Source organism: Kitasatospora sp. NPDC051984, assembly GCF_044593455.1.
Classification (GTDB): domain Bacteria; phylum Actinomycetota; class Actinomycetes; order Streptomycetales; family Streptomycetaceae; genus Kitasatospora.
Window position 1 is genome coordinate 363106 of record NZ_JBIUCB010000005.1, and the last position, 55635, is coordinate 418740.

General features: G+C 73.3%; 51 protein-coding genes and 1 riboswitch (2 of these 52 cut by a window edge). Of the genes, 24 read left to right on the forward strand and 27 right to left on the reverse strand.

Annotated elements, in window-relative coordinates; genetic code table 11:
- The 3 genes from ACIHEI_RS13125 to ACIHEI_RS13135 form a co-directional block, all read left to right on the forward strand.
- On the forward strand, positions 1–449 hold the 3' portion of the coding sequence (locus ACIHEI_RS13125; RefSeq protein ID WP_396606676.1) for a putative bifunctional diguanylate cyclase/phosphodiesterase. 1792 nt of this gene lie to the left of the window's left edge; the window shows 449 of its 2241 coding nt (coding positions 1793–2241); its start codon lies off the left edge, out of view; the stop codon is at positions 447–449.
- A gap of 118 nt (positions 450–567) precedes the next feature.
- On the forward strand, positions 568–1482 hold the full coding sequence (locus tag ACIHEI_RS13130) for an NADP-dependent oxidoreductase (RefSeq protein ID WP_392944170.1): 915 nt from the start codon (positions 568–570) through the stop codon (positions 1480–1482).
- A gap of 11 nt (positions 1483–1493) precedes the next feature.
- Positions 1494–2243, forward strand: a complete 750-nt coding sequence (locus tag ACIHEI_RS13135; protein WP_396606677.1) for a VOC family protein — start codon at positions 1494–1496, stop codon at positions 2241–2243.
- 138 nt (positions 2244–2381) lie between these two features.
- Here ACIHEI_RS13135 and lnt read toward each other — a convergent pair whose 3' ends face one another.
- Together lnt and cobN are read right to left on the reverse strand one after the other, a co-directional pair.
- On the reverse strand, positions 2382–3938 hold the full coding sequence (lnt, locus tag ACIHEI_RS13140; RefSeq protein ID WP_396606678.1) for an apolipoprotein N-acyltransferase: 1557 nt from the start codon (positions 3936–3938) through the stop codon (positions 2382–2384).
- A gap of 202 nt (positions 3939–4140) precedes the next feature.
- Positions 4141–7749 (reverse strand): cobaltochelatase subunit CobN, encoded by a 3609-nt coding sequence (gene cobN / locus ACIHEI_RS13145; protein WP_396606679.1) that lies wholly within the window; start codon positions 7747–7749, stop codon positions 4141–4143.
- Between the two features lie 303 nt (positions 7750–8052).
- Positions 8053–8128: riboswitch (cobalamin riboswitch) on the reverse strand.
- Between the two features lie 282 nt (positions 8129–8410).
- Between cobN and ACIHEI_RS13150 the strand changes: the two genes are divergently transcribed.
- From ACIHEI_RS13150 to ACIHEI_RS13160, 3 genes are read left to right on the forward strand one after another with little or no spacing between them, the layout of a single operon-like run.
- Positions 8411–10006, forward strand: a complete 1596-nt coding sequence (locus tag ACIHEI_RS13150; protein ID WP_396606680.1) for a hypothetical protein — start codon at positions 8411–8413, stop codon at positions 10004–10006.
- On the forward strand, positions 10003–10629 hold the full coding sequence (locus tag ACIHEI_RS13155; RefSeq protein ID WP_387634233.1) for a precorrin-8X methylmutase: 627 nt from the start codon (positions 10003–10005) through the stop codon (positions 10627–10629). Before ACIHEI_RS13150 ends, ACIHEI_RS13155 begins: the two co-directional genes overlap by 4 nt.
- Entirely contained in the window at positions 10626–12221 is a 1596-nt protein-coding gene (locus ACIHEI_RS13160; protein WP_396606681.1) for a precorrin-2 C(20)-methyltransferase, read from the forward strand. Before ACIHEI_RS13155 ends, ACIHEI_RS13160 begins: the two co-directional genes overlap by 4 nt.
- Here ACIHEI_RS13160 and ACIHEI_RS13165 read toward each other — a convergent pair.
- The 4 genes from ACIHEI_RS13165 to ACIHEI_RS13180 form a co-directional block, all read right to left on the reverse strand.
- Positions 12218–12958, reverse strand: a complete 741-nt coding sequence (locus ACIHEI_RS13165; protein ID WP_396606682.1) for a cobalt-precorrin-6A reductase — start codon at positions 12956–12958, stop codon at positions 12218–12220. The genes ACIHEI_RS13160 and ACIHEI_RS13165 overlap by 4 nt on opposite strands.
- 128 nt (positions 12959–13086) lie before the next feature.
- Positions 13087–13497 carry a RidA family protein gene (locus ACIHEI_RS13170; protein WP_387859882.1) on the reverse strand — a complete coding sequence of 137 codons (411 nt, stop codon included), beginning with the start codon at positions 13495–13497 and terminating at the stop codon, positions 13087–13089.
- A gap of 32 nt (positions 13498–13529) precedes the next feature.
- The gene (locus ACIHEI_RS13175) at positions 13530–14288 is read right to left on the reverse strand and encodes an IclR family transcriptional regulator (RefSeq protein ID WP_392944155.1); all 759 of its coding nucleotides are present in this window, start codon (positions 14286–14288) and stop codon (positions 13530–13532) included.
- Positions 14285–15412: a sugar kinase gene (locus tag ACIHEI_RS13180; RefSeq protein WP_396606683.1), complete on the reverse strand. Its 1128-nt coding sequence runs from the start codon at positions 15410–15412 to the stop codon at positions 14285–14287. The genes ACIHEI_RS13175 and ACIHEI_RS13180 overlap by 4 nt, the downstream gene beginning before the upstream one ends.
- A 246-nt stretch (positions 15413–15658) precedes the next feature.
- Between ACIHEI_RS13180 and ACIHEI_RS13185 the strand changes: the two genes are divergently transcribed.
- Genes ACIHEI_RS13185 through ACIHEI_RS13195 form a run of 3 tightly spaced genes read left to right on the forward strand, consistent with a single transcriptional unit; the run spans position 15659 to position 19283 of the window.
- On the forward strand, positions 15659–16993 hold the full coding sequence (locus tag ACIHEI_RS13185) for an amino acid deaminase (RefSeq protein ID WP_396606684.1): 1335 nt from the start codon (positions 15659–15661) through the stop codon (positions 16991–16993).
- On the forward strand, positions 16993–18603 hold the full coding sequence (locus tag ACIHEI_RS13190; RefSeq protein ID WP_396606685.1) for an amidohydrolase family protein: 1611 nt from the start codon (positions 16993–16995) through the stop codon (positions 18601–18603). The genes ACIHEI_RS13185 and ACIHEI_RS13190 overlap by 1 nt, the downstream gene beginning before the upstream one ends.
- Before the next feature lie 50 nt (positions 18604–18653).
- On the forward strand, positions 18654–19283 hold the full coding sequence (locus ACIHEI_RS13195; RefSeq protein WP_396606686.1) for a bifunctional 4-hydroxy-2-oxoglutarate aldolase/2-dehydro-3-deoxy-phosphogluconate aldolase: 630 nt from the start codon (positions 18654–18656) through the stop codon (positions 19281–19283).
- A gap of 163 nt (positions 19284–19446) precedes the next feature.
- Here ACIHEI_RS13195 and cobM read toward each other — a convergent pair whose 3' ends face one another.
- The 4 genes from cobM to ACIHEI_RS13215 all read right to left on the reverse strand — a co-directional run bounded on the left by cobM (position 19447) and on the right by ACIHEI_RS13215 (position 23439).
- A complete protein-coding gene (gene cobM, locus ACIHEI_RS13200; RefSeq protein WP_387634208.1) occupies positions 19447–20187 on the reverse strand; it encodes a precorrin-4 C(11)-methyltransferase in 741 nt (246 codons plus the stop codon).
- A complete protein-coding gene (gene cbiE / locus ACIHEI_RS13205) occupies positions 20184–21449 on the reverse strand; it encodes a precorrin-6y C5,15-methyltransferase (decarboxylating) subunit CbiE (RefSeq protein WP_396606687.1) in 1266 nt (421 codons plus the stop codon). Before cbiE ends, cobM begins: the two co-directional genes overlap by 4 nt.
- 166 nt (positions 21450–21615) lie before the next feature.
- Positions 21616–22839: an IS4 family transposase gene (locus tag ACIHEI_RS13210; protein ID WP_396606688.1), complete on the reverse strand. Its 1224-nt coding sequence runs from the start codon at positions 22837–22839 to the stop codon at positions 21616–21618.
- 153 nt (positions 22840–22992) lie between these two features.
- Positions 22993–23439 (reverse strand): MarR family winged helix-turn-helix transcriptional regulator, encoded by a 447-nt coding sequence (locus ACIHEI_RS13215; RefSeq protein ID WP_396606689.1) that lies wholly within the window; start codon positions 23437–23439, stop codon positions 22993–22995.
- 179 nt (positions 23440–23618) lie between these two features.
- Between ACIHEI_RS13215 and ACIHEI_RS13220 the strand changes: the two genes are divergently transcribed.
- The 3 genes from ACIHEI_RS13220 to ACIHEI_RS13230 all read left to right on the forward strand — a co-directional run bounded on the left by ACIHEI_RS13220 (position 23619) and on the right by ACIHEI_RS13230 (position 26384).
- Complete coding sequence (locus ACIHEI_RS13220; protein ID WP_396606690.1) at positions 23619–24701, forward strand: alpha/beta hydrolase family protein; 1083 nt, start codon at positions 23619–23621, stop codon at positions 24699–24701.
- A gap of 39 nt (positions 24702–24740) precedes the next feature.
- Positions 24741–25253, forward strand: coding sequence for an HAD domain-containing protein (locus ACIHEI_RS13225; protein ID WP_396606691.1), 513 nt, complete (start codon positions 24741–24743; stop codon positions 25251–25253).
- Between the two features lie 120 nt (positions 25254–25373).
- The gene (locus ACIHEI_RS13230; protein ID WP_396606692.1) at positions 25374–26384 is read left to right on the forward strand and encodes a questin oxidase family protein; all 1011 of its coding nucleotides are present in this window, start codon (positions 25374–25376) and stop codon (positions 26382–26384) included.
- An 88-nt stretch (positions 26385–26472) separates the two neighbouring features.
- On the opposite strand, the gene ACIHEI_RS13235 is transcribed toward ACIHEI_RS13230, so the two are convergent.
- Positions 26473–26754: a hypothetical protein gene (locus ACIHEI_RS13235; protein WP_392944133.1), complete on the reverse strand. Its 282-nt coding sequence runs from the start codon at positions 26752–26754 to the stop codon at positions 26473–26475.
- A gap of 254 nt (positions 26755–27008) precedes the next feature.
- Here ACIHEI_RS13235 and ACIHEI_RS13240 point away from each other — a divergent pair, with 254 nt between their 5' ends.
- Positions 27009–28277, forward strand: a complete 1269-nt coding sequence (locus ACIHEI_RS13240; RefSeq protein ID WP_396606693.1) for a tetratricopeptide repeat protein — start codon at positions 27009–27011, stop codon at positions 28275–28277.
- A 19-nt stretch (positions 28278–28296) separates the two neighbouring features.
- Here ACIHEI_RS13240 and ACIHEI_RS13245 read toward each other — a convergent pair whose 3' ends face one another.
- Complete coding sequence (locus ACIHEI_RS13245) at positions 28297–29769, reverse strand: carboxyl transferase domain-containing protein (RefSeq protein WP_396606694.1); 1473 nt, start codon at positions 29767–29769, stop codon at positions 28297–28299.
- A 260-nt stretch (positions 29770–30029) separates the two neighbouring features.
- On the opposite strand from ACIHEI_RS13245, the gene ACIHEI_RS13250 reads away from it, so the two are divergent.
- Both ACIHEI_RS13250 and ACIHEI_RS13255 read left to right on the forward strand, forming a co-directional pair.
- Complete coding sequence (locus ACIHEI_RS13250) at positions 30030–30467, forward strand: RrF2 family transcriptional regulator (protein WP_396606695.1); 438 nt, start codon at positions 30030–30032, stop codon at positions 30465–30467.
- Positions 30468–30628: 161 nt separating this feature from the next.
- On the forward strand, positions 30629–31807 hold the full coding sequence (locus ACIHEI_RS13255; RefSeq protein ID WP_396606696.1) for a globin domain-containing protein: 1179 nt from the start codon (positions 30629–30631) through the stop codon (positions 31805–31807).
- Positions 31808–31921: 114 nt separating this feature from the next.
- Here the strand turns inward: ACIHEI_RS13255 and ACIHEI_RS13260 are convergent, their stop codons facing one another.
- The 11 genes from ACIHEI_RS13260 to ACIHEI_RS13310 form a co-directional block, all read right to left on the reverse strand.
- Positions 31922–32884: an alpha-ketoacid dehydrogenase subunit beta gene (locus ACIHEI_RS13260; protein WP_396606697.1), complete on the reverse strand. Its 963-nt coding sequence runs from the start codon at positions 32882–32884 to the stop codon at positions 31922–31924.
- Complete coding sequence (locus ACIHEI_RS13265) at positions 32881–33882, reverse strand: thiamine pyrophosphate-dependent dehydrogenase E1 component subunit alpha (protein WP_396606698.1); 1002 nt, start codon at positions 33880–33882, stop codon at positions 32881–32883. The genes ACIHEI_RS13260 and ACIHEI_RS13265 overlap by 4 nt, the downstream gene beginning before the upstream one ends.
- Positions 33879–34796 carry a phytanoyl-CoA dioxygenase family protein gene (locus ACIHEI_RS13270; protein WP_396606699.1) on the reverse strand — a complete coding sequence of 306 codons (918 nt, stop codon included), beginning with the start codon at positions 34794–34796 and terminating at the stop codon, positions 33879–33881. Before ACIHEI_RS13270 ends, ACIHEI_RS13265 begins: the two co-directional genes overlap by 4 nt.
- Before the next feature lie 33 nt (positions 34797–34829).
- Positions 34830–35831, reverse strand: coding sequence for a 4-hydroxyphenylpyruvate dioxygenase family protein (locus ACIHEI_RS13275; RefSeq protein ID WP_396606700.1), 1002 nt, complete (start codon positions 35829–35831; stop codon positions 34830–34832).
- The gene (locus ACIHEI_RS13280) at positions 35828–37222 is read right to left on the reverse strand and encodes a beta-ketoacyl-[acyl-carrier-protein] synthase family protein (protein WP_396606701.1); all 1395 of its coding nucleotides are present in this window, start codon (positions 37220–37222) and stop codon (positions 35828–35830) included. The genes ACIHEI_RS13275 and ACIHEI_RS13280 overlap by 4 nt, the downstream gene beginning before the upstream one ends.
- Positions 37219–38841: an AMP-binding protein gene (locus ACIHEI_RS13285; RefSeq protein WP_396606702.1), complete on the reverse strand. Its 1623-nt coding sequence runs from the start codon at positions 38839–38841 to the stop codon at positions 37219–37221. Before ACIHEI_RS13285 ends, ACIHEI_RS13280 begins: the two co-directional genes overlap by 4 nt.
- A gap of 173 nt (positions 38842–39014) precedes the next feature.
- Positions 39015–39548, reverse strand: a complete 534-nt coding sequence (locus ACIHEI_RS13290) for a hypothetical protein (protein WP_396606703.1) — start codon at positions 39546–39548, stop codon at positions 39015–39017.
- The gene (locus ACIHEI_RS13295; RefSeq protein WP_396606704.1) at positions 39545–40672 is read right to left on the reverse strand and encodes a beta-ketoacyl synthase N-terminal-like domain-containing protein; all 1128 of its coding nucleotides are present in this window, start codon (positions 40670–40672) and stop codon (positions 39545–39547) included. Before ACIHEI_RS13295 ends, ACIHEI_RS13290 begins: the two co-directional genes overlap by 4 nt.
- Positions 40669–40944, reverse strand: a complete 276-nt coding sequence (locus ACIHEI_RS13300; protein WP_396606705.1) for an acyl carrier protein — start codon at positions 40942–40944, stop codon at positions 40669–40671. The genes ACIHEI_RS13295 and ACIHEI_RS13300 overlap by 4 nt, the downstream gene beginning before the upstream one ends.
- Complete coding sequence (locus tag ACIHEI_RS13305; protein WP_396606706.1) at positions 40944–41210, reverse strand: acyl carrier protein; 267 nt, start codon at positions 41208–41210, stop codon at positions 40944–40946. The genes ACIHEI_RS13300 and ACIHEI_RS13305 overlap by 1 nt, the downstream gene beginning before the upstream one ends.
- Before the next feature lie 143 nt (positions 41211–41353).
- Positions 41354–42802 carry a class I adenylate-forming enzyme family protein gene (locus ACIHEI_RS13310; protein ID WP_396606707.1) on the reverse strand — a complete coding sequence of 483 codons (1449 nt, stop codon included), beginning with the start codon at positions 42800–42802 and terminating at the stop codon, positions 41354–41356.
- 342 nt (positions 42803–43144) lie between these two features.
- Between ACIHEI_RS13310 and ACIHEI_RS13315 the strand changes: the two genes are divergently transcribed.
- Together ACIHEI_RS13315 and ACIHEI_RS13320 are read left to right on the forward strand one after the other, a co-directional pair.
- Entirely contained in the window at positions 43145–43987 is an 843-nt protein-coding gene (locus tag ACIHEI_RS13315) for a methyltransferase domain-containing protein (protein WP_396606708.1), read from the forward strand.
- Positions 43987–44553, forward strand: coding sequence for an alpha/beta hydrolase (locus ACIHEI_RS13320; protein ID WP_396606709.1), 567 nt, complete (start codon positions 43987–43989; stop codon positions 44551–44553). The genes ACIHEI_RS13315 and ACIHEI_RS13320 overlap by 1 nt, the downstream gene beginning before the upstream one ends.
- A gap of 151 nt (positions 44554–44704) precedes the next feature.
- Here ACIHEI_RS13320 and ACIHEI_RS13325 read toward each other — a convergent pair whose 3' ends face one another.
- The 3 genes from ACIHEI_RS13325 to ACIHEI_RS13335 form a co-directional block, all read right to left on the reverse strand.
- Positions 44705–45469, reverse strand: coding sequence for an ABC transporter permease (locus tag ACIHEI_RS13325; protein ID WP_396606710.1), 765 nt, complete (start codon positions 45467–45469; stop codon positions 44705–44707).
- A 40-nt stretch (positions 45470–45509) separates the two neighbouring features.
- Positions 45510–46463 (reverse strand): ATP-binding cassette domain-containing protein, encoded by a 954-nt coding sequence (locus tag ACIHEI_RS13330; protein WP_396606758.1) that lies wholly within the window; start codon positions 46461–46463, stop codon positions 45510–45512.
- Positions 46464–46622: 159 nt separating this feature from the next.
- A complete protein-coding gene (locus ACIHEI_RS13335; RefSeq protein ID WP_396606711.1) occupies positions 46623–47789 on the reverse strand; it encodes a glycosyltransferase in 1167 nt (388 codons plus the stop codon).
- Positions 47790–48001: 212 nt separating this feature from the next.
- Here ACIHEI_RS13335 and ACIHEI_RS13340 point away from each other — a divergent pair, with 212 nt between their 5' ends.
- From ACIHEI_RS13340 to ACIHEI_RS13370, 7 genes are all read left to right on the forward strand, one after another.
- Positions 48002–48934: a 3-oxoacyl-[acyl-carrier-protein] synthase III C-terminal domain-containing protein gene (locus ACIHEI_RS13340; RefSeq protein ID WP_396606712.1), complete on the forward strand. Its 933-nt coding sequence runs from the start codon at positions 48002–48004 to the stop codon at positions 48932–48934.
- Between the two features lie 120 nt (positions 48935–49054).
- Positions 49055–49420 carry an acyl carrier protein gene (locus tag ACIHEI_RS13345; protein WP_396606713.1) on the forward strand — a complete coding sequence of 122 codons (366 nt, stop codon included), beginning with the start codon at positions 49055–49057 and terminating at the stop codon, positions 49418–49420.
- Positions 49421–49422: 2 nt separating this feature from the next.
- A complete protein-coding gene (locus ACIHEI_RS13350) occupies positions 49423–50295 on the forward strand; it encodes a hypothetical protein (protein ID WP_396606714.1) in 873 nt (290 codons plus the stop codon).
- Positions 50295–51011, forward strand: coding sequence for a 4'-phosphopantetheinyl transferase family protein (locus ACIHEI_RS13355; protein ID WP_396606715.1), 717 nt, complete (start codon positions 50295–50297; stop codon positions 51009–51011). The genes ACIHEI_RS13350 and ACIHEI_RS13355 overlap by 1 nt, the downstream gene beginning before the upstream one ends.
- Positions 51008–51886 (forward strand): aminoacyl--tRNA ligase-related protein, encoded by an 879-nt coding sequence (locus ACIHEI_RS13360; RefSeq protein ID WP_396606716.1) that lies wholly within the window; start codon positions 51008–51010, stop codon positions 51884–51886. Before ACIHEI_RS13355 ends, ACIHEI_RS13360 begins: the two co-directional genes overlap by 4 nt.
- A 4-nt stretch (positions 51887–51890) precedes the next feature.
- Entirely contained in the window at positions 51891–53534 is a 1644-nt protein-coding gene (locus tag ACIHEI_RS13365) for a condensation domain-containing protein (protein WP_396606717.1), read from the forward strand.
- A gap of 120 nt (positions 53535–53654) precedes the next feature.
- Positions 53655–54599, forward strand: coding sequence for a DUF5996 family protein (locus tag ACIHEI_RS13370; protein ID WP_396606718.1), 945 nt, complete (start codon positions 53655–53657; stop codon positions 54597–54599).
- Positions 54600–54609: 10 nt separating this feature from the next.
- On the opposite strand, the gene ACIHEI_RS13375 is transcribed toward ACIHEI_RS13370, so the two are convergent.
- Positions 54610–55635, reverse strand: partial view of an ArnT family glycosyltransferase gene (locus tag ACIHEI_RS13375; protein ID WP_396606719.1) — the 3' portion only. The gene runs 492 nt beyond the window's last position; only the last 1026 of its 1518 coding nucleotides appear in the window; its start codon lies off the right edge, out of view; the stop codon is at positions 54610–54612.

The window sequence follows — 55635 nt, forward strand, 5'->3', positions numbered from 1 at the left end:
GCTGGTCCAACCTCGCCTACCTGCGCGACCTGCCGGTGTCCAACCTGAAGATCGCCGGGTCGTTCGTCGGCGACCTGCACGACCCCGCCAAGGACACCCATCTCGGCTGGCGCATCGTCAGCGGCCTGGTCTCGCTCGCCCACACCCTCGGCCTGTCCGTCACCGCCGAAGGCGTGGAGAGCCGCGCCGACGCCGAACGGCTGCGGCTGATGGGCTGCGACCTCGCCCAGGGCTGGCACTTCGGCCGCCCCGTACGGCCCGCCGAGATCGCCCGCCGGATCGCCGAGGGCGACCCGGAACGCGCGGCCGAGATCGCCCTCGAGGCCGGGACCGGCCCGGACGGCGTCGACCGCAGGCACGCACCGGACGGCGCGCCCCGGCCTTTCGTCCTCGGGCGGGAGTACGCCGCCGGGACCGAACCCGCACCCGGCTCCGACAGCGACACCTGAGTTCCCGCCGGGGGTTCCGCGCTCCCGTTCGGCCCACCCGCCCCTTGCTACCGGCCGGTACCCCGGCAAGCTGAGGGGCGTCGGGGCGGAACCGGAGAGCAGGAAGAGGCGGGACGAGATGGTGAAGGCATTCGGGTTCGTCGCGTACGGCGGGCCGGAGCAGCAGACGTTCCTGGACCGGCCGCTGCCCGAACCCGGCCCCGGCGGGGTACGGATCGAGGTCAGAGCGGCCGGCGTCAACCCGGCCGACTGGAAGAAACGCGAAGGCTGGTTCGGGACGGCCGCCGAACCGCCGCTGGTGATGGGCAGCGAAGCCGCGGGCGTGGTGACCGCCGTGGGGGAGGAGGTCAACGGGTTCGCCGTCGGCGACGAGGTCTTCGGCATCGCGCCCGCCGGGGCGTTCGCCGAACAGGTGCTGCTGTCCGCCCGCGCCACCGCCCGCAAACCCGCCGCCGTCGGCTTCGACCAGGCCGCCGCACTGCCCGTCGCCGCCGCCACCGCGTACGACGCGCTCCAGCAACTCGACCTGGTGCCCGGCGAGACCCTGCTCATCGTCGGCATCTCCGGCGGCGTCGGCAGCGCCGCCACCCAGATCGCCCGCGCCCGCGGCATCACCGTCCTCGGCACCGCCGGCGCCGCCAGCGCCGACCACGTCCGCACCCTCGGCGGAACACCCGTCCGCTACGGCGACGGCGTCGCCGAACGGCTCCGCGAAGCCGCCCCCCACGGTGTGGACGCGATCCTCGACCTGGTCGGCGGAGCCGCCGTCCGCGACGTCGCCGGGGCACTGCGCCGGCCCGGACGGCTGGTGTCCACCGCCGACCGCGCCACCGCCGAAGAGCTCGGCGGCGCGTACGTGCGACGCGACGGCACCGCGACCGTGCTCACCGTCCTCGCCGAAATGGTCGCCGACGGGGCACTCGACGCGCAGATCAGCGCCAGGTACCCGCTGGAGCGCGCCGCCGAAGCCATCGCAGAGGTCGAGTCCGGGCACGCCCGCGGCAAGCTGATCCTGGAGATGAACCGCCCGTGAAAATCACCGAGTTGACACCCGGAGCGCCCTGCTGGGTCGAACTGTCCACCAAGGACCCCATCGCGGCCCGGACCTTCTACCACGAACTGTTCGGCTGGCGCACCGAACCCATCCCCGTCGAGAAGGCGATGGGCTACACCCGGCTCTACGCCGGCGACCAACTCGTCGCCGGACTGGTCGGGTTGGCGAAGCCCGAACAGCCCACCGCGTGGAACATCAGCTTCTACAGCCCCGACGTCGACGCCACCGCCGAGAAGATCACCGCCGCCGGCGGCAGCCTGATCGTCCCGCCGAGGGACGCCTTCGACTGGGGCCGGTTCATCGTCGCCCGCGACCCCGGCGGCGCGGTCTTCTGCGGCTGGCAGCCCCTGACCCTGCGCGGCTGCGACGTGATGAACGAACCTGGCGCGCTCGGCTGGGTGGAACTCGCCACCCGCGACCCGAAAGGCGCCACCGAGTTCTACCCCCAGGTGTTCGGCTGGAGCGTCACCATCGGCGAGATGTACGCCCAATTCGGACTGGGCGGACGGGACTTCGGCGGAATGATGGACATGGCCGACCAGTTCCCGGCCGAAGTCCCGCCGTACTGGATGCCGTACTTCGCGGTCGCCGACGTCGACCTCAGCGCGGAACGCGCCGCGCTGCTCGGCGCCACCGTCACGCTGCCACCCACCGACGTCCCCGACGGCCCGCGCCTCGCCGTGCTGCGCGACCCGCAGGGCGCGGTGTTCGGCATCCACGTGGCCTACCCGGAGAGTTGAGGCCGAGGCGGTCGACCTGCTTGCGGGGCGCGGGAGTTGTCGCCGATTCGCCGGTGAGGGACGGGAGTGGTGGTCGATTCGCCGGTGAGGGACGGGAGTTCACGTAGCGGTCCCGACTGCGTTGCGCGGCAAGGGAGTTCAGACCCTGGCCGACGGCAGGTCCGGCGACGGCGCGGTCGGCTCGCCCCGGCGACGGCGCTCGCGCAGCCGGGGCAGCGCGCCCGCCGCCCCGGCCGCCGCCGTCACCACCAGCGCCGACAGCGGCACCCAGTCGCCGAGGCGGACGTACCACGTCCGGGCCGCCGGATCGGCCGGCGACACCCGCACCGTCACCACCCCCGACTCGGCCGTGGTCAGGAGCGCCAGCCGCCGGCCCTGCGCGTCGTACGCCACCGACTCGCCCGTCAACGCCGCCTGCACCACCGGCCGGCCGGTCTCGGCCGCCCGGATCGCGCCCAGTGAGGCGTGCTGCGCCGGGGCCCAGGTGGACTGGAAGGTCGAGGTCGCCGACTGGTAGACGATCAGCTCGGCGCCCTCCCGGGACACGCTGCGCGACATGTCCGGGAACGCCGACTCGAAGCAGATCAGCGCGCCGACCGGCAGCGGACGGCCGTCCCGGCCCACCACCGGCAGCAGATGCAGCGAGTGGCCCGGCGCCCGGTTCTCGCCCGCCGCCGAGCTCACCCCCGCGATCCAACCCAGCAGCGGGCGCAGCGGAATGTACTCGCCGAACGGCACCAGCCGGATCTTCCGGTAGCGGGCCACGATGCCCGAAGGGTCGATCAGTACCGCGTCCTTGGAGATCCGGCCGTCCGCCTTCCGGGCGTCCTCGCCGACCATCAGCTGCGCGCCCGTCGAGGCGGACAGCGCCGTCAGCCGGTTCAGCGTCGCGCTGCCCCGGTCCAGGTCGGCGGTGGTCGAACTCTCGCCCCACACCACCAGGTCCACGGGCCGGCCCGCCAGCGACCGGGTGATCCGGATGTTCGCCTCCAACCGGGCCTGCTCGTCCGGCGTCTGGCCCGCCTGCACCAGCGCCACCGACGCCGAACCGCGCGAGGCCGGCGCGGCCTGCGCGGCGAACGCCAACGGACCCGCCAGCACCGACACCAGCGCCGTCGCGCCCGCCAGCAGCCGTGGCCACACGCTGCGGGCCAGCACCACAATCGTCAATGCGGTATTGACGGTGACCAGCGCCCAGCTCACCAGCCACACCCCGCCGATCGAGGCCAGGCCGAGCACCGCCGGATGCTCCCACTGCGACGCTCCCAGCAACGCCCACGGCCCGCCCAGCGCATGCCAGGACCGGGCGAACTCGGCACTCACCCACACCGCGGGCACCACCATCAGCGCCGCCGCCGAACGGCCCAGCGTCAACTCGCCGTGCAGCAACCACCACACGGCCAGACCCACCGGCGCCTGCAACACCCCGAACACCACCGCCAGCAGCGGCAGCGCCGGGCCGATCGACGGGATCAGCCAGTACATTGCCGTGAGGATGAACCCCGCGCCGAACCACCAGCCGCGCACCGCCGCCTCGCGCGCCCCGCCCGCTGCCCGCATCAGCAACAGCCCCGGCACCAGCGCCACCCAGGCCAGCACGGCCAGGCCGGCGCCCGGGAACGTCAGGACGGGCAGCGCGCCCGCGGCCAGCGCGCCGTAGCGCGCCGGGCGGGTGAGGGCGATTCGCAGGCTCATGTGGAAATTGTCCGCCCGGGCGGGGTGGAAGGCACCCCTATTCGATCACCGACATGTCAGTGTCGTCCGAGGTGCCGTCCGGCGTTCACCACGCGGGCCCGGTGTTCACCACGCGGGTCCGGTGTTCACCACGCGGGTCCGGTGTTCACCACGCGGGTCCGGTGTTCACCACGCGGGTCCGGTGTTCACCGGCCGGCCCGGGTCATTCGCCCTCCAGGTCGCCCTCGGTCTCCAGGAAGACCTGCCGCAGCTCCGCCAGCAGCGCCGGGTCCGGCTCCGCCCACAGGCCGCGCTCGGCGGCCTCCAGCAGACGCTCCGAAATGCCGTGCAGGGCCCACGGGTTGGCCTCGGCGAAGAACTCGCGGTTGACCGGGTCGAGGACGTACTCCTCGGTGAGCTTCTCGTACATCCAGTCCGCGACCACGCCGGTGGTGGCGTCGTAGCCGAACAGGTAGTCCACCGTCGCGGCCATCTCGAACGCGCCCTTGTAGCCGTGCCGGCGCATCGCCTCCAGCCAGCGCGGGTTCACCACCCGCGCCCGGAACACCCGGGCCGCCTCCTCGGTGAGGGTGCGGGTGCGCACCGTCTCCGGGCGGGTCGAGTCGCCGATGTACGCCGCCGGGCTGCTGCCCGTCAGCGCGCGCACGGTGGCCACCATGCCGCCGTGGTACTGGAAGTAGTCGTCGGAGTCGGCGATGTCGTGCTCGCGGGTGTCGGTGTTCTTCGCCGCCACCGTGATCCGGCGGTAAGCGCTTTCCATCTCCTCCCGGGCCGGGCGCCCGTCCAGCCCCCGCCCGTACGCGTAACCGCCCCACACCGTGTACACCTCGGCCAGGTCAGCGTCCGTGCGCCAGTCCCGGCTGTCGATCAGCTGCAGCAGACCCGCGCCGTAGGTGCCCGGACGCGAGCCGAACACCCGGACGGTGGCCCGGCGTTCGTCACCGTGCTCGGCCAGGTCCGCCTGCACGTGCGCCCGGACGAAGTTCTGCTCGGCGGGCTCCTCCTGGCCGGCCGCCAGCCGCACCGCGTCGTCCAACAGCGCCACCACGTGCGGGAACGCGTCGCGGAAGAACCCCGAAATGCGCAGCGTCACATCGATCCGGGGACGGCCCAACTCGGCGAGCGGAATCGCCTCCAGACCCGTCACCCGGCGCGAGGCGTCGTCCCACACCGGGCGGACGCCGAGCAGCGCCAGCGCTTCGGCGATGTCGTCACCGGCCGTGCGCATCGCCGAGGTGCCCCACAGCGAAAGGCCCACCGACGGCGGGAACTGCCCGTCGTTGTCGGCCCGGTAGCGTTCGATCAGGGAGGCGGAAAGCGCTTGCCCGGTCTCCCAGGCGAGTCGGCTCGGCACCGCCTTCGGGTCCACCGAGTAGAAGTTCCGCCCCGTCGGCAGCACATTGACCAGCCCGCGCAACGGCGACCCCGACGGCCCCGCCGGAACGAACCCGCCCTGCAGCGCGTGCAGCACCGCGTCCAACTCGTCCGTGGTCGCGGCGAGTCGGGGCACCAACTGCGCCGCCGCGAACGCCAGCACCTCGGAGACGGCCGGCGGCAGGCCTGCCGCGACCTTCGCGACGGCCGCCGGGTTCCAGTCCTCCGCCTCCATCGCCTCCACCAGCGCCCGCGCCTGCGCCTCGGCCGCGTCCGTCGCCCCCAGCGTCAGCGCCGCCTCGTCCAGACCCAGCGCCTCGCGCAGACCCGGCAGCGCACGCACGCCGCCCCAGATCTGCCGCGCCCGCAGGATCGCCAGCACGATGTTGACCCGGTCCGCACCGCGCGGAGCCTGGCCGAGCACGTGCAGACCGTCACGGATCTGCGCGTCCTTCACCTCGCACAGCCAACCGTCCACGTGCAGCAGGAAGTCGTCGAAGCCGTCGTCCTCCGGCCGCTCCGCCAACCCCAGGTCGTGGTCCAGCTTCGCGGCCTGGATCAACGTCCAGATCTGCGCCCGGATCGCCGGCAGCTTCGCCGGGTCCATCGCCGCGATGTTCGAATGCTCGTCCAGCAGTTGCTCAAGACGCGCGATGTCACCGTACGAATCGGCCCGCGCCATCGGCGGCACCAGGTGATCGACCAGCGTCGCGTGCGCCCGGCGCTTCGCCTGCGTACCCTCACCCGGATCGTTCACCAGGAACGGGTACACGAGCGGCAGATCGCCGAGGGCGGCGTCCGGACCGCACTCCGCCGACAGTGCCGCCGTCTTGCCCGGCAACCACTCCAGATTGCCGTGTTTGCCCAGGTGCACCACCGCGTGCGCACCGAACCCGCCGTCCTGCTGCGCCGCCGCGATCCAGCGGTACGCCGCCAAGTAGTGGTGGCTCGGCGGCAGATCCGGGTCGTGGTAGATCGCCACCGGGTTCTCGCCGAACCCGCGCGGCGGCTGGATCAGCACCAGCAGATTGCCCGACCGGAGACCCGCCAGCACGATGTCGCCGTCCGGGTTCTGCGACCGGTCGACATACAGCTCGCCCGGCGCCGGACCCCAGTGTTCCTCCACCTGCTCGCGCAGCGCCGCCGGGAGCGTGGCGTACCAGCGCCGGTAGTCGGCGGCCGGGATGCGCACCGGGTTGCGGGACAGCTGGTCCTCCGTCAGCCACGCCTGGTCGTAGCCGCCCGCCTCGATCAGCGCGTGGATCAGCGCGTCGCCGTCGTGGCCGTGCCCGGTCCCGGTGTCCAGACCCGGCAGGCTGTCGCCCAGGTCCATGCCCTCCGCGCGCAGCCGCTCCAGCAGCCGGATCGCCGAGGCCGGGGTGTCCAGGCCGACCGCGTTGCCGACCCGCGCATGCTTGGTCGGATAAGCGGACAGAACGAGCGCGAGGCGCCGCTCGGACGCCGGAGTGTGCCGCAGCCGCGCATGCCGCACCGCGATCCCGGCGACCCGCGACGCACGCTCCGGGTCCGCTGCGTACACCGTAAGCCCGTCCCCGTCGACCTCCTTGAACGAGAACGGAACAGTGATCAGCCGACCGTCGAACTCCGGCACCGCCACCTGCGTCGCCGTGTCCAACGGAGACAGCCCGTCGTCACTGCCCGCCCACTGCGCCCGCGACCAGGTCAGGCACAGCGCCTGCAGGATCGGCCGGTCCAGCGCCGCCAACTCCCCGGCGTCCCAAGCCTCTTCGTCCCCACCCGCCTGCGCGTCGGCCGGCCGGGTGCCGCCCGCCGCCAGCACCGTCGTCACGATCACGTCGGCCGCGCCCAGCTCCGCCAGCAGCTCCGGCTCCGCGCCGCGCAGCGACGCGCAGAAGTACGCACGGGCCTGCGCACCCTCGTCCTCGATCGCCCGGCAGAGCGTCTCCACGAACGCCGTGTTGCCGCTCATGTGGTGCGCCCGGTAGTACAGCACCGCGACGGAAGGGCCCTCCGAAGTGCGGGCGGTGCGCTCCAGCGGACCCCAGGACGGGGCCGAGGCCGGCGGCGCGAACCCGTGACCCGTCAGCAGCACCGTGTCCGACAGGAACGCACCCAGCTCCGCCAGGTTCTCCGGACCACCGTGCGCCAAGTACGCGTGCGCCTCCGCCGCGATGCCCGCCGGCACCGTCGACAACTCCATCAACTGCGCGTCCGGCGCCTGCTCACCCGTCAGCACCACCACCGGACGCGGCCCCGCGAGCAGCACGTCCAGCCCCTCCTGCCAGGCCCGACGCCCACCCAGCAGCCGCACCACCACCAGCTCCACACCCTCCAGCAGGGCAGGCAGCTCGGCGGGATCCAGGCGTGCCGGATTGCCCCAACGGAACCGCACCGGCCCGCTCGACGCCCGGGCACTCAGCAGGTCCGTGTCCGACGTGGACAGCAACAGGATCATGCGAAAGCCCTCCCGGGCATCTCGAACAGCGGGGACAACCCGGTCAACCCGGTCAACCCGGTGGTGGGAGCACAGGTGCGGTCGAGGACGCGGAACGGCCCGGCGGGCGGCGCGATGGACAGCCCGGCGGACGTCGCAACGGACGGCCCGGGGGACGTCGCAACGGACGACGGCCCGGTGGGTGCCCCGGTGGATGCCCCGATGGGGACAGAGCCCACAGGCACCCGCCGGGATGCGGGCATGCGGCAGCGCATGGCACGGACCTTCCTCGGGGTCCTCGCCCCGGGCAGTGGAGGACGGCCGGAGTTCCTGGCTCCCACGGCTCACTGAGCCGCGGTCACAGTGGCGGGACCGCACCGGATTCTCACCGGACTTCCTCCGCTGTGCCGTCGCTGGCAGCGGACACCCCGAGAGGCGCCCGCCCAGCATCGTACGGGTTGATGGCCCGTCGGCGGGAGTGTGACCTGCGACGCCCCACCGGTTCCGCCCCCGGGAACCCGTGCTGACCTGGGGATTTGACCCTGGCGCGGAACCTTCGGGCGAGCTCCGGGCGGCGGTTGGGGCTGCCACTCGGGTGGTGGCCGGGCTGCTGGTCGGGGCGGTGGTCGGGGCGGTGGTCGGGGCGGTGGCGCGAATCGCGGCCATGGGTATGCTCGCCGCCATGCCACCCACACCCGACGCCCTTGCGGCACCCTTCGTCGGGCCCGACCGAGGCCGCGCCGACGCCTGCCCCGGCGCGCTCCGCCTGCACCCCGCCGAGGACGGCCAACTCGCACGACTCCGCCTCCCCGGCGGCTACTTGACGTATCAGCAGCTACTCGCCCTGGCCGACGCGGCCGACGCGCTGGGCGACGGCGAAGTCGAGATCACCTCCCGCGGCAACCTTCAGCTGCGCGGCCTGCGCGAACAGTGCGCCACCGACCTCGCCGAACGGCTCCGCTCCGTCGGCCTGTTGCCCTCCGACACCCACGAACGCGTCCGCAACATCGCCGCCTCCCCGCTCGCCGGCCTCGACGGCTGCGGCGCCCCGGGCGTCGATCTCCCGTACTGGGTGCGAGAGTTGGACGCCGCCCTGTGCGCCGCACCCTGGGCCGCCCGACTCTCCGGCAAGTTCCTCTTCGCCCTCGACGACGGCCGCGGCGACACCGCCGCCCTCGACGCCGATGTGACCTTGATCGCAATCGGCGACGGCCGCGCCCTGCTGCGCCTCGGCCGCGCCGACCATGCCTCCACCGTCGACCACCCCGTCCCCGCCGCCCTCGACGCCGCCCGCCACTTCCTCGACCTGGCCGCCGGCCGTGCCTGGCACCTGCGCGAAGTGCAGTCCGAACTGCCCGCCGGCGACGTGCCGCTGCCGCGATTCACGGGGGAGCGACCGGTGCTGGGTGCGATCCCCGGCGGTGGCGGTGGCGGCGGCGGTGGCGGTGGTCGCGGTGGCGGGGTGTCGGTCGGGCTGCGGTTCGGCCGTGCGACCAGTGCGCAGTGGCGACTGCTGGCGGACGCGCTGGCGTCGGCGGGGGAGGGGTGCGACGGCGCGAGCGGCGGCGGCGCGAGCGTGCGGCTCACGCCGTGGCGGGGCGTCGTGGTGCCCGGAGCCGGTGCCGACTGGTTGCCACGCCTCGCCGACGCGGGCTTCCGGGTCGAGTCCGGCGGCCCCTGGGAGGGCGTCAGCGCCTGCACCGGTCTGCCCGGTTGCGGGAAAGCGCTTGCCGACGTTCGTGCGCAGGCCGTGCGCGCGATAGCCGCCGTTCCTGCTGTGGGGCTGCCCGTTCACTGGTCCGGGTGCGAACGGCGCTGCGGACACCCGGCCGGTCGCTGGGTCGACGTGCTGGCCACCGCGACCGGATACCGGGTCGCCGTGGACGGGCGGGCCCGCGAGGTCGGTCGGGGTGCGGGGGGTGACGGCGCCGAGATTGTTCGTGCGGGGATCGGGTCCGGTGGGAGGGGGGTCGCGGGGGGTAGCGCCGAGGAGAACATCTACGCGGAGATAATCCGTGCAGGGATCAACTCGGCGGGCTGCAACACCGGCGACAAAAACAGCACCAAAAACGACAGAACCGGGCAGAACGGCGCCGGGTGCAACGGCACCGGGCGCAACGGCGCCGAGAACCACAGCGCCGAGAACGACAGCACCGAGCGCAACAGCGCCGAGCGCAACGGCGCCGAGAACGACAGCACCGAGCGCAACAGCGCCGAGAACGACATCGCCGAGGCAGTCGCCGAGGCGCGCAATGCCGAATGGCGGAGGACCGAATGATCGACTACGAGAAGGACGGCGCATCCATCTACCGCCAGTCCTTCGCCACCATCCGCGCCGAGGCCGACCTCGCCGCGCTGCCTGCCGACGTGGCCCAGGTCGCGGTGCGGATGATTCATGCCTGCGGCATGACCGACCTGGTCGAGGACCTGCTGTGGTCGCCGAACGTGGTCGCCGACGCCCGGCGTGCCCTGCATGCCGGGGCGCCGATCCTCTGCGACGTCAACATGGTTGCCAGTGGCGTGACCCGCAAGCGGCTGCCCGCCGACAACGAGGTGATCTGCACCCTCACCGACCCGTCGGTGCCCGAACTCGCCCGCGCCATGGGCACCACCCGCAGTGCCGCCGCGATGGAACTCTGGCTGCCCCGGTTGGAGGGCGCCGTGGTTGCCGTCGGCAACGCGCCGACCTCGCTGTTCCGGCTGCTGGAGCTGATCGAGGCCGGCGCGCCCCGGCCCGCCGCCGTGATCGGCGTCCCGGTCGGGTTCATCGGCGCCGCCGAGTCCAAGCAGGCCCTGGCCGAACACCCGGCCGCACTGGAACACCTGGTGGTCCGGGGCCGCCGGGGCGGCAGCGCGATCGCCGCTGCCGCGATCAACGCGATTGCGAGCGAACAGGAATGACTGAGCGTCAGGAAATCGAAGGGGCCGGGCAGTCGGCGGCCGGGGAGTCGGCGGCCGGGCGGCTGTACGGCGTCGGTGTCGGGCCGGGTGATCCGTCGCTGATCACGGTGCGCGCCGCCGAACTCATCGGCCGGGCCGACGTCATCGCCTACCACTGTGCGCGGCACGGACGTTCGCACGCCCGGGCCATCGCGGAGCGCTATCTGACGGGCGGTCAGATAGAAGAGCGGCTGATGTACCCCGTCACCGTGGAGACCACCGACCACCCGGGCGGATACCGGGGCGCGTTGGACGACTTCTACCAGGAGGCGTCCGACCGGCTCGCCGCGCACCTCGACGCCGGGCGGATGGTGGTCGTCCTCGCCGAGGGCGACCCGCTGTTCTACGGTTCCTACCAGCACATGCACAAGCGCCTCGCGCACCGCTACCCCACCGAGGTGGTGCCGGGCGTCACCTCCATCAGCGCTGCCGCCGCTCGCCTCGGAACCCCGCTGGTGGAGGCCGAAGAGGTCCTGACGGTCATCCCGGGCACCCTGCCGGAGGAGGAGTTGACGGCGCGCCTCGCCGCCACCGACTCGGCCGTCATCATGAAACTCGGCCGTACCTTCCCCGCCGTGCGCCGCGCCCTGGAGCGGGCCGGGCGGCTGGACGAGGCGCGGTATGTCGAGCGCGCCACCATGGAAGGTGAGCGCACGGGCCGGCTCGCCGAGATCGAGGCCGACAGCGTGCCGTACTTCTCGGTCGCCGTCCTGCCCAGCCGGGTCGCCGCGCTCGACTCCGACGGCAAGCCCTTCGAGGCGCTGGCGGTAGAGGGAGGGGAACTCCCCGACGGCGAAACGGCGTTGGGTGAGGTCGTGGTGGTCGGGACCGGCCCGGCGGGGCCGCTGTGGCTGACGCCCGAGGCGCGTGGGGCGCTCGCCAACGCGACGGACCTGGTCGGCTACACCACCTACCTGGACCGGGTGCCGGTCCGGGTGGGGCAGGTGCGGCACGGGTCCGACAACAAGGTCGAGGGTGTGCGGGCCGAATTCGCCCTGGAGTTGGCGCGTCGCGGCCGCCGGGTCGCGGTCGTCTCGTCGGGCGACCCGGGCGTGTTCGCGATGGCCACCGCCGTGCTGGAGGCCGCCTGCCAGGACCCGTACCGGGACGTCGCCGTGCGCGTGCTGCCCGGGATGACGGCCGCGCACGCCGCCGCGTCCCGTGCCGGTGCGCCGCTCGGCCACGACTACGCGGTGATCTCGCTCTCCGACCGCCTCAAGCCCTGGGAGGTGATCGCCCGTCGGCTGCGTGCCGCAGCCGAGGCCGACCTGGTGCTCGCGCTGTACAACCCCGGGTCCAAGTCCCGTACCACGCAGGTGGGTTCGGCGCGTGATCTGCTGCTGGAGTACCGCGACCCGGCGACGCCGGTGGTGATGGCCCGGGACGTGGGTGGCCCCACCGAGCGGGTGCGCACCGTCGCGCTGGCCGAACTCGACCCCGCCGAGGTCGACATGCGCACCCTGCTGCTGATCGGCTCCACCCAGACGCAGTGGGTGCAGCGCGGCGGCGACCGTGAAGTGGTGTGGACGCCGCGCCGCTACCCGGAGGACTAATTCACCAGCTCGCGCAGCCAGTTGACCGCCCCGGCGACGTCCGGGGCGGTCCGCACGCCCTGTGGGGCGGCCGGGCGCTGGACGACGACCACCGGCAGGCCACGTTCGCGGGCGGCGGTCAGCTTGGGGGCGGTGGCGGCGCTGCCGCTGTCCTTGGTGACCAGCACGTCGATGCGGTGCGCCCGCAGCAGCTCGCGTTCGCCGTCGAGGGTGAACGGCCCGCGTTCCAGCAGGACTTCGACGGACGCGGGCATCGGGGGCGCCGGCGGTTCGACCGAACGGGCCAGGAACCAGAGGGTGTTGAGGTGCGCGAACGCGGCGATGCCCTGCCGGCCGGTGGTCAGGAAGACCCGGGAGCCGAGTGCGGGCAGGGCGTCGGCCGCGGCGGCCAGGTTGGGCACGGGGTGCCAGTGGTCGCCGTCCTGCGGCAGCCAGCTGGGGCGGCGCAGCGCCAGCAGCGGGGTGCCGGTATCGGCGGCTGCCAGGGCCGCGTTGCGGCTCATGGTCTCGGCGAACGGGTGGGTGGCGTCGATCAGCGCGGCCACCCGGTGGGTGCGCAGCCATGCGGCGAGGCCGGCCGGGCCACCGAAGCCACCGATCCGCACCTCCCCGGCGGGCAGCCGCGGTTGGGCCACCCGTCCGGCCAGCGAGCTGGTCACCCGCAGGGCCGGGTCGGCGGCCAGCACGTCCGCCAGCCGGCGGGCCTCGCTGGTGCCGCCGAGGATCAGGACGTGCATGGCGGACTCCAGGGGCCGGCGCGATACGGACACAACCAGCCTAGCCGGGGCCGCCCGCGCCGCCCGCGCCGCCCGAGCGAGAACCCGTCGGAGCCCGGTGGGTGGCGCGGGGGCGGTGCGGGGCGGTGTCAGTCGGTGACGACGGCCTGGGCGTCGATCTCCACCAGCATCGGCTCCTGCGGGAGTTCGACGAAGATGGTGGTGCGGCACGGCTTGACGCCGCCCGGCTTGATGTTCTCGTCGATGAACTCGGCGTAGACCTCGTTCATCAGCGGGAAGTCGGCGCGCTTGGTGAGGTAGACGCGGAACATCACGACGTCCTCGATGGTCGCGCCGCCGGCCTCGACGATGGCCTTGACGTTCTCCAGGGTGCGGCGGGTCTGGGCCTTCACGTCACCGTGGTGCAGGTACTCGCCGGTGGCCGGGTCCTGCGGACCCTGGCCGGAGACCTGGAGGATCGGGCCCTTGCGGACGCCCTGCGAGAACATCCAGGCCGGGGCGGGCGCGCCGTCGGTGCGGATCTCGGTCTTGTCGCTCATGTGCGGTGCTCCAAAGAGAAGTTGACGGTGCGTCAGGAAAGGTTCCCGCGGGCGGGAAGGCCCGCGTCGGCGGAGATCGCCCGGGTGCAGGCGAGCAGTTGGGGGAGCAGGTCGAGGACCTGCTCGTAGGGGAGGACGACGTCCGGTACGGAGATGGACGCGGCGGCGACCACCCGGCCGGAGACGTCCCGGATCGGCGCGGCCACGCAGTTGATGAACGCCTCGTGCTCGGCGTGGTCCTGCGCCCAGCCCTGCGCGGCGACCTGCTCCAGTTCGGCGAGCAGGGCGGGCCGGCTGGTGATGGTGTTGGGCGTGTGGACGGTGAACTCGATGGTGTCCACCACCCGGCGGCGTTCGACCGGCGGCAGGTCGGCCAGCAGCACCTTCGCCACCGCCGTGTTGTGCAGCGCGGCCCGCAGCCCGATCCGCGAGTACATCCGCACCGGGTGCCGCGAGTCGTACTTGTCGATGTAGACCACCTCGCCGCCCTCGTACGCGGCCAGGTGCACGGTCTGGCCGGTCGCCGCGTTCAGCTCCGCCAGGTGCGGTGCGGCGGTGCGCCGGATGCCGCGCTGCTCCAGCGCGAGGGTGGACAGCGCGAACAGGCCCGCGCCCAGGTGGTAGCGGTACTGGGCGTCGCGGTAGACGAACCGTTCCTCCTCCATGGTCTGCAGCAGCCGCAGCACGGTGGTCTTGTGCACACCGATCAGGTCGGCCAGCTGGTCCAGGGAGCGTTCGCCCTCGCCGAGTTCGGCGAGCAGGCGCAGGGCGCGGGTGACGGTCTGACTCATGGGTGTCCCGATGTTCCGAGGGTTTCGAGGGCTTCGGGGAGGTTACGGGCTCCGGCGTCCGTCGCCGCTGTCGGGTCCGCGGCGAGCGCGGGGGAGACGATGCCGGACGCGCAGACGCGGGTCGCCGCCCAGTCCCGTTCGTCGGCGGCGAGCAGCGCGGCCACCGTGCGGGTGTCCGGGAGGGTGCCGTGGTCGGTGGGCGCGGTCAGCGCACTGGCCGCCGCGAGGTGGCCGAGCCGCAGCCGGGAACGCTGGTCGAGCCCGCGCAGGGTCCCGGCGAGGTAGCCGGCCGCGAACGCGTCGCCCGCGCCGGTGGGTTCGACCACCTCGACGGCGAGCGCGGGTTCGGTGACCGAGCCGCCGTTCCGGTCGAGCGCGGTGACGAGGTGCCCGGCGTCCTTGACGACGAGCACGGAGGGAGAGGGAAAGCGCTTTCTCAGTGCGGCCGGATCGCCGGTGCCGAACGCGTCCTCGGCCTCGTCCGCGCCGAGCAGCAGCACATCGGCGGCGTCCAGCAGGGCGGGCAGCACCGACGGGTCGCGCCGGCGCCACAGCACGGGGCGCCAGTTGAGGTCGAAGGAGACCAGCCGGCCCGGACGGCGGCGGGCCAGCAGGGCGCGGACCAGTTCCAGGCAGTCGTCGGAGAGGGCGGGCGTGATGCCCGTCAGGTGCAGCAGCGGCGCCCGGTCCAGCAGCGCGGCGGCCGCCGGGTCGTCCAGCAGGGCGGGGGAGAGCGCGGACGCGGCCGAGCCCGAGCGATAGTAGTGCAGGCGGGAGCGGCCCGCGCCGAGGTCGTGCGGGAGGGCGGAGCCGCCGGTCTCCTTCAGGTACACGCCGGTCGGGCGGTGCGGGTCCACGGCGACGGCGGAGACGTCCACGCCCGCTGCCGCCAGGTCGCCGGTGAGGCGGCGGCCGAAACCGTCCGCGCCGACCCGGCTGATCCAGGCGGTCGGCACACCGAGCCCGGCGAGCGCCGCGGCGACATTGGACTCGGCGCCGCCCACCGAAGGCCGGAACGCGCCGACGGCCTCGAACGGTCCCGGCCGGTCGGGCAGCAGCGCCGCCATCGACTCACCCAGGCACACCGCCCGGGCGACCGCCGCCCCGCCGTCCTGATCCGCCATCAATCCCGCTCCCTCACCCTCGGGCCCACGCCCCCGCTCCCGCCAACAGCGGCCCGCGTGACCGGTACTCGGCGGTGAGCCCCGGTACTGCGTGCCTGGTGGGAGGGTGGACGGGCCGCGCCGCGGTCCGTTGACCGCCGTCCGGCGTGAATGCTAGAACCGTAACACCAACATGCGCAATAGAGGTTGCACATGTTGCAACATCCCAGCTCGTCGGCGGGCCGGGACCGGAACGGAGGCACAGCCATGAGCAACGCGGCGGCACACCAGCACACCGGACACCACTCCTTCGCGGACCCCGCCCACGGGCCCGGCATCGACACGGCCGCCGTCGCAGCCCTCGCCGACGAGACACTCGACTGGCGCTTCAAAGCCGTCCCCGCCGACGCCTCGGGCCGCACCGTCCGCGACTGGCTCGCCACCGGCCCCACCCTCGACACCCTCGGCACCCCGCTGCTCACCCTCGACGCTGCCGCGCTCGACCACAACCTGCACACCATGGCCGCCTGGTGCCGCGACGCCGGCGTCCTGCTCGCCCCGCACGGCAAAACCACCATGGCCCCCGCCCTGTGGCAGGCCCAACTCGCCGCCGGCGCCCACGCCATCACCCTCGCCAACCTGCCCCAACTGCGCGTCGCCCGCGCCTTCGGCGTCCAACGCCTGCTGCTCGCCAACACCCTGCTCGACCCCGCCGGCCTCGCCTGGCTCGCCGCCGAACTCGACCGCGACCCCGAGTTCGCCTTCACCTCCTGGGTCGACTCCGCCGACAGCGCCCGGCAGATGGACGCCGCCCTGCGCGCCGCCGGCGCGAAGCGCCCCGTCGAAGTCCTGGTCGAACTCGGCGGCCCCGGCGGCCGCACCGGCGCCCGCGGCATCCCCGCCGCCCTCGACGTCGCCGCCGCCGTGCACGCCGCCCCCACCCTCCGACTGGCCGGCGTCGGCGGCTACGAAGGCGCCCTCGCCCACGACGCCTCCGACCGCGCCCTCGCCACCGTCCGCGACTACCTGCGCGACCTCGCCGAACTGCACCGCCGCCTCGCCCCCGGCTACCGCACCCCCACCCCCATCGTCACCGCCGGCGGCAGCGCCTACTTCGACACCGTCGCCCAGGAGTTGACCCCACTCGCCGCCGAAATCCCCGGCACCCGCGTCATCGTCCGGGCCGGTGCCTACCTCGCCCACGACGACGGCTTCTACCGCGGCATCTCCCCGCTCGCCCGCACCACCGGAGCCACCCCCCTGCACTCCGCCATGCACGGCTGGGCCCGCGTCGTCTCCCACCCCGAACCTCAACTCGCCCTGCTGGACGCAGGAAAGCGCGACCTGCCGTTCGACGAAGGACTGCCCGAACCGCAACTCGTCCGAGGCAGCGGCGAGTTGAAGGGAGCCGAAGTCACCGCCCTCAACGACCAGCACACCTTCCTGCGCGGCGCCGGCGACGCCGCCCCGATCGGCGCAGTCCTCCGACTCGGCCTCTCCCACCCCTGCACCGCCTTCGACAAGTGGACCCTGATCCCCGTCCTCGACCACGCCGACGCCGAACACCCGCGCGTCGTCGACCTGGTGAGGACATACTTCTGATGCCCGAACTCCTGCTGCGCGGCGCCACCGTCATCGACGGCACCGGCGCCGACCGCTACCGCGCCGACGTCACCATCACCTCCGACGGCGACATCGACGAGATAGGCCACGGCCTCACCGCCCGCCGCACCATCGACGCCGACGGCCTCGTCCTCGCCCCCGGATTCATCGACCTGCACGCCCACTCCGACCTGAGCCTGCTCGTCGAACCCGACCACCCCTCCCGCATCACCCAGGGCGTCACCCTCGACGTCCTCGGCCAGGACGGACTGTCCTACGCCCCCGCCGACGACACCACACTCGCCGCGCTGCGCCGCCAACTCGCAGGCTGGAACGGCGATCCCGACGGATTCGACTGGAACTGGCGCACCGTCGGCCAGTACCTCGACCGCCTCGACCGGTCCATCGGCGTCAACGCCTGCTACCTCGCCCCGCACGGCACCATCCGGATGCTCGCCATGGGTTGGGACAACCGGGCCCCCAGCGACGCCGAACTCGACCGGATGCGCGCCCTGTTGGACCAGGCGCTGGCGGACGGCGCGGTCGGCATGTCCACCGGCCTCACCTACACCCCCGGCATGTACGCCGGCACCGCCGAACTCGTCGAACTGTGCCGGATCGTCGCCGCCCGCGGCGGCTACCACGCACCGCACCAACGCTCCTACGGCGCAGGCGCGTTGGAAGGCTACGCGGAGATGGTGGAGATCTCCCGGCGCAGCGGCTGCCCGCTGCACCTCACCCACGCCACCATGAACTTCGGCGTCAACGAGGGCCGCGCCGAGGAGTTCCTCGCCCTGGTCGACACCGCCCTCGCCGACGGCATCGACGTCACTCTCGACAGCTACCCCTACCTGCCCGGATCCACCACCCTGGCTGCCCTGCTGCCCAGTTGGGCCACCGAAGGCGGCCCCGAAACCACCCTTTCCCGACTCGCCGACCCCGCCGCGCGCGAACGCATCCGTGCCGACGTCGAGGAGCACGGCAGTGACGGCTGCCACGGCGTGGTCACCGACTGGGACACCATCCAGATCTCCGGCGTCCGGAACACCGCGCTCGCCGGCGTCGTCGGCCGGAAGGTCTCCGAACTCGCCGCCGAACAGGGACTCACCGGCACCGAGGTGTTCTTCGGGCTGCTGCTCGCCGACCAGTTGGGCACCACGATCCTCCAGCACGTCGGCCACGAGGAGAACGTCCGCGCCATCATGCGCCACCCCGCGCACACAGTCGGCAGCGACGGCCTGCTCGTCGGCGCCCGCCCGCACCCCCGCGCCTGGGGCACCTTCCCGCGCTACCTCGCCCACTACAGCCGGGACTTGGGCGTCCTGACGTTGGAAGAAGCGATCGCCCGGATGACCGGCCGCCCCGCCCGCCGCCTGCGCCTCGACCGGCGCGGACTGATCCGCCCCGGCCACCACGCGGACCTGGTCCTCTTCGACCCGGGGACCGTCCGCGACACCGCCACCTTCGACCATCCCCGCCGGCCCGCCGACGGCATCGCGCACGTCCTGGTCGGCGGCATTCCCGCCCTCACCGACGGCAAGCCGACCGGCGACCTGGCCGGGCGGGCGCTGCGGCGTGACGCGGACGGCCTGGTACGGGCGGCGGATTGACGATCCGTCAGGCCAGTCGGACGTATCTCAGGAAACAGGAGTTGGGGAGTATGGGAACCGAAGTGACCGACCTGCGCGCGGCGTTGGCCGCACAGCCCGTGATAGCCGTGGTGCGGGCGCCGGTGATCCCGGACGCGGTCGCGCTGTGCGAAGCGCTCGCCGAAGGCGGCATCGCCTGGACCGAACTCACCTTCACCACACCGGACGTGGCCCGCCACGTCGCCACCGCCGCGAAGGCCGGCTGCCGGATCGGCGTCGGCACCGTGCTCACCGCCGAGCAGGCCCGCGAAGGCATCGACGCCGGCGCGGGCTTCCTGGTCACCCCCGGCCTGCGGCCCGCCGTCGCCGCCGTCGCCCGCGACGCCGAAATCCCCGTCGTGATGGGCGCGCTGACCCCCAGCGAGGTCGCCGACGCGCTCGACCTCGGCGCCGCCGCCGTGAAGATCTTTCCCGCGAAGACCTTCGGCCCCGGCTACTTCAAGGACCTCCAGGGCCCGTACCCCGGCATCCCCCTGGTCGCCTCCGGCGGCGTCAACGCCACCAACGCCAGGGCCTTCCTCGACCACGGCGCCCTCGCCGTCTGCGCGGGCACCGACGTCGTCCCCCCGCAGACCGTCGCCGACGGCGACTGGGCCGAGATCACCCGCCGCGCGAAGGCGTTCATCGCCTCGCTCGGCTGAGAACGGCCGGGCCGGGGGCGGCGACGGAGGGGGCGGCGACGGAGGGGGCGGGGACGGAGGGGGCGGGGACGGAGGGGGCGGGGAAAGCGCTTACTCGCCCCCGCCGTCGCCCCCCTGCCGCCCCGCCGCCCCGCCGTCGCCCCCGGAGGGAGCGGGAAAGCGCTTACCGGCTGCGGGTGGTCGAGTACAGGTGGCTGTCGCGGAACTCCGTCGCGGCCAGGGTGCGGCCGACGATGATCACGGCGGTGCGGAGCACGCCTGCGGCCTTGACCTGGGTGGCGATGTCGCCGAGGGTGCCGCGCAGCACCAGCTCGTCGGGGCGGCTGGCCATGGCCACCACAGCGGCGGGGCAGTCCGGTCCGTAGTGGGGGAGGAGTTCGTCCACCACGCTGTCGACGTAGCGGGCCGCCAGGTGCAGGACCAGCAGGGCGCCGCTCTTGCCGAGGACGGACAGTTCCTCGCCGGGCGGCATCGGCGTCGCCTGGCGGGCCACCCGGGTCAGGATCACCGTCTGGCCGACCGTCGGGACCGTCAGCTCCCGCTTCAGGGCCGCCGCGGCCGCCGCGAACGCCGGGACGCCCGGCACCACCTCGTAGGGGATGTCCGCCGCGTCCAGGCGACGCATCTGCTCGGCCATCGCCGAGAACACCGACGGGTCGCCCGAGTGCAGCCGTGCCACGTCCTGGCCCTCGGCATGCGCGCGGACGATCTCCGCGATGATCTGGTCGAGGTCGAGGTTCGCGGTGTCCACCAGGCGCGCCCCCGGCGGGCAGTCGGCCAGCAGCTCCTGCGGGACCAGGCTCCCCGCGTACAGGCACACCCCGCACGCCGCCAGCGTCCGTTGCCCGCGCACCGTGATCAGATCGGCCGCACCCGGACCGGCACCGATGAAATAGACCGTCACTTCGCTGCTCCTCCGAGTTCCTCGGCCGCACCGGACATCCCGGCGCCGCCGCCCTTGACCACGCTCCACTGAGTGACCGGCATCGCCTGCCGCCACCCCGTGAACCCGCCCACCGGCACCGCGTGTGCGACGCTCAGCTTCACCAACTCCCCGCCGTGGCGCCGGTACCACTGAGTGAGCAGCGCCTCCGACTCCAGCGTCACCGTGTTCGCCACCAGCCGCCCACCCGGGCGCAGCGCCGACCAGCAGGACTCCAGCACGCCCGGCACGGTCAGCCCGCCGCCGATGAACACCGCGTCGGGGACGTCCAGTTCGGCCAGCGCCGCCGGCGCCGCGCCGTGCACCACCCGCAGCCGGGGTACGCCCAGGGACGCCGCGTTGCGGACGATCCGCTCCACCCGCACCGGGTCGCGCTCCACGCTCACGGCCCGGCAACTGCGGTGCGCCCGCAGCCATTCGATGCCGATCGAGCCCGAGCCGCCGCCGATGTCCCAGAGCAGTTCGCCCGGCGCCGGGCCGAGCGCCGCCAGCGTCGCCGCGCGGATATGACGCTTCGTCAACTGGCCATCGGATTCGAAGAGTTCGTCGCGCAGGCCGGAAGTCAGCTGCTGGCGTGGCGAGTTCGGGTCGGTAGCCACGCAGTCGATCGCCAGCACGTTCAGCGGATCGCCCGGCGGCAGCGACCAGTCGTCCGCCAGGCCCTCGCGCACCGTCTCGGCCGGGCCACCGAGTTGCTCCAGCACCCGCATCCGGCTCGGGCCGAAGCCGCGTTCCGTCAGCAGCTTCGCCACCAGTGCGGGGGTCGAGGCGTTCGCGCTCAACACCAGTATTCGGCGGCCGGGGTAGAGCGCGGCGTGCAGCGTCTCGGGGGCGCGGCCGACCAGCGTCACCACCTCGGTCTCCTCGACCGGCCAGCCCAACCGGGCGCACGCCAGCGACACCGAGGACGGATGCGGCAGCACCCGCAGCGACTCGGCCGGGACGCCGCACTCGATCAGCGTCCGGCCGATCCCGTAGAACATCGGATCGCCGCTCGCCAGCACCACCAGCCGCCGCTCCGCGAAACGATTCAGCAGCCCCGGCACCGACGGCCGCAACGGCGACGGCCACGGCACGCGATCCGCTGTCACCTCGGCGGGGAGCAGCGCCAGCTGCCGGGCTCCGCCCAGGACCGCCTCCGCCGTGTGCAACGCCGCCCGGGCCGCCTCCGACAGCCCCGGCCAGCCGTCCGCACCAACCCCCACCACGGTGATCGCAGACACGCGCAAACTCCTCACAGCTCGGGGGACGGGCAGCCGCAGCCTACCGGCAGTAGACCGTCATACCCCCCACGAGCTGCGGAGATCCACCGTGCGACATTGGCCACACAGGAGCTCCCGGGTTCCCCGGCTCCCCCGCTCCCGGAGCCGCGCGGCGCGCGGCGCGCGGTCAGTCGGGCGTGGACACCAGTTGGACGGTCGGCGGCGTGGACGTGGTCGGCGCCGTGGGGGCGGTGGGGAAGGTGCGGTGGAGGAGCAGTAGGGCGAAGATCTCCTGCTCGATGCCCTCGGGGTGGCGGGAGCGCAGGGTCTGGGCCGGTTGCGGCGGGGTCAGGTGGTCGAGCGCCGTTCCGGTGCGGGACTGGTGGGTGTAGCGGGCGGCGAGGTCGGCGGCCGGGGCGGCGGCCGGATCGAGCAGGCTGGTGAGCAGGCGGTGCGGCGGGGCGCTGCGGCGGTCGGTGTCGAGGGTGTAGTCGATGACGCGGACCTGGGCGGGGCAGGCGTGTTCGCGAGCCGGTCCGGTCGGGTCGGCCGCGCCGGTCGGACCGGTCAGACGGGAGCCGTCGTCCAGGCGTGCGGCGAGCGGGAGTTGAAGGCTGCCGGGCACCTGCCAGAGCAGGTCGGCACCGCCTGCGCGGGCGGCCTGCCAGATCGCCGGATCGGTCGTGCCGCGGTCGGCGAGCACGAGCATGTCGCGGGTCAGCGTCGGGTAGATGGCTGCGGCGAGGGCGCGCTCGTGGGTCGAGAGCGGGCCGACGTCGGCGGTGAGCGTGGTGTGGGTCCCGCACTCGACCAGGGCGCTGACCCTGGCCTGCGGGTAGTTGACGGGCTCCGGGACGGCGGGCCGCGCGGGAGGCCCGCCGGTGGTGCGGGGAGCGGTGGTGCGGACGGATTTCCGGACGGTGCTGCCGAGCGTCCGGCCGAAGTGTGCGGCGTTCGGCGGCGTGTCCGGGACGTCGAGGATCGTGCCGTCGAGGGCGACCAGCCGCTTGCCGCGGTACCAGGCGTCGGCGATGGTCCGGCCGGCCGGCGGCGGGCAGGTCCGTTCGAACAGGCGGCGCAGCGGTTCCGGGCCGAGCCGCAGCCGGGCCCGGCCGATCGCGGCGGGGGTGGGCAACTGGCGGGCCCTCGGCCACCAGCGTTCCCGCTCCAGCTCGTTGACCAGCAGTTGGGCGACGTCCGGGTAGCCGCGGTCGGCGAACATCGCCATCGCCAGCACGAAGTAGACCACCACGCGGGCCGGCAGCAGGCGGCTGCGCTGCTCGACCCGTCCACAGTCGATCAGTACCTGGTCGACCAGTTCGGGCGGGAAGGCGCGCGTCAGTATCCCCAGCGCGGCACGCTCCGCAGGCCGGATGTCCGTCGGTGCGTTGGTCTGCCTTGGCACTGGCACGACCCGTTCAACGAGCCGCCCACGGCGAAGTCACCGCGAACCCGGCCCGGGATGCCAGGCTCCGCAACGCGCAGCGGCCGGAGGTCTGTTGGCGGAGGTTCCGGGCCGGGCGGCGGTCGGACCCGGCGGAGGAGGCACCGCGCGTCCTCACTGTCAGTCGAGGTCGTCGGCGGCGTAACGGATGGCGCTGATGGCGCGGGCCAGGAGGTGGCGCAGCTGGTCACGTTCGGCGGCGGTGAACTCCTCGGACAGCGCCTCCTCGATGGCGCTGGCGCGGTCGTCGGCGAGTTCCAGCGCGGCGCGGCCGCGGTCGGTGAGACGGGTCGCCAGGATGTTGCGGTGCCAGCGGTGCGGGGCGCGTTCCACCAGGCGGCGTTCGGTGAGGTGCTTGAGCGTCATGGCCATCGCCTGCGGGGTGACCTGGCAGGCCCGGGCGAGCGCGGCGCCGCTGATGCCCGCGTTCTCGGCAAGCATGAACAGGGCCGCGTACTGCGGCACCGTCAGTCCGGCGGGTTCGACGGCGGCGCGTTTCGCGGCCAGCAGCTCCTGGACGGCGAGGTTCAGATCGATGCCGAGACGGTCACTGGCAGGCATTCCCATGCGGCGATGCTACAAGGGCTGGTCGACGTATAAGCGTTGACAGTCATCAACTGATTGATGATGATCGGGGTGTTGAGCATGCGGGGGAGCGGATGCTGTGCCGCTGCCGTTCCTCCCGGCGTGTTGATTTGTCGATCTGTCAGCCCGACTGACACCCGTGCCCGGAGGACCGCACACCGATGACCGACCTCTCCTTCCTCTCCGCCCCCGGTATGGCCGCCGGCTTCACCGCGGAGACCCGCCCACGCGCCCACGGTGCGGGCGTCGACCTGCACGAGTACGACCGGGTCACCGCGCCGCTGGAGTCGATGCTCCAGTGGCCCGACGTCTGCCGTGCGGCCGCACTCCGGCACCGCGCCGCTGCCGAACAGGCCGCCAAGGTCGGTCGCACCCGGACGGCCGGCGAGCGCCACCGCCTGGCCGCCCGCTGGTTCCACCTCGCGGCCCTGATGCCCGACCCGGACCGGGAGCGGGCGACGGAGGTCGCGAGGGAGGCGGACCGGTCGATGGAACAGTCGCTGGCCCTGCTCGAACCGCAGGCCCGCCGCCTGTCCGGCGACGGCTTCACCGGATGGCTGCGGATCCCGGCGGAGGCAGAGGGTAAGCGCTTTCCGGTGGCGGTGGTGATCCCCGGCATGGACTCCTCGAAGGAGGAGTTCCACGCCCTCGCGGACGCGCTGCTCCCGCGTGGCGTCGCCGTCCTGGCGATCGACGGACCCGGCCAGGGGGTGCTGGCCACCGAGACGCTGCTGGACGCGGAGGGCCACCGCCGCGCGGTCGTCCGCGCCCTGGACGCGCTCGCCGACGCCGCCGCGGCCGATGAGGCGCCGGTCGACCTCGGCCGGATCGCCGTGGTCGGCCTCAGCCTCGGCGGATACCTCGCCGCACGGGTCGCCGCCCACGACCGGCGGGTGCGCGCCGCCGCGCTGGTCAGCGGCCCGTACCGGCTGGACTGGGACGGACTCGTCCCGTTCGTCGCCGCCACCCTCGGCCAGCGGTGCGGCGACGCGGACGCCGCGCGCGCATTCGTCGACGGCCTGGACCTGGCCGCGCTCGCACCGCACCTGCGCTGTCCGTTGCTGCTGGTCGAGGGCGGGGAGGACCGGATCCCCGGCTTCACCAACGCCGAAGCGCTCACCGCGGACCTCCCGCACGCCGAGCTGCTGTACGTCCCGTACGGCAACCACCTGCTCGGCAACGCGCAGTCGGAGTGGCTGCCGGACACCGCCGACTGGCTGGCCGAGACGCTGCGGTCGGCATGACAGGTGCGGCGGAGCCTCCGCCCCGGCATCATCGACCGGATGGAGTCTCCGCTGCCCCTGCTCTACCTCGACGTCGACGGCCCACTGATCCCGTTCGGCGGCGACCCCGCGCGCCACCGCACCCACCTCACGGCGCGCCGGATCCGCGAACTGACCGGCGAGTCCAACCCCCTGCTGGCCCGCCTCGACCCCGCCGTCGGCCACCAACTCGCCGAACTGCCCTGCCACTTGATCTGGGCCACCACCTGGTTCGACGACGCCAACACCTGCATCGCCCCGCTGCTCGGCCTCCCCGCACTCCCCGTCCTGCCCGACCCGCCGCACACCACCCCCCGCCTCCCGCCCGGCGTCCACTGGAAGACCCCCGCACTCACCGCCCACGCCGCCGGAACCCCGTTCGCCTGGGTCGACGACGAGATCACCGAAGCCGACCGCGAGTGGGTCGCCCACCACCACCCCGGCCCGGCGCTGCTCCACTGCGTCAACCCCGAACTCGGCCTGACCGACCGGGATTTCACCATCCTCGAGAACTGGCTGCGCCACCCGGCCTGACGGCGGGTCTCAAGGTCGGTCGGGCGGGGCATCGGTCCCACGACCTGGGCCGATCCGAGGACGAGGCCTACGTCTTCAGTCCGTTACGCGGGCCTGGCGGTTCCGCCTACCGTCCCCGGCATGGATGTCACAGGGACGTTGGACGAGGCGCTCGAACGCCTGCACCGCTCGGGGCCCGAGCGGCTCGGGCGGCTGACCAATCACGCGCCGATGGCGGTGGAGGCCCTCGCCGCCCGCGGGCGGGCGGATGCGGTGCACGGCTGGCTCGACCGGTACGCCGGCAAGCTGGAGGAGTTCCCGTCCGGGGTCGAGCGGGTAACGGCCGCCAACTGGCGTGCGGCGCTGGGTGATCCGCGCCGTGCGGCCGACTGGATCGGCTTCTTCGAGCGCGAGGTCGCGGAACGTCCGTGGCGCGACGTGCTCGGCGAGTGGTGGCCCCGCCTGCTGCCCGGGATCTACGGTGGCTCCACCCACCCGGTGATCCGGGTGGGCCACGCCGTGCGCACCCTGCTCTCCGGCGCGGTCACCGAACCCCGGCTGGCCGAACTCGCCCACGGCCTCGGCTACTGGGCCGCCCGCCACCGGCCCGTCGCGGCTCTCACCCCGCTGCCCGGTGCCGACAGCGCGGCCGCCGCCCTCGGGCTGGTGCCGCGGATCGCCGTCCAGGACGGGGGCTTCCCGGCCCGGCTCGACCACGTCAGGGCCCTGCCGGTGTGGGCGGCCACGGCGATGGAACCGGCCGAGGCGCACCGCCGGCTCGTCGAACTGGTGCGGGCGGCAACCCACCGGTACGCCACCCACGGGCACGGGGAGGAGACGATGCTGGTCCACGCGGCCACGGCTCCCAACGCCGTCCTGCGCACCCTGCCCGCTCTGCCGCACGCCCTGTGGCCGTCGAGCCTGCGGGCCGCCTGGACGGCCTCGGCGGCCGTGACCGCGATGTACGCGCCGGCCGAGGCGGTCCCGTGCGTGCCGCTCGACGGCCTCACCCCCGACGAGGTCGTCGAGCGGGCGCTGTCGCACGGCGACGAACACGTCATCAAGTTGACGGACACGGCCCTGGACGTGGGCGACGGGCCCGCGCTGGCGGCGGCGGTGCGCGCCATGGAGTTGACCGCTCCGATCGGATGATCGGACGGGCGGAGGGTCGGACGAGACGGAGTGGGAGGTCGGAACGGCCGACTTCCCACTCCGGCGCAGCGTGCCTCAGCGGCGAGCCTCAGAGGACGAAGTAGCTCGTCCCGACGGCGTGCTTGGACATTCCGGGATCCACCTCCGCCGTCACCGGCCCCTGGCAGTTCGCAGCGGCGTGCACCAGCACGGCCGAGTTGGTGAAGTTGGTGATGGTCACCGGGGACGTGGTGCTGTAGCAGCCCCGCGCGGGGTTGTGGTGGGACACCCCATTCACGATCAGCGTGCCCGTGGCGGCCTGGGCGGGGACGGCGAGGGCGAGCACGCCGGCGACGGCCAGCAGGCCGATTCCCGTGAGACGACGACGCATGACTGTTCTCCCTTCCGAGGACGCCCGGCTGGGAGCGGGTGCCTCTTCGAACGGGGAATTCCCCGCACGGCCGGTTCGTCCCCGAACGGCACCCCCAATCGCTCGAATCGGCGAGCGTGCACGGGTCCTGGGGGTGGTGGCCGACAGGCCGGACTCCCCGGGGGCTGCGCCACTGTCGGTCGGTGGCGTTAGCGTGCGCTGCCGTGGACGCTGCTGATCTTGATCGTTGTGCCGGGACGATTCCTCCGCCCCTGGTGGTCCGGCTGCTCGAGCTCGGGCACGCGGAGGAGGTGGAAGTCCAGGCCGGGCAGGGGGAGTGGTTCTGCGCGCGGGCGTGGGCGCGGGTGCTGGGTGAGCAGGGGCGGCAGGCGGAGGCGCTTGCGGTGCTGGCGCCGTACGTCGAGTCGGAGTGGTGGCCGGCCGTCGAAGCGCAGGCGGAGCTGCTGGAGGAGTGGGGACGGCCGGATGAGGCGATCGCGCTGGTCCGTCGGCATGCGAGGACCGGTGGGCGTCCGCTGGAGTTCCTCGGTCGGCTGCTGGCCCGGCAGGGGCGGGGCGACGAGGCATTCACGTTGCTGAGCGCGGGAGTTGAGGACGCGGGCCTGGCCGCCGCGATGGTCGAGGTGGCCGGAGTGGCGGGCCGGGAGGAGGAGGCCGCCGCGCTGCTGGCCGCGAGGATCCCGGCCGGGCACCGGTGCGACAGTCCGTGGTGCTGTCGAGGGCTCCACCCCGGGACCGCGCTCGGCCTGCTGGCCACCGTCCGGGAGCGGCAGGGCCGGATCGCCGAGGCGATCGCGCTTCTCGGCACCGAGCAGCCGATCGACGAAGGCCGGCTGTCCGAACTGCTGGCGCGGCACGGCCGGTTCGAGGACCTGCGCGCGCACGCGGCGGCCGACCCCGGCGGGCCTGCGGCGCTGCATCTTGCCGGGGTGCTGGAGGAACGCGGCGACGTGGCGGGCGCCGTCGCCGTGTACCGCGCGGCCGGGGAGTCGCGGGACGCGGCCCTCGGGCACGCTCAACTCCTGGCCCGGCACGGAAGGTTGGCAGAGGCGATCGCGGTGATGCGAGCGCTGGTCGAGTCGTCCGGCGGGGCGGAGGACTGGATCGTCTCGGCCCTGTGCGCGCTGTACGTCGACCACGGTCGGCCGCAGGAGCGGCTGGCGCTCCTGGAGGATCTGACGGTCCATCATGAAAACGCAGAGGAGTGGGAGTTGTTCAGTTTGCGCCTCAGGCTGATGGCCGACTGTGGGCTGCTGGACGAGGCGATCGACCTGGCTCTGGCGTACCCCGACGACGACCCGCCGTCCGCCGTTCAGGAGATCGCCGAACTGCTCGCCGACCGGGGGCGGTTCGAGGAAGCCGCCGCCCTGCTTCGGCCGCATGCGGATGACCCGTCCTGCCGCCGCCAGTTGGCCGGCCAGCTGATCGAACTCGGCTGCGTCCAGGACGCGGTGGCGCTGCTCCGGCAGGGCCGGACCACGCGGGTGGTCCGACCCGATCTGTACCGGCTGTTCCACCCCTGACCGGCGGCGAACGGTGCGGTCAGGCGGTGGTGGGCCGCGGGCCGCCGAGGTGGCGGTTGCGGGTCCGGCGGGCCGCGAGGCGGGTGGGGGTGGGGAGTTGGACGAGTTCGGCGAGGGCGTGGGTGATGGCGGCGGCCAGGTGGGCGCGCAGGTCGGCGGGGTCGTCGGTCTCGGGGACGACCTGGTCGATCAGGCCGGTGGCGGCGAGCGCCGTGGCGGTGATGCCCTGGGCGCGGGCGAGTTGAGGAGCGTGCTCGCCGTCGCGGTGGACGATGGCGGAGGCGCCCTCGGGCGGAAGCGGGGCGAGCCAGGCGTGCTGGGCGGCGATGACGCGGTCGGCGGGCAGCAGCGCGAGCGCGCCGCCACCACTGCCCTGGCCGAGCAGCACGGCGAGGACGGGGGTGCGCAGGCCGACCAGGGTGGTCAGGCAGTGCGCGATCTCCAGTGCCACACCGTCGAGTTCGGCCTCGACGGAGAGTTCGGCGCCGACGGTGTCGACCACGGTGAGCAGTGGCATTCCCAACTCCTCGGCCAGCTCCGCCTGTCGGCGAACCGCCCGCAAATCGGCTGCCGTGAAGGGAAGTTCGGGCCGGTCGGGGCCGGAGCGTTGCTGGGCGACCACCATCACCGGGCGTCCACCGATCAGCGCGAGCGCCCGGACGAGCGCGCTGTCGCCGTCCAGCGGGAGGAACAACTCGGCGGTGTGGGACAGGAGTTCAAGAGAAGAGAGGCGGTCGGGCCGGCGGCTGCGGAGCACCGACTCCCAGGCGTCCTCGGCGGCGAGGGTCGCGGTGGGGGCGGCGGGCGGCGGTGAACTCGGCCGGGGCGGCCGGGCGGTGAGGATGGTGAGCGCGCGGGACAGGAACGCGTGCAGGCGGTCGGGCGGGACGATGGCGTCCAACCGGCCGTTGGCGGCCAGGGTTTCGGCGCGCTGGACGGTGGGCGGCAGCGGCTCGCCGCGCAACTCCTCGTAGACGCGCGGACCGAGGAAGCCCAGCCGGGCGCCCGGTTCGGCGAGGACCAGGTGGCCGAGGGTGCCCCAGGAGGCGAACACGCCGCCCATGGTGGGGTTGCGCAGGTAGGTGAGGTACGGCAGGCCGGCGGCGCGGTGGGCGTGGACCGCCGCGGTGACCCGGACCATGCACAGGAACGCGGCGGAGCCCTCCTGCATGCGGGTGCCGCCGGAGACCGGCAGGGCGAGCAGCGGGAGGCGCTCGGCGGTGGCGCGTTCCACGGCCCGGGTGATCCGTTCGGCCGTGGCGACGCCGATCGAGCCGCCGAGGAAGCCGAACTCGCAGGCGATCAGCGCCAGCGGTCGGCCGTCCAGCAGGGCGCGGCCGGTGATCACCGCCTCGTCCAGCCCGGTGCGGGCGCGGGCCCGGGCCAGGGCGTCCCGGTACTCGGGGTCGGCCGGCTCGGTGCCGATCGGCTCGTCCCAGGACGTGAAACTGCCGGGATCGACCAGCAGATCGAGGAGCTGACGTGCCGACACCTGGGGCCTCCGTCGCAGGCAGGGGGATGGGGCAGAAGTGGGGGAAGGGGCGTTGCGGCCCAAAGCTGGCGCAAAGCCGGTGCAGAGCCTATGGGCGGACGCGGGCCGTCGGCGGGTGCGGCGCACAGTGGTGACACGGATCACCGCCGGTGGGGCGGTTGCCTCGCGCGCCTTACCCAGCGCGCCCGGCGGTGGAACGTGACGCAGCAGACACCGGGCTAATTGGTATCCAGGATGCCGAATTGGCTAGAGTCAGCGCCGTGAGGCTGACCAAGAGCACCGACATCGCACTGCGCATCGCAATGCGCCTGGCGGTGCTGGGCGATGACCAGACCCCGACCACCCGCGAGGTGGCCGAGGCGGTCGACGTCCCCTACAACCACGCGGCGAAGGTGGTCAGTCGTCTCCAGCACCTGGGCGTGGTCGAGGCCCGGCGCGGGCGCGGTGGAGGGCTTGCCCTGACTGCCGCCGGCCGCAACGGATCGCTCGGCCGGATCGTCCGGGAACTGGAGGGCACAGGGGATGTGGTCGGCTGCGAGGACCAGCCGCCGTGTCCGCTGCGTCACTCCTGCCGGCTGCGCGGGTTGCTGCGTCAGGCGCAGGAAGCGTTCTTCGCGACGCTCGACCCGTTGACCGTGAACGACCTGGTCAGTCCGCCGACCGGCCCGGTCCTGCTGGGACTGCCCGGCCGTGGCTAGCCGGGGTCGCCAGCGGTGATCAACAACAGTCAACAGTGCACATTCAGCAGTCAGTAGTGCGCAGTAGTAGTCAGTAGCAGTCACCTTTAGTCGTCAGCGGTCAACAGTAGGTGTTTCCACACCGTAAAATGCGCATCTCAGATGCGAGTTTGGAGCTTCGGATGCTGTCCGAGAAGTCCGCGCAGACCGTGCGTGCCACCCTGCCCGTGGTGGGGGCGGCCATCGAGGAGATCACCGGCTCGTTCTACGGCCGGCTCTTCGCTGCTCACCCCGAGCTGCTGCGCGACCTGTTCAACCGGGGCAACCAGGCCGACGGCAGCCAGAAGTCGGCGCTGGCCGGTTCGATAGCCGCCTTCGCGACGGCCCTGGTCAACAACCCCGACCAGCGACCGGACGCCATGCTCGCCCGCATCGCCCACAAGCACGCCTCGCTGGGCATCACCGCCCCGCAGTACCAGGTGGTCCACGACAACCTGTTCGCCGCCATCGTCGAGGTGCTCGGCGAGGCCGTCACCCCCGAGGTCGCCGAGGCCTGGGAAGAGGTGTACTGGCTGATGGCCAACGCGCTGATCGCCCTCGAGGCGCGCCTGTACGAGGAAAGCGGCACCCGCGGCGAGCGCCGCCCCTACACCGTGGTCTCGCGCACCGCCGAGACCGCCGACGTGGCGACCTTCCTGCTGCACCCGGCCGACGGCGGTGCCGTCCCGGCGCACAAGCCCGGCCAGTACGTCTCGGTGCAGGTCGAACTCGCGGACGGCGCGCGGCAGATCCGCCAGTACAGCCTGTCCGGCCAGCCCGACGGTGGCCTGCAGATCACCGTCAAGCGCGTCGCCGGCGACCCGGCCGGTGAGGTCTCCAACCACCTGCACCAGCACGTCGACCAGGGCGACACCCTGCTGGTCAGCGCCCCGTTCGGCGACGTCCAGCTGGCCGATGAGGACCGCCCCGTGGTGCTGGCCTCGGCCGGCATCGGCTGCACCCCGATCATCGGGATGCTCCACCACCTCGCCGAGACCGGCGCCACCCGCAAGGTGATCGCCGTCCACGGTGACCAGCAGGAGTCCACCCACGCCTTCCGCGAGGACTTCTCCGGCCTGGTGGCGAAGCTGCCGAACGCCGAGGCGCACGTCTGGTACGAGCGTCCCGAGGGTGAGTGGCCGGCCGACCGCACCGGCCGGGTCGACCTGAGCGGACTGGACGTTCCCGCCGGCGCCGTCGCCTACCTGTGTGGCCCGCTGCCGTTCATGCGCGCCGTGCGCACCCAGCTGCTGGAGGCCGGCGTGCCCGCCGCCGACATCCACTACGAGGTGTTCGGCCCCGACATGTGGCTCGGTCAGTAAGACCCCGGAGGTCGCTCAACTTCCGCGCCGGACGCGGTAGCTGAAGCGGCGGACCCGACGGCCTCTCCTCACCGGGGAGGCCGTTGCGTTTGACGGTGCCGAAAGCAGGCGCGCTCATCTCAGGACGTCGCGGATCGCCTCGCGCAGCTGCCCGGCGTCCGGTTGCAACGCCCGGTCCAGGCCGAGGGCGAACGGCAGCACCGCACCGTCCGGCCGGGTCACCCGGCGCGGCGGGGCGAGCAGGCGGCCCTCCTCGCCCGCGATCGCCAGCACCTCGGCGGCGAATCCGGCGAAGCGGTTGGAGTCGTCCACCACCACAAGCCGCCCGGTGCGCCGCAGCGAAGCCAGCAGCGCCGCCCGGTCCAGCGGGTACAGGGTGCGCGGATCGAGTACCTCCACCGACACCTCGCCCGCCAACTCCTCGGCCACCGCCAGCGCTTGATGCACCAGATGACCGACCGCGACCACCGTCACGTCCGTGCCGGTCCGGTGCGTGCGGGCCACGCCCAGCGGCACCGGCGCCAGCGCCGCCGTCACGTCCTCCCGGACGCCCAGCGCGCCCGCCGGGGCGAACAGCACCACCGGATCGTCATCCGCGATCGCCGAACTCAGCAGCCCGTACGCGTCGGTGGGCGTCGCCGGCACCAGCGTCTTGAGGCCGGCGTGCGCGAATAGGCCGTACGGATGGTCCGAATGCTGGCCCGCCCAGCCGCTGCGGGAACCCGAACCCGGCACCACCACGGTCAGCGGAACCCGCGCCTGGCCGCCCGTCATCAGCGAGAACTTGTGCGCCTGATTGGCGAGTTGCTCGAACACCAGGAACAGCAGCGACGGGATCTGCAACTCGATCACCGGGCGCATCCCGGACAGCGCCGCGCCGATGCCCGCCGAGGTGAACGCCTGCTCCGACAGCGGAGTGTCCACCACCCGCTCGGCCCCGAACCGCTGTTGCAGCCCCAACGTCAGCCCGGCCAGGCCCGCGCCCACGTCCTCGCCGAACACGCACACCGCCGGGTCGGCCGCCAACGCGTCCGCCAGCGCCCGGTTCATCGCCTTCGCGTACGACAGCAGGGTCACAGTGCCGCTCCCGACCGGGGCCGCAGCCCGCTCGCGTCCAAGTGGTCGGTCGCATACAAGTAGTCGCCCGCCGTGGCCGGATCCGGCTCCGCCGAGGCGCGCGCGAACTCGGCGGCCCAGGAGAGGAGTTCGCGTACCTCGTCGTCGATCGCGGCCACGACGTCGGCGGGCAGTGCCGCGGCGGCCGGTACGAGCGGGTCGCGTTCGCGCCAGGCCGCCACCTCCTGCGGGGTGCGGTAGGCGAGCCGGAATCGGCGCTCCATGGTGTGGTGCGCTTCGAAGCGGTACGTCAGGCACTCCAGGAACCCCGGCCCGCCGCCCGCCCGTGCCCGGGCCACCAGCCGCTCGGCCGTCGCCCGGACCGCCTCCACGTCCATCCCGTCCACCGTCTCCGCCGGAATGCCGAACGCCGCCGCCCGCCCGCACACCGAACCGCCCACCGCCGCACCGGCCGGCAGCGTCGTCGCATAGCCGTTGTTCTCGCACACGAACAGCACCGGGGCCCGCCAGATCGACGCCAGGTTCAACGACTCCAGCAGCACCCCCTGGTTGAGCGCGCCGTCACCGAAGAACGAGGCCACCACCCGGGGGTTTCCCTGCCGCTGCGCCGCCCAGGCCGCGCCGACCGCGATCGGCGCGCCCGCGCCGACGATGCCGTTCGCGCCGAGGATGCCCAGCGAGAAGTCCGCGGCGTGCATCGACCCGCCCCGACCCCGGTTCAACCCGCCTACCCGGCCAGCCAGTTCGGCCAACAGCCGCCCCGGATCGGCGCCCTTGGCGAGCACGTGCCCGTGACCGCGGTGGGTGGACGTCAGCTGGTCGTCCGCCGCGAGTGCCGCGCAGACGCCGACCGCCACCGCCTCCTGGCCGATGTACGGGTGGGTGCCACCGACGATCAGACCCGAGCGCACCCACTCCAGCGCCAGTTCCTCGAACGAGCGGATCAGCCGCATCGCCCGGTACCGCCCGGCCCGGTCCGCCAAATGCGGCAGGCTCACCGGCCCGACCGCCACAGCACCGGGCAGAACTCCGGGTCCGCGTAATCGGGTTGGCCGTCCGCCGTGCGCCGCACCACCGGGTCGTGGTTGTACACCACCGGCGAGCCGTCCGGCTTCAGGAACGACCGGTAGCGGTTCGAACCGTCCTGCAGGTGCAGCGAAACGGCGCGGCGCGGCTGGGCGGACCGGTTCGGGCCGGAGCCGTGATAGGTGCGGCAGTGGTGGAAGGAGACGTGCCCGCGCGGGATCTCCACCGGCACCGTGCGCACCTCGGCGCCGTTGAACTCGGCGTTCTCACGCAGGAGTTTGTCGAGTTCGGCGCGGTCGCGGGCGGCGAAGTGCCGGGTCGAGTCGTCGCCGCCGGGGAGCTCCTCCCAGCGGTGACTGCCGTCCACCATGGTAATGGTGCCCATCTCCTCCGTGCAGTGGTGGAACGGCAGGAACGCCGTCAGCATCCGCTGCGAGGTGGACGTCTGCCAGTAGTGCTTGTCGAAGTGCCACGGCACCACGTTGCTCAACTCGTCCGCCACCGGCGGCTTGTAGATCAGCGTCGCCTGGAACACCCGGATCTCCTCCGCCTGCGCCAGGCGCGCCGCCACCGCGCCCAGCAGCGGCTTGCGCAGAATGCGGCCGATCTCCGCGTGCTCGTAGTGCACGTAGTCGTTGTGTCGCTGCACCGGCCCGTCGGCCGGCGTCCAGGCCGCCAAGTGCGGGGGCCGGGCGGGAAGTTCGCGATCGCGTTCGCCCGCGTAGTAGCGCTCGGTGGCGGCCTGCAGGGCGTCCAGCTCCTGGTCGCTGAACAGTCGCCGCGACAGGTACCAGCCGCGCTCCGCGTACTCCAGCACCTCCTCGGCGGTCGGCAGCAGCGCCGACTCCTCCTCCGACAGCCCGAACGGGTCGGTGGTGTCAGGCATTTGAGGGCTCCCCTCCGGTCAGTGGTCGCGTGGTCAGTTGTGCGCGGTGGCGCGTTCGCGTTCGACGGCCTCGTACAGGGCCTTGATGTTGGCGGTGCCGAACGAGCCGGCGCCGCGCCGCTCCACCAGCTCCAGGAAGAACGTCCGGCGCGGGTGGGTGGAGCGGGCGAAGATCTGGAACAGCTCGCCGCCGTGGTCGCGGTCCACCAGCACGTTGGTCTCGCGCAGTTCGTCCACCGGGATACCCGTCGGGCCGAGCCGCGACTCCAGCGCCCGGTAGTACGCGCCCGGCGTGCTGAGGAACGCCACGCCGCGGTCGGTCAACTCCCGTACGGACGTGGTGATCGAGGCGGTGGAGAACGCCACGTGCTGGGCGCCCGCGCCGCCGTGCGCCTCCAGGAACCCGTCGATCTGGCCGGCGGTCCGCGAGGTGTCCGGCTCCAGCAGGGTGAACGTGACGGCGCCGCAAGGGCTTTGGACCACCCGCGAGTCCATCGCCTGGGTGCCGACCTCGACGTACTCGCGGAAGATCTCCTTGAAGCCCAGACCGCGCACCGCCCACTCGACCGAGGCGTCCAACTGCCCGCCCGGTACCGCGATCGCCACATGGTCGAGGGACAACAGCCCGCCCCGGCCGGGGAGTTCGTCCGGCGGCAGGAGGTCCTGCGCGTCGGCGAAGCGCACCGCCAGGTCGCCGAACCCGGAGACCGTGCCCGCCCCGTCCAGGCAGCCGCCGCCCGCGTTCAGGGCCCGCTCGGCCGCCGCGGCCGCCGCCACCTTGTCGGTGTGCCGGAGCGCGACCATCGCCACGCCGTCGCCGTGCCGCCGCACCCACTCCGTCACCTGGTGTTCGGCGTCCACCGCCGAAGTCACCAGCAGCCGGATCGAGTTCTGGTGGGCCAGCACCTGCACCGTACCCGGCGTGGTGCGAACCGGTTTGCTCAGCGTGAAGCCCCAGTCGTCGCGCAGTTGCGCGGCGTACTTGTGGGCGTCCTCCGCGTACAGTTCGAGGTAGGCGATTCCCGACACGGTCATGAGTTACCTCCGAGGTGCTTGGCCGCGATGCCGAGGTGCTCGGCGTCGATGCCGAGGTGCTCGGCGTTGATGCCGAGTTGTCTGGCCGCGATGCTCGGCGGGCCGAACACCAGGCTCAGGTTGTGCCCGCCGAACGCGAACGAGTTGGACAGCGTGTGGCGCACCGGTGCTCGCGCCGCCGAGCCGCGGACGTGCCGCAACTGGCAGTCGGCATCCGGCTGTTCGAGGTTCAGGGTGGGCGGCAGCAGGCCCTCGGCGACGGCCAGTGCGGACACCGCCGCCTCCACCGCCCCGGCCGCCCCCAGCAGATGGCCCGTCGCTCCCTTGGTGGAACTGACCAGCGGGCCCGCGTCGCCGAACACCTCGCGCAGTGCCGAGACCTCCGCCCGGTCGCCCAACTTGGTGCCGGTGCCATGGGCGTTGACGTAGTCGACCGCCGACGGGTCGAGCCCCGCCGAGCGCAGTGCCGCGCGCATCGCACTGGCCGCGCCGGCGCCGTCGGGGCGCGGCATGGTCGGGTGGTGGGCGTCGGTGGCGGCGCCCCAGCCGGACAGTTCCGCGTATGCCGAAGCGCCGCGGGCGGCCGCGTGTTCGGCCCGCTCCAGTACCAGGACGGCGCTGCCCTCGCCCAGGACGAACCCGTTGCGGCGGGCGTCGAAGGGCCGGGACGCCTGCGTCGGGTCGTCCCAACCAGCAGCAAGCGCGCGGGAGTTGTCGAAGGCGGCGGCGATGGTCGGGTGCAGCGGGGCCTCGGCGCCGCCGCACACCACCACGTCCGCGTCGCCGCCGCGGATCAGTCGCAGGCCCTCGGCGACCGCCTGTGCGCCGGCCGCGCAGGCGGTGATCACGGCCGAGCTGTAGCCGCGGATGCCGTGCGTGATGGCGATCCGGGCGGCCGCCATGTTGGACAGCATGCCCGGCAGCAGGTAGGGGCTGACCGCGGCCCGGCCGCGTTCGCGCCGTGCGGCGGCCTGCTGCTCGTAACTCTCCAGCCCGCCACCGCCGGTGGCCATCACCACTGCCACCCGCTCTGGGTCGGCGTCCTGACGGACCGTCAGTTTCGCGTCGGCCAGGGCATCGTCGGCAGCGGCGAGGGCCAGCAGCAGGAACCGGTCGGCGCAGCGGGTCTCGGTCGGCGGCAGCACCTCGGCGGCGGGCACGGGCGGGGCGATGTCGGCGGCCCGCAGCCACCCCGCCGCCGGGTGGTCCGGGGGCGGGGCGGTCAGCCCGGAGCGGCCGTCGGCGAGGGCACGGAACACCTCGGGGACGCCACGGCCGAGGGGAGTCAGCCAGCCGATGCCGGTGATCTGGGCGGCGGGGCCGGTGGGATGGGCAGCGATGCCGGCGATCTGGGCAGCGGGGCCGGTGGGACGCGGGGCGGGCGCGCTCACTCGGCGCCGACCGAGGAGGAGAGGTGCTGCCGGCGCAGCAGGACCTTGCGGACCTTGCCGGTCGGGCCGAGCGGGATCCGGTTGTCCGGCACGGCGAGCACCGCGCGCACGGTGGCGGCGACGTGCGCCTCCAGCGCGGCCAGCACCCGGGCGGTGAGGTCGTCGGATTCGGCTGCAGCCGGGGCGAGTTGCAGCAGCACGTCCGTGACCACCCGGTCGCCGTCGCGGAACGCCACCACCGTGCAGTCGATGACGTCCGGGCAGGCGGCGAGGACGCGTTCCTCGCAGGCGGCGGTGTGCAGGCGGCGGCCGTCGCCGAGGCCGACGGTGTCGACGGCGCGGTCCACGTGGTAGTAGTAGCCGTCCTCGTCGCGGTACATCAGGTCGCCGGTGAGGAAGTAGTCGCGGATCCGGGTGCGGTGGGTGGTGACGGAGTCGTTCCAGTAGCCGACCGCGAGGGTGGGGGAGCGGGTGCCGAGTTCGCCGACCTCGCCCGGGCCGAGCTCGTTGCCGTCCGGGTCGAGGATCGCGCAGTCGACGAACGCGTGCGGGCGGCCCACGCAGCGGCCGTAGCGGTCGGAGTCGACGGTGTGGGTGATGAAGAAGTGCGAGTGGCCCATCTCGGACGAGCCGAGGCCGTCGATGAACACCGAGCCTGCGGTGCGGACCCGGCCCTGCCGGGTGGCGGTCTCGCGTGAACCCTGGGCGACCAGGCGGCGGATGTGGGTCTCGTGCGCGCAGTCGCCGGTGTTCCACCACAGGCCGACGGAGCACAGGTCGCGGGTGGACAGGTCGTGCCGGGCCAGGTCGGCCCAGGTGGTGGCGAACCCGTACACGCCGAGCGGCTGCCAGCGTTCGATCGCGTCCAGTACCACCGGGCCCGACTGGCTCGACAGCAGGTGGAGTTGGGTGTCGAAGCTGAGCGCCAGATTGACCGCGATCAGGGTGGCGGCGTGTGCGGCGGGCAGTGCGCTCAGCACCCGGTCGATGCCCTGCGGCCGGGGCAGCAGCAGCCGGTGCCGGATCGCCGCGTACAGGCTCTGGTGCGAGTGCAGTACCGCCTTCGGCAGGCCGGTGGTTCCCGAGGAGTGGGTGATGGCGACCGGGTCGGTGGGCCAGTGCCGGTACGGGGTGGGTGCCGACTCCGGGTCGCCGTCGGCGAGTTGGGCGGTGTCGGCGAGCAGTGTGGTGCCGAGGTCGAGGCCCGCGAGCGCCTTGGCGTGTTCGGCATCCGCGAGCAGCCCGGCCGCGTTCAACCGGCGCAGGTAGCGGGCCGAAGTGTCCGCGTCCAGTGCCGGGTTGAGCAGTGCCGGGATGGCGCCGAGCCGGGACAGGGCGAGGAAGGTGAGCACCTGGTCGGCCGCCGCGGACGCCTGCACCGCCACCGGATCGCGTCGGCGCACCCCAAGCGCGTGCAGTGCGGACGCCCGCGCCCTTACAGCACCGTCGAGGTGACGGAGCGTCAGCATTGTGTCGGCGGGGTGGCCGTCGACGGGGGTGTCGAAGGTGAGGGTCGGCGAGTCGAGGCCGAGGCCCTGCTCGACCCGGGTGGTCAGGACGTTGCCGGCGCCGACGGAACTGTCCTCGGACAGGACGGCGCGCAGGGTGCGGAGGCTCATGGATCCCGTTCTTCTCGTGGTGCGGGACTCGTGGTGCGGGGCTCGCGGTGATTCGTGGTGCGGGGCGTCGGCGGGCGGGGCTCGCGGTAATTCGTGGCGCGGGACTCGTGGTGCGGGGGCTCGCGGTGATTCGTGGTGCGGGGCGTCGGCGGGTGTGAACGATGTGGGGGGTGTCAGGGGGCGAGCAGGACGGCGGTGGCGCGGTCGGGCGGGCCCTGCGTGGCGGTGATCAGCAGGACCTGCTCGGCATCCCCGTCCTCGATCAACAGGCGGGCCTGGTCGTGGAGTTCGGACTCGGTGTCGAAGCCGGGGCCGAGCGCGACGACCGGGCCGTCGAGTTGCCAGCGGGCGGCGAGATGGCCGAGGACGGCGTTCGGGTTGGACTGGAAGAACAGCAGGGGTGCGACGCGCCGGCCAGTGGTGGTGGCCCGGTCGAGGGCGTCCGCCGTGCCGGTGTCGCCGGTCGGGCTGGCCAGCAGCAGGGCGGTGCGGGGTGCGCCGAGGGCGGGCGGCGGCCCGTAGTGGCGGCGCAGGCAGCGTTCGGCGGTCTCGGCCACCAGCGGATTGAAGCTGGACTCCACGAACCCCGCGATGGAAGGGAGTTGGTCGTCCGGACGCTCGGGCCAGGCAGCGGACGCGAGCACCCGCAGCGGGCCGGTCAACTCCCTCGTCGCTAGCCGCGGAGTGTCGTCGGAGGTGGTGATCACGCGGCGGCCACCAGGAGTGCGGTGTTCGCGCCGCCGAACGCGGAGTTCAGGGTGAGGGCCAGGCCGGGGGTGGCCGGGCGGGGTTGGTCGAGGACCAGGTCGAGTGGGCAGTCCGGGTCCGGGTGCTGCCAGCCGGCGTTGACGGGCAGCAGCCCGGCCTGCAGGACGCCGACGGTGACGGCGAGTTCGAGCAGCGCGGAGGCCTCCAGGGCGTGGCCGTGCACGGACTTGGTGGAGCTGACCGGTGGGGTGCCGGACGGGAACAGGGTGCGCAGCGCGGCGGCCTCGGCCAGGTCGCCGAGCTTCGAGCCCGCCCCGTTGGCGTTGACGTAGCCGATGGCGTCGGGCCGGGCGCCCGCGCGGGCGAGGGCGTCGCGGACCGCCCGGGCCAGGCCGGTGCCGGCCGGGTGCGGCCGACAGACGTGGTGCGCGTCCCCGGTGCGGGCCCAACCGGCGATCCGGGCCAGCGGGTTGCGGCCGCCGCGACGGTGCAGCGACGGCACGGACTCGAGGACCACGGCCACTACCGCGTCGCCGAGCAGCATGCCCTGCCGGCCCAGGCTGAACGGGCGGACGGCGCCGTCTCCGGCGAGCGCCCGGCCGGCGTCGAACGCCGCGAAGGTGTCCGGCTCGACCAGGTAGCCCGCGGCGACCAGTACGCGTTCGCGCCGGCCGGAGGCGATCAGCGCGGCGGCGTCGGCGACGGCCGTGGCGGCCGCCACGCACGCGCCGGTGTACACCCTGGGCCGCAGCCCGGTGCGTTCGGCGACCTCCGCGGCGACCGGTCCGGCCCGCCGGTCGCCGTGCAGGGCGAGCAGCAGCTCCTCGGGTGTGCCGGAGGGTGCTCCGGCGGGCGCGCCGTCGGGCCGGTGGCGCAGTGCGCCCGCCTCGGCGAGCACCGACACCAACTGGTCGGCCAGCCGGGCCGGTTCGGGTGCGACGGCGGCCCGGTCGGTGCGGTGTCCGACGGTGCTGAAGCGGTCCACCGGGACGAACGCCGGCCGTCCGGCCAGCACCCCGTCCAGCAACGCCGCGAGCCCCGGGCCGAAGGCCGAACGGACACCGATGCCGCCGACCAGGACGGTGCGCCGCGGCGGACCGTTCCGGATCGCGCTCCCATTCATGCGTGGAGCTGCGGATCGAGTGGCGATTCGGGCTGTGACTTGAGCTGGGTGCCGAGGGCGGCCACGGCGTCCTCCACTGTGCGGATGGCGTCCAAGCTGTGGTCGTCCAGGTCGAGTTGGATGCCATAGGTCTGCTCGACCTCGGCGATCAGCCAGGTCAGTTCGAGCGAGCCCAGGTGTTCGTCGACCTGCTCGGGGGCGCGGTCGCCGTAGCGGGCGAGCATGGCGATCGCCTCGGAGCGTCCGAAGCGGACCTCTGATTGGGTGTCCATCAGGCCGTGCCCACCGTGGAGTTGGCGATCCGGGCGGCGACCTCGGTGCTGAACTCGTCGATGGTCATCAGCGCGGTGGACTCCATGTCGTCGAGTTCGAAGCGGATGCCGAACTCCTCCTCGACCTGCACCGCCAGGTCGGCCAGTGCGAGAGACTCCAGGTCGAGGCCGGCGGGGCCGAGGTCGGTTTCCGAAGTGACCTGCGAGACGTCGTAGTTCATCGCCGCCAGCGTGGCGAGGACGAACGAGCGGATCTGTTCCTGCATGGACTTGCTCACTCCAGCGCGTCGGGGTGTAGGGGGTGTTGGGGTTCGGTGTGGTGCGGGCAGGGCGCACCGACGGACGGGCGGACGGTGTCTGGAGCCGTCCACCCGGCCGGGCGCACTGCGCGCGGAAGGGGGAGTGCGGATCAGCGGGTGGCGTCGACCTGTCGGCGCAGGGCGGCGACGTCCCGCAGCAGCTTCCCGGTGGCGGTCCGGGGGAGCTGCGGCATCAGGTGCAGGCGGCGGGGCAGTTTGTAGCCCGCCAGTTCCCGGCCGAGCAGTTCGCGCAACTGCTCGGCCGCGCCGTCCCGTTCGGACGGTGCGGGGGAGGTGCCGTCGGCGGTCGCGGCGTAGGCCTCGATCGCGCCGTCGGCGAACACCACCACGGCCTCGACCACGCCGGGAAGCGCGGTCAGGGTCTGTTCGACCTCGTTCAGGTCGACCTTGAGGCCGCCGATGGAAATCTGTGAGTCGCGCCGCCCCAGTACCGTCACCCGGCCGGTGTCGGCGTCGAGCAGCGCGGCGTCCCGGGTGTGCAGCAGGCCGTCCGACCAGCGGGTCGGGTCGGTCGGGCCCAGGTACGGGGAGCGCGGGCGGATGATGTGCAACTCGCCCGCCTCCAACGACAGGTGGAGGCCATGAACGACTTGCAGGGCCGGATGGTGGCGGCCCGACAGGTCGGTGGCGATGACCCCGGTCTCGGTCATCCCGTACATGGTGCCCAGCGGCACACCGTAGCGCTCGCGGATCGCGGCGGGAAGACCGGGGCGGATCAGTTCGCCGGCCACGATCATCCGCCGCAGCTGCGGGAGTTGGGGCGGCGTGGCCACCGCGGCCAGCAGCTCGGCGTGGAACGGCACCCCGATCACGGTGGTCGGGGCGGTGCCGTCGGCGATCGCGGTGAGGATGCCCGCGGGGGTCATCCGCTGCGGCACCACCAGCTCCACGCCCGCGTGCAGGGCGTGCAGCAGCCCGCCGACCAGGCCGAGTACGTGCACCGTGGAGGACAGCAGCACGGTGCGTTCGCCCCGGGTCGGGAACTCGGGCAGCCGTGCGTAGCAGTCGAGTTCGCGCAGCAGGTCGCCCGCCGTCCGGCCGATCACCTTGGACGGGCCGGTCGAGCCCGAACTGAGCTGCACCAGCACGTGGTCGCCGAGTGCGAACGGCCCGGCGGCCCCTGGGTCGTTCGCGGGCGGCCGGTCCTGCGAGGCGTCCGGTGGCGGCCTGAACTGCGGCCGCCCGCCGACGAGTTCGACCAGCACCCGGGGGTGCAGCCGGTCCACCGCGCGGTCCACCTCGACGGCGGTCAGCCGGTGGTCGAGCAGAACGGCCCGCGCGCCGGCCCGCCAGGCGGCCAGCAGTACCGCGACGAACTCCGCCGACGGCGGCATGCGCAGAGCAACCGTTCCGTGTTCGCCGAGACCGGCCGCGGCCAACTGCCGCTGCCGCTCGGCCACCAGGGCCCGCAGCGTCCCTCTGCTCACCGGAGCGCCGAAGCGCAGGCACGGTTCGCCGTCCGGTCCGGCGAGTAATTGTTCGTCCACCCAGTCCGCGGCAACTGTGCGGCCGCGCACCGGGGTTGGGATCAGCGTCAACGCAACTCCACGCGCTCGGATGGGAAGCATGGGTCGGAAGTTGTGATGCTTCAGTGTGGATCCCCCGTCGGTGCCGACCTTTGCACGGGAGCGCATCGAGGGTCAAGGTCTATACCAGTGGCGGTCGGACCCCTACGCTGTCCCTCGTTTTCGCACGGGGTGACGGATCATCAGGAGGTTCGGAGACGATGGTTCCGCGATCTCTGGCGGAGCGCGGCGCGCCAGCCTCGACAGCCGGCGTCGCCACGTCCTGCGCGCGGCACTCTCCTTATATATAGGGGAGCGTGACAAGACACCGACAATCGGCCGCTGCCGACCCCCGATCAAGCGTGAAAGGACCCCGTGGCCACCACCGCAGAACCCGAGCCCGCCCGACCCGAGGCCGCCCGATCCGAAACCGCCCACCCCCTGTTCGCGGACTGGGACTGGGAAGACCCCGCAGGGCTCGAAGCCCGCACCGACGCGTTCACCGAGAACCTCGCCGGGTGCACCAGGATCGAGGTCGTCCGTCCCGAAATGCCGTACACGCACCAGGACTTCCAGGAGCTCGGCGTCACCGGCATCGAGTTCGCCGCGTTCCGCACCCGGCACCCGAGCGGTCTCGGTACCGATCTGGTCGGCCTGCACACCGACAGCGAGGCCACCCGCCCCGGACCGGTCTACCGGATCGACGGCGCCGCGCTGTTCACCCAGCTCGACATCAGTCGCCCGCTCCCGATCGCCGACCGCAGCGTGGACTGGGTGTACGCCGAGCACCTGATCGAACACGTCCCGCTCGGCACCGCCGTGCACTGGCTCGCCGAAGTCCGCCGCATCCTGCGGCCCGGCGGCCTGCTCCGCCTCACCACCCCCGACCTGGCGCGCTACATCGACGGATACCTCGACGGGCAGGAGCAGTTCTTCCGCCGCCATCGCCGCCGTCTGCGCACCATGCGGGTGGGCCCGCCGATGCCGGAGCGCCGCGCCTTCATGCTGAACCAGATCTTCTACCATTTCGGGCATCGGTGGATCTATGACGAGGCCGAACTCCGGCACGTCCTCGATCGCGCCGGCTACCACGAATTCGCCATCGAGCGAAGGGAGTTCCAGCTCGGCGCACGCCCTGACATGGCCGATCTCGACACGGCCTTCCGCAAGGACGAGTCGATCTACCTGGAGGCCGTTGCCCCCGGAGGACCGCACTGATGCCATTGCCCCCGGGGGCCGCACTGATGCCATTGCACCCGCAGGCCGAAGCATGGCGTGCCCGCCGGGCCGCCGCCGGCACCCCGCCGCTGTACACCCGCACCCTGGACGAGGCCCGCGCCGCCGACCTCGCCGACCTGCGCGCAGCCACTGGCGCCGGTGAACCCGTCGCCGCCGTCGAGGAGTTCACCATCGACGGCCCGGGCGGCCCGCTCACGCTGCGGCACTACCACCCGGAGCGCGCAGCCGCCGATGCCGACCGCCCCGGCCCCGCGCTGCTGTACCTGTACGGCGGCGGCTGGGCGCTCGGCTCACTGGAGACCGGCGACCCGATCTGCCGCTCGCTCGCCAACGCCACCCGTGCCGACGTCCTCGCCGTCGGCTACCGGCACGCCCCCGAACACCGCCTCCCCGCCGCCGTCCACGACTGCTGGGCCGCACTCGACTGGCTTTCCCGCCACGCGCCCCGGCTCGGCCTCGACCCGGCCCGGATCGCCGTCGGCGGCGACAGCGCCGGCGGCAACCTCGCCGCCGCACTCACCCTGCTCGCCCGCGAACGCAGCTGACCGGCCATCGTCCACCAGCTGCTGAGGCAGGGGAGTTGACGCGGCAGCGGCGTGCGGGGCCCGGCGTGTGATGCCGGTCCCCGCTTCGTGGTGGGCCGCGCTTCATGGCGGCTCCGTTTCGTGCTGGGCCGCGCCTCGTGGCGGGCCCGTCTCAGCGGATCCGGCGGGCGAACAGCCGGGCTGCCCAGGCCACCGCGAGGGCCGTCATCGGGCCGGTCAGCAGCAGGCCGCGCCACACCTCGGGTGCGTCCAGGTGGCCGGCGAACAGGGCGCGCATGCCCTCGACGCCCCAGTAGCAGGGGTTCCAGGACGCGGCGGTGCGCAGCCAGGCCGGGGCGAGTGCGATCGGGAGGAGGGTGCCGGAGAGCAGCGCCAGCGGCTGGGCGATGGTGTTGACGACGGGGCCGAGGGCGGCGTCGGTGGGCACCAGCAGGGCCAGGCCGTAGGAGACCGAGGACGCCATCAGGGCCATCAGCGCGAGCAGAGCCATGGCGAGCAGCAGATCGGTGAAGCCGACGGTCAGCCCGAACGGGATGGCCAGGACGGCGATCAGCAGGGACTGGACGAGCAGTGCGGTGGTCTCCCGCAGGGCGCGGCCGAGCAGCAGCGCGACCCGGCTGACGGGCGTGACCCGGGAGCGTTCGATGACGCCGGCGTGCAGTTCGCCGAGCAGCGTGAACCCGGTGAACAGGCCGCCCATCACGGCCAGCGCGGACAGCAGGCCGGGCACGTAGATCCGGTAGGCGTCGGCGGTGCTGTGCGCGCCGGAGGCGGCCAGTGCGGAGGTCAGCAGCGGGGCGAACAGCAGGAGGTAGCACAGGGGTTGGAGCAGTCCGACGGCCAGCCACGCGGGCGAGCGGGCCATCAGGAGGAGTTGGCGCTGGTAGACCAGCCAGGTGTCGCGGGCGAGTTTCACGGGGACCTCGTGGGGACGGCAGAGGGGAATTGACGGCGCGTCAGTTACGGACCGGCGGGCGCCCGGTGAGGGCGAGGAACACGTCGTCCAGGCTGGGGCGTTGTAGCTGGACGTTGTCCGGCTCCAGGCCGGCCGCGGCGAGTGCGCGCAGCAGCTGCGGGATCGCGGTGGCGGCGGAGTCCACGTGCAGGCGCAGTCCGTCCTGCTCGGGCAGGGCCTCCAGGCGCTGGACGCACGGGAGTTCGTTGAGGGCGTGGGTGGCGCGGGCGGTGTCCTCGGCGGTGGGAAGGCCGATGGTGACGGCGTCGCCGGAGATCTGCTGCTTGAGCTGCTCGGGGGTGCCCTCGGTGACGATGCCGCCGTGGTCGACGATGCCGATCCGGTCGCACAGGGCGTCGGCCTCGTCCAGGTAGTGGGTGGTGATCAGCACCGTCATGCCCTGTTCGCGCAGGCGGCGGACCTCCGTCCAGACCTGGGCGCGGCTGCGCGGGTCGAGTCCGACGGTGGGTTCGTCGAGGAACAGCACCTTGGGGCGGTGGACCACGCCGAGGGCGAGGTCGAGGCGGCGGCGCTGGCCGCCGGAGTACGTCTTGCAGGCGCGGTCGCCGAACTCGATGAGGTCGAAGGCCGCCAGGCCCTGTTCCGCGCGTTGCAGCGCCTCGGCCTTGCGGATGCCGTACATCCGGGCCTGGAGGACGAGTTCCTCGCGTGCGGTGGCGTGGTCGGTGGTGCCGCCGCCCTGGGCGACGTAGCCGATCCGGCGGCGGACCTCGCCCGGCTCGGTGCGCAGGTCGGCGCCGGCCACAGTGGCCGCGCCACCGTCGGGCGCCAGCAGGGTGGCGAGCATGCGCAGCGTGGTGGTCTTGCCTGCGCCGTTCGGGCCGAGGAGGCCGTAGATCTCGCCCTCCGCGACGTTGAGGTCGAGGCCGCGCACCGCGTCGACGGTGGCGGCGCCGCGGCGGGGCCGGAAGGACTTGCGCAGCCCCTTGGTCACGATCAACCCGGACTCCTGTGCTCGGTCGGTGGGTTCGGATGCGGTTGCGCTGAGGGGAAGAGGGTGAGGGGAAGAGGGTGGGGCGGCTGATGCCGGAGCAGACCCTAGGGCCCGACCCCACCCGCCGACAATGGTCTGGACCAGGCGGACGGCGCGCACTCAACGCGGTGCGCGCGCGAACCGCTCCAGCCGGTCGACGGCGGCCACCGCGCCTCCACCAGCGGCCAGTTGACGTCCCAGGCGCTGTGCGGCGGCCCGGAACCCCGGGTCGTCGAGGACGGCTCGCAGCGCCGCGCGCAGCTGCTCGGAGGTGGCGGTGGCGAAGTCGACCCGGAGGGCCGCGCCGAGTGCCGCCAGCCGGCCGGCCGTCACCGGCTGGTCGTGGCGGATCGGGGCGACCACCAACGGCCGTCCGTGGACCAGGGATTCGGCCACGGTGTTCATCCCGCCGTGGCACAGTACGGCGTCCACCGCCCCACGCTCAAGCAGTTCCAGCACCGGGACCCGCTCGCACGCCACCGCGTCCGGCGGCAGCGGGGCGTCCCCCGGGGCCGCCACCACGGCCTGAACGTCGGGGAGTTCGGCGAGCGCGGCGGCCGTCCGGTGCAGGAAGTCGCCGGCGACCTCGGCCGACAGCGTGCCCATGGTGACCAGCACCCGGCGGCGTCCGTGCTCCAACCGCTCCCAGGGGAACGGGAGTTCGGTGCGCGCCGCGAGCAGCGGCCCCACCAGGGCGTATTCGGCGGGAACGCGGTCGAGCCCGGCGAGTTCCCGGCAGGTCGGGGCGATCAGCAGGCCGGGGGAGAAGCGCGGGTCGGTGAACTCGTCGGCGGGCAGGTCGGCCCGCTCCCACAGGCCGCGCAGCACCCCGTCCCGCCAGGACGTCAACTCGCCTTCGCCGCCCAGCGGATCGCCGATCTCCAGCGAGGACGGCGCGAACGTCGCCCACCGCACGCCCGCGCCGTGAGCGGCCAACGCGCCCGCCGGGCTGTGCTGATCGACCAGCACCACGTCCGGCCGCCACTCCCGCACGGCCCGGCGCACCGCGCCAAGGGTGAACCTGGTGTGCGGCACCACGAACCCGTCCCAGAGCGAACGCACCGCCGCCGCCCCGCCCACCGCCTGCTCCCGGAACAGCCGGCCGCCCGTGGGATGCACCAGCGCGTCCGGACCGAGTACCGGGCGCAGCGCCGACTCCGGTCCCACCCAGGAGACTTGGTGTCCGCGGCTGGCCCACTCCAGGGCCAGCGCCCGGGCCGGCAGCAGGTGTCCGGCGAGCGGGGGGACCACGATCAGCAGGCGCAGCGGGGAATCGACGGGGGGCATGGTGGAGTCCTTCCGGGAGGAGCGGGGGAGGTGCAACGGCGCGGCAGAGGTTCAACGGCGCGGCAGAGGTCGCGACTTGCCGTGCCGGTCGAGAAATTCGCACGCGTCGTGTGCAAACGACGGGGAACTGGTACAGACCAAAAGGGGGAGTCGGGAAGGAAGCGCCGGAGATCCCTTGTGCGGGCCGGTGAGGCGTGGGAATACTAGCCCGCGTGACCGCTCTGGAAGCAGTCGCCGTCCACCTTCCGCCCGTCGCCGAACCGATCGAACTGGTCGGGAAACGCCTCGGACTGACGGATCGTCAGATCAGGCTCTTCCGCCGGTTCCACGGCCTCGACCAGGTCAGGGTGGACCACGACGGAGACCTGTCCGACCTGCTCACCGCCGCAGCGAAGGCCCTGGCCCCGCTGCCCGGCAACGAACACCGCGTGAAGTACGTGCTGCACGCGCGCAGCCTGCCGATCGCGGCGCCCTACCCGCACAACCCGCTGCACGACGTGCTCGGCCGTCTGGGGCTGAGCCACGCCCGTGCCTTCACCATCACCCACCACGCCTGCGCCGGCTCGCTGTTGGCGCTCGACGTGGCCGGTCGGCTGCTGGCGGCAGACCCCGACCGCGAGGCGCTGGCGTTGATCCTGGCGGGCGAGAAGACCTTCACCCGGGACGCCCGCACCGTCCCGGACACCGCCCTCTTCGGCGAAGGGGCAGCGGCAGCCCTGGTACGGGCCGAAGGTGAACACGACCGGGTGCTGTCCTACGCGGTCGACCAGCGCGGCGAGTTCGACGGGCGACTCGCCGACGATCCGGACCTGATGCAGCGCTACCAGCGCAGCTACCCGGAGCTGATGATCGCGGTGATGGAAGCCGCGCTGAACGAAGCCGGCGAGAGCTGGGAGTCGATTCGGCTGCTGCTGCCGCACAACGTCAACCAGATCTCCTGGAAACGGATCTGCCGCCAGATCGGGTACCCGCCCGAACAGGTGGTGCTGGACAACGTCCCGGCGGTGGGGCACAGCTTCGCCGCCGACATCCTGCTCAACCACCACACCGCCACCGGCCGCGGCCTGCTCCGCCGCGGCGACCGCTACCTGGTCGCCGCGTCCGGACTCGGCGCGACCTTCGCCGCCATGGTGCTCCAGCACTGAGGCGCCGCGCACCCCGGGCTCCCCGGCTCGGCGCGGCCGAGCGAAGGCGACGCGCCGATGGCGGCCGTGTGAGTGCCGCACCCGGCCCGCACATCCGGGCCCCGCCGACAGGGAATCGCCATGACCGACCCCGCCACCGACCGACCCACCGCCCCCTCGGAGCCGGCCGACCCCGCCACCGACCGACCCGCCGCCCCCTCGGACCCGGCCGACCACGCCATCGACCCCGAGCTGCGCTGCCGCGCACTCGACGGGATCATCCAGCTGCTGCCCCGCGTCCTCAAGCGCGAACTGCCCGAAGTCACCGAGAACGCCTGCCTGTTCGACGAGGTCGGACTGACCTCGGCCGCCACCCTGGAACTCATCCTCGAACTCGAGGACCACCTCGACGTGCAGATCGACGTCGAAGGCATCGACCAGGACGACCTCCGCTCGGTCGGCACCCTGGCCGGCTTCGTCGCCGGACACGTCATCGCCGAGGACTGAACGTGCGCGTCCGCGGACCGCTCCCCGCCACCACTCTGCCGCGCACCGCCTCCCCGCTGCGCCTGACCACCGCCCACTCCTTCGACCTGGCCGGCCACTCCCCACTCGCCACCGATCCCGACCTGCGCACCTTCACCGCCGACCTGGCCCGCCCCTACGGCGTGGCACTCGACGAGGGCGCGCTGACCGGGGCCCGCGGCCAGTCCTACCTCGTACTCGGTGAACTCGCCGTACGCGAACTCGTGGACGCGGCCCGGCCAGTCGATCTGCTGGTGCTGGTGTACGCCACACCCGACGTCCGACCCGGGCAGTCGGTGGCGGTCCAGCTCGCCGGAGCGTGCCCCGGCGAACCCCTCTCCTTCGCCGTCTGCGACGAGGGCGCCGGCGGCACGTTCAGCGCGCTCGCCATCGCCGACGCCTATGCCCGCACCGGCGGCGCGCGCCGCGCACTGCTGATCACCGTCGAACAGGCCGACCTGCACCACCGGCCGCACCGGCCGGCCCGGTTGCCGGATCGGCACTCCGCTGCGGCGCTGCTCTGGGAGGCCGATTGTCGCGGGCGTCCGCTTCAACTGCTGCTCAGTAAAGCGGATGTGACGGATCGTCAGAGTGAAGTAGCGTTGGCCGAGTTGTGCGCCGGACTGCCGGAGCGTTCGCTGCTCGTGTTCGGCCCCGGCCTCGCCGACGTCTCGGCCCCCGGCGGCGTGGAGGCCCGGCGGGCCCGCCCTGGCAACCCGTACACCGGCGGCTGGGCCGCGCTCGGCGACGCACTGGCCGACCCGCAGCTCGCGGGCCGCCCGCTCGCGCTCGCGGACCGGGAGCCCGAGACCGGCCGGCTCGACCTGGCCTGCTGGGCGCCCGAGGAGGCCGCCTGATGGTCGAGGTCTGGTTGATCGCCACCGACACCACTCCCGAACGGGCCCGCGCCCTGCTGGAGTTGCTCGACCCGGACGAACGCGACCGCGCAGCCCGCACCCCCGACGGCCCGCACCGCCACCGCTGGATCGCCGCGCACGCCGCCGCCCGCCGGCTGACCGCCGCGGCCGCGGGCGTTCCGCCGGAGCGTGTCCGGTGGCGGCGCGGCCCACACGGGCGGCCCGAACCCATCGGTTTGGAAAAGGAGTTGAGCGTCAACCTGAGTACCGCCGGCCCATGGGCGCTGTTCGCCGTCCAGCAACGCGCCGACGGAGACGGCGATATCGGCACGGACCTGGAACCCGTCCCGGCCGAGCAGGCCGCCGCCCGACTCGCCCGGCGCTACTACCCGCCGTCCGAAACCGGCGGCGGGGCCGCCGAGTTCGCCCTCCGCTGGACCCGCAAGGAGGCGTACACCAAGGCCTACGGCGGACGCCTCGCCGACGGCTTGCGCACCTGGGTCGGGCCGACCGGCGGCCCCGGTCCGTACCGGATCGACGGCCCGCTCGGGCCCTGCGCCGTCCACGACCTGCCCGCACCGTCCGGCTATCGGGCCGCCGTCGCCCGGACCGGCAGTCGGCTGCTCCGACCGACGCCGCTGAGCCACCCGCCGGATCTGGCCGAGGAGTTCGCCGCCCTCGACACGCCCACCCCCGCCCCCGGAGGCAGACCATGACCCGCCACCCAGACGACGCCACCCCGCTGCCGACCGCGGCCCCCGGCGTCCAACTCCAGTCCGCCGCCTACGAGAAGCTGCTCGCCGCTCTGCGCGAGTCGATCGCCCGGCTCGCCGACGACGAACCGTTCGAGCGGTTGGTCGTCCCGCCCGTGATCTCCCGCGCCACCATCGAACGGGCCGGCTACGTCGCCTCCTTCCCGCACCTGCTCGGCACCGTGCACAGCTACACCGGCAGCGCCGCCGACTGGCGGCAACTCGCCCCGCTGATCGCCGAGTCCGGCCCCTGGCACGCGCAGCAGACGGTGTCCGACCTGGTCCTGCTGCCCGCCGCGTGCTACCCCGTGTACGACACCCTCGCCGGTCAGGACCTCCAGCTCCCCGCCCGGTTCAGCGTCGAGGCGCAGTGCTTCCGGCAGGAGGCCACCGCCGAACCCGGCCGCCTGCGCACCTTCCGGATGGCCGAACTCGTCACGGCAGGCACCCCCGCGCACTGTCTCGACTGGCGCGAGCGCTGGCTGGAGCGGGTCGCCGCCTGGCTGGAGACGCTCGGGCTCAAGCCCTTGATCGAGCTGGCCGACGACCCGTTCTTCGGCGGCGGCCGCCGCCTCTACCAGGCTGCCCAGCGCGCCCAGGAGTTGAAGTTCGAGCTGCGCGTGCCCGTCGCCGACGGGCTGGTGCAGGCGATCGCCTCCGCCAACATCCACAAGGACCACTTCGGCGAAGCCTTCGCGTTCACCGCCGACGGCGCGCCCGGCCACACCGCCTGCACCGCCTTCGGCCTCGACCGGATCGCCCTGGCTCTGCTGCACGCCCACGGCCCCCGGCCCGTCGACTGGCCCCAGGCCATCAGAACCGCCCTGAACGGAGACTGAGTACGTGTCCCAACAGCAAGACGTCGTGGTGGAGTTCAGTGCAGACACACCCGAGGTGGAGGGCCCGCTCACCCTCGGCCAGGACAACATGATCCGCTGCCTGCGCCACGACGAACCCTCGCACATGAACAAGCAGGCCACCTGGGCCGTCCCCGCCGGCGCCGACCTGCCGACCTGCGAGCGCGCCTTGCAGATCCTCGCCGAACGCCACGCCGCCCTGCGCACCGTCTTCCCCGGCCCCGCCGACCGCCAGCCCGAACGCCAACGCGTCCGATCCGCAGGCGAGTTCAGCGTGCACGTCATTGCTCTGAGCGGCGACGAGGACCCGGCCGAGCATGCCGAACGGTTCTGCTGGGACGGTCGCCGCCAGGCCTTCGACCTGGCGGAAGACTTCCCGTTGCGGTGCGCTCTGCTCACCCGGCACGGCGTCCCCCTGCTGCTCGCGGTGGTCATCTGCCACGCCCAACTGGACGGCGTCGCCACCGGGTTGCTCTACCAGGAGTGGCTCACGCTGGCCGTCGGCGGCACCCTGCCGCCACCCACCGCGCCCACCCCCGTCGAGGTCGCCGGGCAGGAGAGGTCGAGCTCCGGGCAGCGCCGCACCCGCGCCGCCCTGCGGCACTGGGAGCACATCCTCGCCGACCAGCCGTCCGCCGTGTTCGCCGACGACCGGATCGGCCCCAACGACACCCTGCTGCCCACCCTCGGCGTCCGCTCACCCGCCGGCGCCGCCGCCCTCGCCCGCGCCGCCCAGCGCACCGGCGCCTCCAACTCGGCCGTCCTGCTCGCCTGTTACGCCGCCCTGGCCGCGCACCGCGCCGCCCGCACCACAGTCGTGATGGCCGCGCTCTCCGCCAACCGCCACCGTCCCGGCCTCGCCGGTCACATCGGCACCCTCGCCCAGGACGCCCTGCTCGCCGTCGACACCGACTGCCCCGACCTGGACACCCTGATCGGCCGCACCCAGGCCCAGGCGCTGTCCGGCTACTGGCACGCCACCTTCGACGCCGAACGCATCTGGCAACTCATCGAGGACGTCGCTCACCGCCGCGGCGCCCGGTTCGCCCGCCACGTCGTCGTCAACGACCTCAGCGCCACCGTCCCCGACGCCGTCGCCGCCACCAGACCCGACCCGCCCGCCGACCCCGACCTGGCCTGGTACCCCGCCGAACCCACCCCCACCCGGCTGATGCTCAACATCTGGCGCACCACCGGCTGCCTCGAGTTCACCCTGCACACCCACCCCGACGTCCTCGACCGCGACGAGACCGAACTCTTCGCCCACGCCCTGCTCCGCCTGCTCGACCTGGCCGGCCGCCGTACCGTCCGACTCGGCCCCGACGGTGAACTCGCCGCCCTGACCGGCCTCCCCGTCGGCCGCCGCGACAAGGGCCGCTGGCAGCAGCTCGGCACCAACTGGATCGACCTGGACGCCGTCACCGACCTGCTGCGCACCGCACTCGATGCCAGGAACGTCGAAGTGGACGTCCAGGAGGGAGAGTTGACGGCGACAGTCGACATCGGAGAGGCGACAATCACTCCCGAACAGGCGCACGCCGCCGTGGTGGCCGCACTGCCCGGGCACGACACCGCGATGGCACCGCATCGCTATGTCCTCAACGGTGGCAGCGGCAGCGGACGGGACTGACCGCGCACCCGGGTGGAGCAGTCTCCCGGCCACCCGGGCGCGTCGTGCCCGGGCGGCGCGGGCCGCCCCGTGAGGATGGGACGCGACACCGTCCCCAACTCACCTCAGCCGGAGCCCACCATGGAGCTGTTCCCGCCCCTGCCCCTGGAGTCCTGGCGGGACACCAAGGAGACCCTGCACCGATTCGCCCAGGTCATCGGCAAGATCCGGCTGGCCGGCAGCCCCCGCCGCAACCACTGGTGGAACGTGCCCTTCCACCTCACCGGACGCGGTATCACCACCCGCCCCACCGGCCCGACCCGCGGCGGCGACGCCTTCACCATCGACTTCGACTTCACCGACCACCGGCTGTACATCCGCACCCTCGACGGCGCCGAGGACTCGTTCCCGCTCACCGGCCGCTCCGTCAGCGACTTCTACCGCGACACCCTGCGGGCACTCATCCACCTCGACATCGACATCGTCCCCGAGCACCCCTACCCGTACGACCTGCCCGACGCGCACCGCCCGTTCGCCGACGACGACGAACACCGCAGCTACGACCCGGCCGCCGTCACCACCTACTGGCACATCCTCAGCCAAGTCGCCCTGCTGCTGGAGGAGTACGCCGCCGGCTACTCCGGCAAGACCAGTCCCGTGCACCACTTCTGGCACACCTTCGACCTCGCCGTCACCCGCTTCTCCGACCGCGAGATCGACCAGCCCACCGCCGTTGATCCCGTCACCCGCGAGGCCTACTCCCGCGAAGTCATCAGCGCCGGCTTCTGGTTCGGCGACGACAACGTCCCCGAGCCCGCCTTCTACTGCTACACCGCCCCCGAACCCGCCGACCTGACTGCTCGCCCCCTGCACCCCGCCGCCGCCTCCTGGGCCACGAGCCGCGGCAGCCACCTCGCCCTCCTCAAGTACCAGGACGTCCGAACCGCCGCCGACCCCTGGGCGACCGCACTCGACTTCCTCGAATCGGCCTACCGCGCCGGCGCCGACCTGGCCGGCTGGGGCCGCGAACGCGAATGCCCGGGCGGCGTGACCGACACCGTGCTGCGGGTCGAGCCGTCGGCCTAGCCGGTTCGGATCAGTAGAAGTGCCGTAGCTGGGGCCAGAGTTGGGACCAGGGTAGGCGCGGGCCCGTGCACAGCAGGACCGGGGCGTTCTGCTCCTCGTTGGCCAGGCTGTGGCCGTTGTCGACCCGGGCGACGTCGTGGCAGTCGGTGAAGGCCTGCTCGACCTGCGGGTAGGGCGCGGGGCGGATCAGCAGGACGGGGCCGGTCGCGGAGTCCGGCGGCGGGCCCCAGTCCGCGAACGACATGTGGCCCGAATACGGCACGGGCAGACCGTACTTGGCGCCGTAGCGGGCCAGCGCTCCTGCCTCGCCGTAGTTGGTGGTGAAGACCACGGCCCGGCTCCGCTGCTCGGGTGGGATCGCCGCCCAGCCCGTGCCCGCCGCCTCGGCCAGCTCCGGCCAGCCGACCTGCTCCGCCGACTCCTTGTACACCCAGGCCACGGCCGGGAGTTGATGTGCGGGAAGCACCGGCAGGGTGATCACCGAGTTCAGCGTCGCCGCGAGCAGCAGCAGTCCCACCAGCCGTACCCGGCTGCGCCGCACCGGCCACGCCCGGTCGGCCACCGGCTGGCACCCGGCCGCCATGACCAGCAGCAGTGGGGGCAGCGCGTAGTAGGGCTTGCCGCCGAGCAGCAGCACCAGCGCGGACAGGCCCAGGTAGCCGAACGCCAGCGGCCGCGCCCAGCGCAGCTCGGGCTCCTGCCGCAGGCGGCGCAGGCCGCCCAGCCACACCGTCACCAACACCGGTGACAGGTACAGCAGTTGCATCGGCACGAAGGTCAACCGGTTGGCCAGGCCGTCCTGCCCGCTGATGCCCGAGGCCACCGTCAGCTGCGGCCAGCCGTGCGTGGCCTGCCAGTAGAGGTTCGGCGCGGCCACCAGCAGCGCCAGCAGCGCACCCAGCGGCAGCCAACGCCCGCGCAGTACCTGCTGGTTGCCGGTGAACCAGATGGCCGGCAGCAGCGCCGCCGCCAGCAGCAGCACCAGGTCCTTGTTGAGCAGCGCGACACCCACCGCCGCACCGATCGGCACCCACCA

What these genes read in the sequence shown, in the direction of transcription:
- ACIHEI_RS13150 (WP_396606680.1), top strand. Translation starts at nt 8,411, where the DNA reads ATGCCACCCACACCCGACGCCCTTGCGGCACCCTTCGTCGGGCCCGAC.
- ACIHEI_RS13180 (WP_396606683.1), bottom strand. Translation starts at nt 15,412, where the DNA reads ATGGCGGATCAGGACGGCGGGGCGGCGGTCGCCCGGGCGGTGTGCCTG.
- ACIHEI_RS13305 (WP_396606706.1), bottom strand. Translation starts at nt 41,210, where the DNA reads ATGCAGGAACAGATCCGCTCGTTCGTCCTCGCCACGCTGGCGGCGATG.
- ACIHEI_RS13295 (WP_396606704.1), bottom strand. Translation starts at nt 40,672, where the DNA reads ATGAATGGGAGCGCGATCCGGAACGGTCCGCCGCGGCGCACCGTCCTG.
- ACIHEI_RS13230 (WP_396606692.1), top strand. Translation starts at nt 25,374, where the DNA reads ATGGATGTCACAGGGACGTTGGACGAGGCGCTCGAACGCCTGCACCGC.
- ACIHEI_RS13275 (WP_396606700.1), bottom strand. Translation starts at nt 35,831, where the DNA reads ATGACCGTGTCGGGAATCGCCTACCTCGAACTGTACGCGGAGGACGCC.
- ACIHEI_RS13285 (WP_396606702.1), bottom strand. Translation starts at nt 38,841, where the DNA reads ATGAGCCTCCGCACCCTGCGCGCCGTCCTGTCCGAGGACAGTTCCGTC.
- ACIHEI_RS13355 (WP_396606715.1), top strand. Translation starts at nt 50,295, where the DNA reads ATGGTCGAGGTCTGGTTGATCGCCACCGACACCACTCCCGAACGGGCC.
- ACIHEI_RS13175 (WP_392944155.1), bottom strand. Translation starts at nt 14,288, where the DNA reads ATGAGTCAGACCGTCACCCGCGCCCTGCGCCTGCTCGCCGAACTCGGC.
- ACIHEI_RS13185 (WP_396606684.1), top strand. Translation starts at nt 15,659, where the DNA reads ATGAGCAACGCGGCGGCACACCAGCACACCGGACACCACTCCTTCGCG.
- ACIHEI_RS13255 (WP_396606696.1), top strand. Translation starts at nt 30,629, where the DNA reads ATGCTGTCCGAGAAGTCCGCGCAGACCGTGCGTGCCACCCTGCCCGTG.
- ACIHEI_RS13215 (WP_396606689.1), bottom strand. Translation starts at nt 23,439, where the DNA reads ATGGGAATGCCTGCCAGTGACCGTCTCGGCATCGATCTGAACCTCGCC.
- ACIHEI_RS13225 (WP_396606691.1), top strand. Translation starts at nt 24,741, where the DNA reads ATGGAGTCTCCGCTGCCCCTGCTCTACCTCGACGTCGACGGCCCACTG.
- ACIHEI_RS13190 (WP_396606685.1), top strand. Translation starts at nt 16,993, where the DNA reads ATGCCCGAACTCCTGCTGCGCGGCGCCACCGTCATCGACGGCACCGGC.
- ACIHEI_RS13130 (WP_392944170.1), top strand. Translation starts at nt 568, where the DNA reads ATGGTGAAGGCATTCGGGTTCGTCGCGTACGGCGGGCCGGAGCAGCAG.
- ACIHEI_RS13370 (WP_396606718.1), top strand. Translation starts at nt 53,655, where the DNA reads ATGGAGCTGTTCCCGCCCCTGCCCCTGGAGTCCTGGCGGGACACCAAG.
- ACIHEI_RS13235 (WP_392944133.1), bottom strand. Translation starts at nt 26,754, where the DNA reads ATGCGTCGTCGTCTCACGGGAATCGGCCTGCTGGCCGTCGCCGGCGTG.
- ACIHEI_RS13300 (WP_396606705.1), bottom strand. Translation starts at nt 40,944, where the DNA reads ATGGACACCCAATCAGAGGTCCGCTTCGGACGCTCCGAGGCGATCGCC.
- ACIHEI_RS13270 (WP_396606699.1), bottom strand. Translation starts at nt 34,796, where the DNA reads ATGCCTGACACCACCGACCCGTTCGGGCTGTCGGAGGAGGAGTCGGCG.
- ACIHEI_RS13360 (WP_396606716.1), top strand. Translation starts at nt 51,008, where the DNA reads ATGACCCGCCACCCAGACGACGCCACCCCGCTGCCGACCGCGGCCCCC.
- ACIHEI_RS13160 (WP_396606681.1), top strand. Translation starts at nt 10,626, where the DNA reads ATGACTGAGCGTCAGGAAATCGAAGGGGCCGGGCAGTCGGCGGCCGGG.
- ACIHEI_RS13165 (WP_396606682.1), bottom strand. Translation starts at nt 12,958, where the DNA reads ATGCACGTCCTGATCCTCGGCGGCACCAGCGAGGCCCGCCGGCTGGCG.
- ACIHEI_RS13320 (WP_396606709.1), top strand. Translation starts at nt 43,987, where the DNA reads ATGCCATTGCCCCCGGGGGCCGCACTGATGCCATTGCACCCGCAGGCC.
- ACIHEI_RS13170 (WP_387859882.1), bottom strand. Translation starts at nt 13,497, where the DNA reads ATGAGCGACAAGACCGAGATCCGCACCGACGGCGCGCCCGCCCCGGCC.
- ACIHEI_RS13345 (WP_396606713.1), top strand. Translation starts at nt 49,055, where the DNA reads ATGACCGACCCCGCCACCGACCGACCCACCGCCCCCTCGGAGCCGGCC.
- ACIHEI_RS13220 (WP_396606690.1), top strand. Translation starts at nt 23,619, where the DNA reads ATGACCGACCTCTCCTTCCTCTCCGCCCCCGGTATGGCCGCCGGCTTC.
- ACIHEI_RS13155 (WP_387634233.1), top strand. Translation starts at nt 10,003, where the DNA reads ATGATCGACTACGAGAAGGACGGCGCATCCATCTACCGCCAGTCCTTC.
- ACIHEI_RS13195 (WP_396606686.1), top strand. Translation starts at nt 18,654, where the DNA reads ATGGGAACCGAAGTGACCGACCTGCGCGCGGCGTTGGCCGCACAGCCC.
- cobN (WP_396606679.1), bottom strand. Translation starts at nt 7,749, where the DNA reads ATGATCCTGTTGCTGTCCACGTCGGACACGGACCTGCTGAGTGCCCGG.
- lnt (WP_396606678.1), bottom strand. Translation starts at nt 3,938, where the DNA reads ATGAGCCTGCGAATCGCCCTCACCCGCCCGGCGCGCTACGGCGCGCTG.
- ACIHEI_RS13335 (WP_396606711.1), bottom strand. Translation starts at nt 47,789, where the DNA reads ATGCCCCCCGTCGATTCCCCGCTGCGCCTGCTGATCGTGGTCCCCCCG.